Annotated in this window: 54 protein-coding genes (2 of these 54 running past the window's edge); 22 read left to right on the forward strand and 32 right to left on the reverse strand. The window is 57.1% G+C overall.

What is annotated here, in order from left to right; all coding sequences use genetic code 11:
- From RRU01S_RS19865 to RRU01S_RS19900, 8 genes are all read right to left on the reverse strand, one after another.
- On the reverse strand, window positions 1-83 hold the beginning of the coding sequence (locus tag RRU01S_RS19865; RefSeq protein ID WP_045231954.1) for an ABC transporter permease. 721 nt of this gene lie to the left of the window's left edge; only the first 83 of its 804 coding nucleotides appear in the window; the start codon lies at window positions 81-83; the stop codon falls past the left edge of the window.
- Complete coding sequence (locus tag RRU01S_RS19870) at window positions 83-1,012, reverse strand: ABC transporter permease (RefSeq protein WP_045232043.1); 930 nt, start codon at window positions 1,010-1,012, stop codon at window positions 83-85. Before RRU01S_RS19870 ends, RRU01S_RS19865 begins: the two co-directional genes overlap by 1 nt.
- Before the next feature lie 21 nt (window positions 1,013-1,033).
- Window positions 1,034-1,807, reverse strand: coding sequence for an aspartate/glutamate racemase family protein (locus tag RRU01S_RS19875; RefSeq protein ID WP_045231955.1), 774 nt, complete (start codon window positions 1,805-1,807; stop codon window positions 1,034-1,036).
- 316 nt (window positions 1,808-2,123) lie between these two features.
- On the reverse strand, window positions 2,124-3,203 hold the full coding sequence (locus tag RRU01S_RS19880) for an ABC transporter ATP-binding protein (RefSeq protein ID WP_045231956.1): 1,080 nt from the start codon (window positions 3,201-3,203) through the stop codon (window positions 2,124-2,126).
- A 13-nt stretch (window positions 3,204-3,216) separates the two neighbouring features.
- Window positions 3,217-3,963 (reverse strand): carbohydrate ABC transporter permease, encoded by a 747-nt coding sequence (locus RRU01S_RS19885; protein ID WP_234936224.1) that lies wholly within the window; start codon window positions 3,961-3,963, stop codon window positions 3,217-3,219.
- A gap of 101 nt (window positions 3,964-4,064) precedes the next feature.
- On the reverse strand, window positions 4,065-4,982 hold the full coding sequence (locus RRU01S_RS19890; protein WP_045231958.1) for a carbohydrate ABC transporter permease: 918 nt from the start codon (window positions 4,980-4,982) through the stop codon (window positions 4,065-4,067).
- Between the two features lie 71 nt (window positions 4,983-5,053).
- Window positions 5,054-6,292: an ABC transporter substrate-binding protein gene (locus tag RRU01S_RS19895; protein WP_045231959.1), complete on the reverse strand. Its 1,239-nt coding sequence runs from the start codon at window positions 6,290-6,292 to the stop codon at window positions 5,054-5,056.
- Window positions 6,293-6,405: 113 nt separating this feature from the next.
- Window positions 6,406-7,104, reverse strand: a complete 699-nt coding sequence (locus tag RRU01S_RS19900; RefSeq protein WP_045231960.1) for a GntR family transcriptional regulator — start codon at window positions 7,102-7,104, stop codon at window positions 6,406-6,408.
- A 63-nt stretch (window positions 7,105-7,167) separates the two neighbouring features.
- Between RRU01S_RS19900 and RRU01S_RS19905 the strand changes: the two genes are divergently transcribed.
- From RRU01S_RS19905 to RRU01S_RS19935, 7 genes are all read left to right on the forward strand, one after another.
- Complete coding sequence (locus RRU01S_RS19905; RefSeq protein ID WP_045231961.1) at window positions 7,168-8,319, forward strand: mandelate racemase/muconate lactonizing enzyme family protein; 1,152 nt, start codon at window positions 7,168-7,170, stop codon at window positions 8,317-8,319.
- Window positions 8,320-8,446: 127 nt separating this feature from the next.
- Window positions 8,447-9,373, forward strand: a complete 927-nt coding sequence (locus tag RRU01S_RS19910) for an ArsR/SmtB family transcription factor (protein WP_045231962.1) — start codon at window positions 8,447-8,449, stop codon at window positions 9,371-9,373.
- Between the two features lie 114 nt (window positions 9,374-9,487).
- Window positions 9,488-10,999, forward strand: coding sequence for an arabinosylfuranosidase ArfA (gene arfA / locus RRU01S_RS19915; protein WP_045232044.1), 1,512 nt, complete (start codon window positions 9,488-9,490; stop codon window positions 10,997-10,999).
- 198 nt (window positions 11,000-11,197) lie between these two features.
- Complete coding sequence (locus RRU01S_RS19920) at window positions 11,198-12,292, forward strand: ABC transporter ATP-binding protein (RefSeq protein ID WP_045231963.1); 1,095 nt, start codon at window positions 11,198-11,200, stop codon at window positions 12,290-12,292.
- Window positions 12,285-13,202, forward strand: a complete 918-nt coding sequence (locus tag RRU01S_RS19925; protein WP_234936223.1) for a carbohydrate ABC transporter permease — start codon at window positions 12,285-12,287, stop codon at window positions 13,200-13,202. Before RRU01S_RS19920 ends, RRU01S_RS19925 begins: the two co-directional genes overlap by 8 nt.
- Window positions 13,199-14,050 carry a carbohydrate ABC transporter permease gene (locus RRU01S_RS19930; protein WP_045231965.1) on the forward strand — a complete coding sequence of 284 codons (852 nt, stop codon included), beginning with the start codon at window positions 13,199-13,201 and terminating at the stop codon, window positions 14,048-14,050. The genes RRU01S_RS19925 and RRU01S_RS19930 overlap by 4 nt, the downstream gene beginning before the upstream one ends.
- 77 nt (window positions 14,051-14,127) lie before the next feature.
- Window positions 14,128-15,450, forward strand: coding sequence for an extracellular solute-binding protein (locus tag RRU01S_RS19935; RefSeq protein ID WP_165572251.1), 1,323 nt, complete (start codon window positions 14,128-14,130; stop codon window positions 15,448-15,450).
- Window positions 15,451-15,581: 131 nt separating this feature from the next.
- Here RRU01S_RS19935 and RRU01S_RS19940 read toward each other — a convergent pair whose 3' ends face one another.
- The 5 genes from RRU01S_RS19940 to RRU01S_RS19960 form a co-directional block, all read right to left on the reverse strand.
- Window positions 15,582-16,592 (reverse strand): LacI family DNA-binding transcriptional regulator, encoded by a 1,011-nt coding sequence (locus RRU01S_RS19940; protein ID WP_045231967.1) that lies wholly within the window; start codon window positions 16,590-16,592, stop codon window positions 15,582-15,584.
- Window positions 16,593-16,639: 47 nt separating this feature from the next.
- On the reverse strand, window positions 16,640-17,536 hold the full coding sequence (locus tag RRU01S_RS19945; RefSeq protein WP_045232045.1) for an SMP-30/gluconolactonase/LRE family protein: 897 nt from the start codon (window positions 17,534-17,536) through the stop codon (window positions 16,640-16,642).
- Between the two features lie 91 nt (window positions 17,537-17,627).
- Window positions 17,628-18,728, reverse strand: coding sequence for an ABC transporter substrate-binding protein (locus RRU01S_RS19950; protein WP_045231968.1), 1,101 nt, complete (start codon window positions 18,726-18,728; stop codon window positions 17,628-17,630).
- A gap of 47 nt (window positions 18,729-18,775) precedes the next feature.
- A complete protein-coding gene (locus tag RRU01S_RS19955; RefSeq protein WP_045231969.1) occupies window positions 18,776-19,843 on the reverse strand; it encodes an ABC transporter permease in 1,068 nt (355 codons plus the stop codon).
- Between the two features lie 17 nt (window positions 19,844-19,860).
- Window positions 19,861-21,357, reverse strand: coding sequence for a sugar ABC transporter ATP-binding protein (locus tag RRU01S_RS19960; RefSeq protein WP_045232046.1), 1,497 nt, complete (start codon window positions 21,355-21,357; stop codon window positions 19,861-19,863).
- A 187-nt stretch (window positions 21,358-21,544) separates the two neighbouring features.
- Here RRU01S_RS19960 and RRU01S_RS19965 point away from each other — a divergent pair, with 187 nt between their 5' ends.
- The 5 genes from RRU01S_RS19965 to RRU01S_RS19985 are packed head-to-tail and all read left to right on the forward strand — an operon-like array spanning window position 21,545 to window position 25,594.
- A complete protein-coding gene (locus RRU01S_RS19965; RefSeq protein ID WP_045231970.1) occupies window positions 21,545-22,492 on the forward strand; it encodes a 2-hydroxyacid dehydrogenase in 948 nt (315 codons plus the stop codon).
- Between the two features lie 10 nt (window positions 22,493-22,502).
- Complete coding sequence (locus RRU01S_RS19970; RefSeq protein ID WP_045231971.1) at window positions 22,503-23,534, forward strand: L-idonate 5-dehydrogenase; 1,032 nt, start codon at window positions 22,503-22,505, stop codon at window positions 23,532-23,534.
- A gap of 32 nt (window positions 23,535-23,566) precedes the next feature.
- Window positions 23,567-24,322 carry an SDR family oxidoreductase gene (locus tag RRU01S_RS19975; RefSeq protein WP_045231972.1) on the forward strand — a complete coding sequence of 252 codons (756 nt, stop codon included), beginning with the start codon at window positions 23,567-23,569 and terminating at the stop codon, window positions 24,320-24,322.
- A 55-nt stretch (window positions 24,323-24,377) separates the two neighbouring features.
- Window positions 24,378-25,265, forward strand: a complete 888-nt coding sequence (locus tag RRU01S_RS19980) for an NAD(P)-dependent oxidoreductase (protein ID WP_045231973.1) — start codon at window positions 24,378-24,380, stop codon at window positions 25,263-25,265.
- Complete coding sequence (locus RRU01S_RS19985) at window positions 25,262-25,594, forward strand: hypothetical protein (protein WP_045231974.1); 333 nt, start codon at window positions 25,262-25,264, stop codon at window positions 25,592-25,594. Before RRU01S_RS19980 ends, RRU01S_RS19985 begins: the two co-directional genes overlap by 4 nt.
- Window positions 25,595-25,650: 56 nt before the next feature.
- Here RRU01S_RS19985 and RRU01S_RS19990 read toward each other — a convergent pair whose 3' ends face one another.
- Window positions 25,651-26,514 carry an SDR family oxidoreductase gene (locus RRU01S_RS19990; RefSeq protein ID WP_081880136.1) on the reverse strand — a complete coding sequence of 288 codons (864 nt, stop codon included), beginning with the start codon at window positions 26,512-26,514 and terminating at the stop codon, window positions 25,651-25,653.
- Between the two features lie 219 nt (window positions 26,515-26,733).
- Here RRU01S_RS19990 and RRU01S_RS19995 point away from each other — a divergent pair, with 219 nt between their 5' ends.
- From RRU01S_RS19995 to RRU01S_RS20005, 3 genes are all read left to right on the forward strand, one after another.
- Window positions 26,734-26,976 carry a hypothetical protein gene (locus RRU01S_RS19995; protein ID WP_045231975.1) on the forward strand — a complete coding sequence of 81 codons (243 nt, stop codon included), beginning with the start codon at window positions 26,734-26,736 and terminating at the stop codon, window positions 26,974-26,976.
- 82 nt (window positions 26,977-27,058) lie between these two features.
- Window positions 27,059-28,111, forward strand: coding sequence for a Gfo/Idh/MocA family protein (locus RRU01S_RS20000; RefSeq protein ID WP_045231976.1), 1,053 nt, complete (start codon window positions 27,059-27,061; stop codon window positions 28,109-28,111).
- Window positions 28,104-29,120: a Gfo/Idh/MocA family protein gene (locus tag RRU01S_RS20005; protein ID WP_045231977.1), complete on the forward strand. Its 1,017-nt coding sequence runs from the start codon at window positions 28,104-28,106 to the stop codon at window positions 29,118-29,120. Before RRU01S_RS20000 ends, RRU01S_RS20005 begins: the two co-directional genes overlap by 8 nt.
- A gap of 30 nt (window positions 29,121-29,150) precedes the next feature.
- Here the strand turns inward: RRU01S_RS20005 and RRU01S_RS20010 are convergent, their stop codons facing one another.
- Both RRU01S_RS20010 and RRU01S_RS20015 read right to left on the reverse strand, forming a co-directional pair.
- Window positions 29,151-30,050, reverse strand: a complete 900-nt coding sequence (locus RRU01S_RS20010) for a bestrophin family protein (protein ID WP_045231978.1) — start codon at window positions 30,048-30,050, stop codon at window positions 29,151-29,153.
- Window positions 30,051-30,161: 111 nt separating this feature from the next.
- Complete coding sequence (locus RRU01S_RS20015) at window positions 30,162-31,103, reverse strand: LysR substrate-binding domain-containing protein (protein ID WP_045232048.1); 942 nt, start codon at window positions 31,101-31,103, stop codon at window positions 30,162-30,164.
- A gap of 232 nt (window positions 31,104-31,335) precedes the next feature.
- Between RRU01S_RS20015 and RRU01S_RS20020 the strand changes: the two genes are divergently transcribed.
- The 5 genes from RRU01S_RS20020 to RRU01S_RS20040 all read left to right on the forward strand — a co-directional run bounded on the left by RRU01S_RS20020 (window position 31,336) and on the right by RRU01S_RS20040 (window position 36,213).
- Window positions 31,336-32,163 (forward strand): transporter substrate-binding domain-containing protein, encoded by an 828-nt coding sequence (locus tag RRU01S_RS20020; protein ID WP_045231979.1) that lies wholly within the window; start codon window positions 31,336-31,338, stop codon window positions 32,161-32,163.
- A gap of 60 nt (window positions 32,164-32,223) precedes the next feature.
- On the forward strand, window positions 32,224-32,886 hold the full coding sequence (locus RRU01S_RS20025; protein ID WP_045231980.1) for an amino acid ABC transporter permease: 663 nt from the start codon (window positions 32,224-32,226) through the stop codon (window positions 32,884-32,886).
- A complete protein-coding gene (locus RRU01S_RS20030; RefSeq protein WP_045231981.1) occupies window positions 32,883-33,662 on the forward strand; it encodes an amino acid ABC transporter ATP-binding protein in 780 nt (259 codons plus the stop codon). Before RRU01S_RS20025 ends, RRU01S_RS20030 begins: the two co-directional genes overlap by 4 nt.
- Before the next feature lie 26 nt (window positions 33,663-33,688).
- The gene (locus RRU01S_RS20035) at window positions 33,689-34,810 is read left to right on the forward strand and encodes an enolase C-terminal domain-like protein (RefSeq protein WP_045231982.1); all 1,122 of its coding nucleotides are present in this window, start codon (window positions 33,689-33,691) and stop codon (window positions 34,808-34,810) included.
- An 83-nt stretch (window positions 34,811-34,893) separates the two neighbouring features.
- Complete coding sequence (locus RRU01S_RS20040) at window positions 34,894-36,213, forward strand: NAD(P)/FAD-dependent oxidoreductase (RefSeq protein ID WP_045231983.1); 1,320 nt, start codon at window positions 34,894-34,896, stop codon at window positions 36,211-36,213.
- Window positions 36,214-36,271: 58 nt separating this feature from the next.
- Here RRU01S_RS20040 and RRU01S_RS20045 read toward each other — a convergent pair whose 3' ends face one another.
- The gene (locus RRU01S_RS20045; RefSeq protein ID WP_045231984.1) at window positions 36,272-36,952 is read right to left on the reverse strand and encodes a TetR/AcrR family transcriptional regulator; all 681 of its coding nucleotides are present in this window, start codon (window positions 36,950-36,952) and stop codon (window positions 36,272-36,274) included.
- 106 nt (window positions 36,953-37,058) lie between these two features.
- Here RRU01S_RS20045 and RRU01S_RS20050 point away from each other — a divergent pair, with 106 nt between their 5' ends.
- Window positions 37,059-38,438, forward strand: coding sequence for a cytochrome P450 (locus RRU01S_RS20050; protein WP_045231985.1), 1,380 nt, complete (start codon window positions 37,059-37,061; stop codon window positions 38,436-38,438).
- 77 nt (window positions 38,439-38,515) lie between these two features.
- On the opposite strand, the gene RRU01S_RS20055 is transcribed toward RRU01S_RS20050, so the two are convergent.
- The 14 genes from RRU01S_RS20055 to RRU01S_RS20120 form a co-directional block, all read right to left on the reverse strand.
- Window positions 38,516-39,547 carry an alginate lyase family protein gene (locus RRU01S_RS20055; protein ID WP_045231986.1) on the reverse strand — a complete coding sequence of 344 codons (1,032 nt, stop codon included), beginning with the start codon at window positions 39,545-39,547 and terminating at the stop codon, window positions 38,516-38,518.
- Between the two features lie 11 nt (window positions 39,548-39,558).
- Window positions 39,559-42,294: an SEL1-like repeat protein gene (locus RRU01S_RS20060; RefSeq protein ID WP_045231987.1), complete on the reverse strand. Its 2,736-nt coding sequence runs from the start codon at window positions 42,292-42,294 to the stop codon at window positions 39,559-39,561.
- 9 nt (window positions 42,295-42,303) lie between these two features.
- On the reverse strand, window positions 42,304-42,930 hold the full coding sequence (locus RRU01S_RS20065) for an alginate O-acetyltransferase AlgF (RefSeq protein ID WP_045231988.1): 627 nt from the start codon (window positions 42,928-42,930) through the stop codon (window positions 42,304-42,306).
- Window position 42,931: 1 nt separating this feature from the next.
- Window positions 42,932-44,266: an alginate O-acetyltransferase AlgX-related protein gene (locus RRU01S_RS20070; protein ID WP_081880137.1), complete on the reverse strand. Its 1,335-nt coding sequence runs from the start codon at window positions 44,264-44,266 to the stop codon at window positions 42,932-42,934.
- A complete protein-coding gene (locus RRU01S_RS20075; protein ID WP_045231989.1) occupies window positions 44,259-45,023 on the reverse strand; it encodes a hypothetical protein in 765 nt (254 codons plus the stop codon). The genes RRU01S_RS20070 and RRU01S_RS20075 overlap by 8 nt, the downstream gene beginning before the upstream one ends.
- On the reverse strand, window positions 45,010-46,128 hold the full coding sequence (locus RRU01S_RS20080; protein WP_052816139.1) for an alginate O-acetyltransferase AlgX-related protein: 1,119 nt from the start codon (window positions 46,126-46,128) through the stop codon (window positions 45,010-45,012). The genes RRU01S_RS20075 and RRU01S_RS20080 overlap by 14 nt, the downstream gene beginning before the upstream one ends.
- 10 nt (window positions 46,129-46,138) lie before the next feature.
- Window positions 46,139-47,572, reverse strand: a complete 1,434-nt coding sequence (locus RRU01S_RS20085; RefSeq protein WP_045231990.1) for an MBOAT family O-acyltransferase — start codon at window positions 47,570-47,572, stop codon at window positions 46,139-46,141.
- A 1-nt stretch (window position 47,573) separates the two neighbouring features.
- The gene (locus tag RRU01S_RS20090) at window positions 47,574-48,974 is read right to left on the reverse strand and encodes a right-handed parallel beta-helix repeat-containing protein (protein ID WP_081880138.1); all 1,401 of its coding nucleotides are present in this window, start codon (window positions 48,972-48,974) and stop codon (window positions 47,574-47,576) included.
- Window positions 48,967-50,424 carry a mannose-1-phosphate guanylyltransferase/mannose-6-phosphate isomerase gene (locus RRU01S_RS20095; RefSeq protein ID WP_165572249.1) on the reverse strand — a complete coding sequence of 486 codons (1,458 nt, stop codon included), beginning with the start codon at window positions 50,422-50,424 and terminating at the stop codon, window positions 48,967-48,969. The genes RRU01S_RS20090 and RRU01S_RS20095 overlap by 8 nt, the downstream gene beginning before the upstream one ends.
- Before the next feature lie 2 nt (window positions 50,425-50,426).
- Window positions 50,427-51,545, reverse strand: a complete 1,119-nt coding sequence (locus RRU01S_RS20100; protein ID WP_045231992.1) for a biotin/lipoyl attachment domain-containing protein — start codon at window positions 51,543-51,545, stop codon at window positions 50,427-50,429.
- A 22-nt stretch (window positions 51,546-51,567) separates the two neighbouring features.
- On the reverse strand, window positions 51,568-53,019 hold the full coding sequence (locus RRU01S_RS20105; RefSeq protein WP_045231993.1) for a glycosyltransferase: 1,452 nt from the start codon (window positions 53,017-53,019) through the stop codon (window positions 51,568-51,570).
- A 10-nt stretch (window positions 53,020-53,029) separates the two neighbouring features.
- Complete coding sequence (locus tag RRU01S_RS20110) at window positions 53,030-54,349, reverse strand: nucleotide sugar dehydrogenase (RefSeq protein ID WP_045231994.1); 1,320 nt, start codon at window positions 54,347-54,349, stop codon at window positions 53,030-53,032.
- Between the two features lie 223 nt (window positions 54,350-54,572).
- Window positions 54,573-55,271, reverse strand: a complete 699-nt coding sequence (locus RRU01S_RS25065) for a helix-turn-helix transcriptional regulator (protein WP_052816143.1) — start codon at window positions 55,269-55,271, stop codon at window positions 54,573-54,575.
- Window positions 55,272-55,955: 684 nt separating this feature from the next.
- Window positions 55,956-56,189: a hypothetical protein gene (locus RRU01S_RS20120; RefSeq protein ID WP_045231995.1), complete on the reverse strand. Its 234-nt coding sequence runs from the start codon at window positions 56,187-56,189 to the stop codon at window positions 55,956-55,958.
- A 230-nt stretch (window positions 56,190-56,419) separates the two neighbouring features.
- Between RRU01S_RS20120 and RRU01S_RS20125 the strand changes: the two genes are divergently transcribed.
- Window positions 56,420-56,611 carry a CsbD family protein gene (locus RRU01S_RS20125; RefSeq protein WP_045231996.1) on the forward strand — a complete coding sequence of 64 codons (192 nt, stop codon included), beginning with the start codon at window positions 56,420-56,422 and terminating at the stop codon, window positions 56,609-56,611.
- Window positions 56,612-56,749: 138 nt separating this feature from the next.
- On the opposite strand, the gene RRU01S_RS20130 is transcribed toward RRU01S_RS20125, so the two are convergent.
- Window positions 56,750-56,883 carry the 3' end of a MurR/RpiR family transcriptional regulator gene (locus tag RRU01S_RS20130; RefSeq protein ID WP_234936222.1) on the reverse strand. 721 nt of this gene lie beyond the right edge of the window, so 134 of the gene's 855 nt are visible here — the last part of the coding sequence; the start codon falls outside the window, past its right edge; its stop codon occupies window positions 56,750-56,752.

The raw sequence follows: 56,883 nt of genomic DNA on the forward strand, positions 1-56,883 counted from the left end.
ATAACGACCGGCACGAGCAGAATGGTGAGCGTCAGAAGCGATATGATCTTGAAGACCAGAGGAATGGGAGATTCGTCGCGCATCAGCTGCGTCCTCCTGTCGTGCGCATGGCAACCCGCTGGTAGACGGCAATGGCCATGAGGCTGGTGACGAAAAGTACGACAGCAATGGCAGCGCCAAACTGCCACCGACCGGTTTCGGCCACCTGCTGGTAAATATGGATCGGCATGACCATGACCTTCCATCCACCCATCAGCGCGGGCACCACATAGGACGAAATGGCGAGCGCGAAGACCAGAAGGGTTCCAGCGAGAATTCCCGGCATGGACAGCGGCAGGACGATCGACGTAAACGCCTTGGCGCGAGATGCACCCAGAGACCGTGCGGCTTCTTCCAGCGACGGATGGATCGACTTGATGATGCCGATCAGCGACAGAACCATGAAGGGCAGCGTGATCTGCACAAGCCCGATCACGACACCGAACGTATTGTACATCAACGGCAGCGGTGCGGAAATGACGCCCATCTTGATCAGTGCGCCATTGATGAGCCCGTTATCGCCCAAGAGAACCATCAGACCATAGAGACGGATGACCATGTCGAGCTGCATGGACGACAGCACCAGGATCATCAACAGCGCGTTGCGGCCGGGGTTGACGGTCTTGGCGATGACGTAGGCCAGTGGATAACCGAAGAGAAGGCATATGAGCGACACGACCGCCGCAATGCCCACCGAGCGCAGGATGGATTCGTAATAGATCGAGCGCGTGAAGATGCGCACGAAATTGTCGAAGGTGATTACGCTCGACAGGCTGATGACGCCAGCCGTCGACTTGTTGAAAGCGAGAGCGAACAGTGAGGCGGTCGGCACGACGAAGAAGACAAGGAAGAACAGGAATGCAGGAAGCACGAGCAACCAGAAGAGCCCACCGGAAAAGAAGCGTTCTCTTATCCGAATGCCGACCGACATCGTGCTCCTTTCTGCGGTATTGCTGATTGCGCCTGTTGCCATATCCATCATCCCGTCTCGTGATTATTCGGCCGCTAGCGGCAGCATGGCCTCGTGCAGCACATCATAACCGACCAATGCTTTCTCAGGTGGTGCAGGATAGGTCGTCTTGCTTTGCGTCAGACCAGCACGAACCAAGCCTGCGGCGATCGAGATCGCGGTCGGTATAGGGTCGATAACCGGGACATCTATGCCCTTGGCGAGAAGACCGGCCCGCAACCCGGCAGCACAGCCCATCAGCCCGGTGCAGCCGAAGACGAGCGCTTCTGCGCCATCTTCCTCTACGGCTTTACGACCTTCCTCGATCAATCGGCTCAGTGTTTCGGTCATATCCGTCTCCAGATCGAGAACCGGAATATCGACGCTGCGCACCGATGCCAACTTGGTGGAAAGGCCACACAGCGCTGCCGTGTTCTCGAAGGATGGCCTCAAGCGCCGCATGACCGTGATGACGGAAAATGTGTGGCCGAGCATGGCGGCGATGTGCATTCCGGTTTGTGCCGGACCAACCACCACCATATCGGTAATTTCACGCGCAGGCCGCAGCCCTGGGTCTCCCATGCAGTCTATGATGACCGCATCGACGCCGTCTCTATCGGCTTTCCTCACTTCGACCAATGTGCCGGGCACGGACATCGCGGCTTCGAATTCGCTTTCGATGGAACCGGGACCGGTCGCGATCTCGGCATGGGATATCACAATACCCGGATATTCCAGCGCCTTGAGGTCCGCAAGCTTGCGAAATCCTCTGGTCACCAGCGGCGAGATGACGCGGATATGGACAGTGTCATCTTGCATCGAGACCTCCCGCCTTCGTTTACGATGACGTTAACGTGCAACGCTTAGGGGCAGAGGGGAAGCGTGGGAAGGAGTAGGTAGGCGCCTGTTTCGGATGGGTAGCTACCACCAAAATGCGATCAAAAACCTATCCTTTCAGATAGTATTTTTGCGCAAAACACCAGCATCTTGTAACGATGATTAATTTGTAGTCGGAGTTTTTTGCTAGAATCAACAATGGGATGTGTAGCGCGCTCAATACCTCAAGGCATCTAAAACAAGCACAGGTTGGAGCGCTCAGACGAAGTCCCAAATATTTACAGCAAGACCGGGTTTGCTACCAAGGTAGCCTGACTTGGGTCTGCGGGTCGAACAGGTTGACGCTGCTGGGGTCGACGGTGAAAGCAACGGTCTCTCCTCGCTTGCTGGCAAACCGCGGCTCAACGCGCGCGATCACGATTTGGCCACCGATGAGCGTGGTGAGCATCGTGTCGGGACCGGTGGGCTCGACCACGTCGATTACGCCCCGGAACGCGGCAGCACTGTCGGCGTGGGCGACTTTCAACTCTTCCGGCCGAACGCCGAGAATGACGTCCTGTTCTGCCAGTTTCGTATCGCTGCGGCCCAGATCCAGCGACACGTCTTCTGCCTTAAACTGCCAGCCGGACTCGCTGTTCACCAGCCGTCCTTTCAGAAAATTCATGGCGGGCGAACCGATGAAGCCAGCGACGAACATATTGGCGGGGCGTTCATAGATGGTGCGTGGATCGGCCAGTTGCTGGATATGGCCGCCTTTCATGACGGCCACTTTGGTTGCCAGTGTCATAGCCTCGATCTGGTCGTGGGTGACGTAGACGATGCTGGTGCCCAACCGTTCATGCAGCCGCTTGATCTCGGTGCGCATCTCCACGCGCAACTTGGCATCGAGGTTCGAGAGCGGTTCGTCGAACAGGAACAGATCCGGATCGCGAACGATCGCGCGACCCATTGCCACACGCTGACGCTGGCCGCCGGAAAGGTTGGCCGGTTTGCGATCCAGCAGATGCGTGACTTGCAGCATGTCTGCCGCACGCGCGACGGCTTCTCGCCGCTGATCGACAGGTGTACCGCGCATTTCCAGACCGAAACCGATGTTTCGCTCCACCGACATCGTCGGGTAGAGCGCGTAGGACTGGAACACCATGGCGATGTTGCGATCCTTCGGCGGCAAGTTGGACACCGATTGTCCGCCGATGGCGATATCGCCGCTGGACGTCTCATCGAGCCCGGCGATGATGTTGAGCAAGGTTGACTTGCCGCAACCGGATGGCCCGAGCAGCACCAGAAAGCCACCATCCTCCAGTTCGATATCGATGCCGTGCAGGACTTCGAGTGCGCCGTAGGACTTGCGGACGTTGTTGAGTGAAAGTGTCGCCATTTTACGTGTTCCTTTAGCCCTTGATGGCTCCGGCGGTGAGACCCTGAACCATTGCCCGCTGGACGATCGCAAACAAAAGCATGACGGGGAGAATGCTGAGAATGCCGCCTGCGGCGAGAACGCCCCAGGGAAGCTGGAATTCGCCGACCATCAGCTGAAGCCCGACCGGCCATGTGCGAGAGCCTTGTCCTGTGGTCAGCATGAGAGCGAAGATGAATTCGTTCCAGGCGGCAATGGCGATGAAGACGGAGCTGGCAACGAGGCCGTTTCGTGCCAGCGGCAGCACGATGCGGACCATGGCACCAAGCCGGGTCGATCCATCGATGCGCGCTGCACTTTCCAGCTCCTTGGGTGCGGCATCGAAAAAGCCCTTGAGCATCCACACGAAAAGCGGCAGCAGGAAGCTGGTATAGGCGAGAGCCAAGCCGAAGCGGCTGTCTACCAGCCCCACGGTTCGCATCATCACATAAAGCGGGATGATCATCATCACGGCGGGGAACATGCGGATCAGCAGGTAGCCCAGCATGATGTTGTTGCGTCCACGGAACACCAGCCGCGAAAAGGCATACGCCGCCAGCGTGCCGGTGACGACACAGATGGCGACCGTGACCGTGGTGACGATGAGGCTGTTGGTAATCAGCACCGGAAAGTTAGACTGGGTCCAGATCGCCACATAGTTTTCGAAGGTGATGTGCGTCGGGATATACTGCATCTGTGACGTCACGATATCGGCCTCGGGCTTCAGCGATGTCAGAAACATCCAGACCATCGGGCCAAGGCAGAAGGCCGCCAGCGTGAACAGAACGCATAAGTCAGGATATCGGCGGCCAGTCGTCTGCTACGATTGCTTTTAAACATGGCTCACTCCTTCGTTATGCGCGACAGGCGGATATAGATCGTTGCGAAGACCATGAGGATGAAGAACATCACAACCGAAAGAGCGCCCGCGTAACCGAAGTTGAAATCGCGATAGGCCGTCTGGAATGCGTACAGCGAGAGAACCTGCGTGGCATTACCGGGGCCACCGCCTGTCAGCACCAGCAAAAGATCGGGCGAATTAACGAGGCTGATGACGCGCAGGATGACGGCAGCCGTGATCACCGTCTTCAGCATCGGCACGGTGATCAATCTGAACTTGGTGAAGGAGCCAGCACCATCGACGGCGGCTGCCTTGTACAGGTCTTCCGGTATGCCTTTGAGGCCAGCCAGAAACAGAAGCGCAAAGAACGGAAAACCGTGCCATGCCTCGACAAGAATGGTCGCGGCAAGGGCGGTGTTGGGATCGGCAAACCAGGCCTTGTAGGAACTCAAGATGCCAAGCCGAACGAGAATATCGTTGATGACGCCAAGGCGCGGATCGAGAAGTAGCGCCCACATATGCCCCGCCACCACATTGGGTAGGAAATACGGAAGCAGGATCAGCACGCCGAAAATCTTCGTGCCCGGCAGATTGCGGTTGAGCGCCACGGCTGCGATGAAGCCGAGCGTCATCTCGATCGTGACAGCTGCGACAACCCAGATCGCGGTGTTCTTCAACGATATCCAGAAAACGCGATCCGACATCATCGCGACGTAATGCTTCATCCCCACAAAGCCATTGAGGCCGGGCCGTGTCAGGCGCATTTCGCGCACGCTGATGAAGAACCCGTAGATCGTCGGGTAAGCCACCACGAGGAACAGCAGCAGAAGGCTCGGCAGCAGAAGCAGATACACCCAGTAACGCGTTTCCGAGATGTCTCCGAGACTGCTGAAAGGATGGCGTCTTGAATGTGATGTCATGGAAACGCGGCGCTGACGCCGTCCCTGCTTGGCGCGCGCGATACGACAAGCCGCACCGCGCCTGTAAGAGATTAGCGCAGCGCTGCTTCAAGTCCCTCGATCATACGATCGACGGCTTGTTCGGGCGTCAACTGACCTGTGAGGACCGACTGGAATGTCGGATTAACGACGTTTTCAGACCAGCCTGCTGCACCGACGAAGCTGTTCGGCAGACGCCCGAATTCGAGCGTCTGCGTGGCCGCAGCGTAGATCGGATTTCCGGTGATCCGCTCGTCTTTGAGCGCGGCGGTCGAAGCCGGGAAGTAACCCGTCGCCTCAAGCAGTGCGATAGCCGCATCTGTCTGGCCCCAGAAGCTGATCCACTTCCACGCGGCCTCGACATGGTCTTCCTTGAAGATGCCGTTGCCCGCATAGGCCACGCGAGCGATGTGCGCTTTCGGGCCTGCCGGCATTGGTGCGGTGGCAAATTGGACGCCGGGTTTCAGTGCCGTGGAGATTTCGATCAGCGAACCGGTATGGTGCCAGATCATCGCCGTCTGGCCGGTTCTGAAACCTTCCATGATCTGGCGATAGCTATCGTTCGGCGCGCTTGGCGGCGCGACTTTTTCCTTGCGGAAGAGGTTGGAATAGAAGGTGATCGCCTCGACCGCCGCTGGCTTGTCGATGGCCACCTGCCCGTCTTTTACGAGTGGAGACCCGAAGGATTCCATCACGTCGATCACGTATTTGAAGGCTCCCGCACCACCGCGCATGCCGAATGCGTAACGGTTCATGGATGGGTCCGTCAGTTTGCGGCAAACGGTCAGAAACTCGTCGAAGGTTTTGGGAGGCGCGGAAATTCCCGCTTCGTCGAAATAGTCTTTGCGGTAATACATCCAGTCGACGAAGGCGTAGGCTGGCACCGCGTAAATCGCGCCTTCACTCGACATTCCGGCCCAGCGGTTGTCCGGCAGGTTGGCCTTGCCTTCCCACTTATTGACACGCTCGCTGATATCGACCAGCGCACCCATCGCCGTCAGATCGGCAAAACGTTCGGCAATCACCATGCCGGTATCGGGACGACCACCCGCCACGACGGCAGAGGAGACTTTAGCCATATATTCCGAATTCGGAATGCTTTCCTGCGTCACGGAAATATCCGGGTTTGCCGCTGCAAACAGCTGGATGATTTTCGCCAGTCCCGCCATTTCGGATTGGCTGGCGAAATGGTGCCAATAATTGATCGCCGTTGCGGCGTTGGCGCTGCGTAGGCTCGCGGCAAAAGCCAGCACTGCACTTGCTGCCAGAAATTCACGTTTGCTCAGATGCATCGAAACCTCCCAAGAGATCAGACTCCCAATCTGATCGATCAGTGGAAGCTAGCACCATTTCTCAACGTCTGCAACAACGCACATCAACACCCTCTGAAATTAATGGTGCTAATTTATACCAGCCCGAGGTTACGCTGCATGGCCGCCTGGAAATGCGCCTGCAACGCCTTTTCCGCAGCTTCAGCATTTCGCGTGCCGCAGGCCTCGAGAATATCGAGATGCTCCTTCAGCGTTCGGATCATGATCGGCACCGTGACCTTCCGCTCCAATCGCAGTAGCCGCAGGTAATTGTGCATGCGCTTATAGGCGCTGTCTATGAGCGGATTGCGCAAGGCTTGAATAATGTGCCCGTGCAAGTCCAGTTCCAGCGAATCCATCTCAAGCAATTGCTCCGGGCCAATACCATCACGCTCGACCCGACGCAAAAGCCTGGAATGCCTGACTTCCAAGGCATTTGTTATGTGCTCGTCCGCCTCTTCTGCAAACACCCGGACGGCCGCGCGCTCGACAATGGAGCGAAACTGGTAGGTGGACCGCGTGAGCTCCAGACCGGGCCGAATGAACTGAATGCCCGACCGTGGATGAATGGTCAAAATGCCTTCAGCTTCCAGCACCCGCAACGCATCGCGCAGCGGCGCGACCGGCACATCGACAATAGACGAAAGCTCGTTCTGCGAAATGAAGGCGCCGACGGGCACCTTGCGCTCGAAAAGACTTTCCAGAATGCGTTCATAGGCGACATCGCTCAGGCGCGGCGCACCCGCTTCCATGATGCTTGATTTCACAGTTTGACGCTCCGACAATTTTTTCATGATGACAGAAAATTTCCTTTCTGATAGATCAGTATCAGTTTTTAAGCGATCAGAGAGCCCGCCATGACCATTTCTCATTTCCGTATAACGCGATTTCAGTTTGCCCGCGACCGTGTAATTGGCGATAGTCAGGTTCGTGCCGACGACGCCAACGTTGCAGCTTTGGAACTGGTCTCTGAAACAGGTGAGGTCGGGCTGGGATTCATCCAGACCCTTTTCCACCCCCTGCCCGATCAGGCTGAAATCGAAGCCGTCTTCGAAAACGAGGTTTGGCAGACGCTGAAAGGCCAAAAAGCCATAGGCCTCGTGCACCGTGTCAACCGGCCACGTGGCGGCAACCAGCGCGCATTTTCGCTGCCGTTTCATGAAGCGCTACAAGTTGCACTCTGGGACCTCGCCGCAAAACAGGCAGGCATGCCGTTGCACCAATTGCTGGGAAGCCGGAGAGATCGCGTCCGTGCCTATGCCAGCGGACTCGACTTTCATTTGAGCGATGAGGCATTTTGTGCGCTGTTCCGCCATGCGGCGAGCATTGGGTATAACGCCTTCAAAATCAAAGTCGGCCACCCCGATTTCAAACGCGACCTGAAACGGCTCGATCTGCTACAGCAATCGGTGCCAGAGGGTTCGCTGATCATGATCGATCCCAACGAGGCCTGGAACTCCAAGGAAGCACTCGTCAAACTGACTGAAATCCGCGATGCTGGCCACGATCTGCTCTGGGTGGAAGACCCCATTCTGCGCCATGACTTCGAGGGCCTGCGGACGTTGCGCCACGCCGTCAACTGGACGCAGATCAACAGTGGCGAATATCTCGATATGCCCGGCAAACGCATCCTTCTGGAAAACCACGGCACTGATCTTCTCAACGTCCATGGGCAGGTGACCGATGTCATGCGCATCGGCTGGCTGGCCGCCGAAATGGGTATCCCCGTTAGCCTTGGCAACACCTTCCTTGAAGTCGGCGTCCATATGGCCGCAGCCCTGCCGGAAGTCGAATGGCTGGAATATTCCTTCCAGAACTTCGATCACCTCGTGGAAACCCCCATCGAAATCCGTGACGGCTACGCTTACGCCCCCGACAGACCCGGCCACGGACTCGTACTGTCTGAAGAAGCGAGACAGGAATGGGCAAGACCCAAACGTCTCGAGAGACCGCAACTCGGTGAGGCGCCGAGGAACAATCGTCTGCCGATTGATCCGGGCTTGCTTTGACATCACAAGCTCTATGGGAGAGTTGTGCCCATTCGGGCCGCACAGTATCCGGCGTATCTGGAAATCATTGATTACATCAGCTTTTCCGATATAGAGGTGAGAGATCGCTAATTTCGGGAGCTTGACCTTGAGCCGCAATTTTCTTGTCGTCGACCCCGAGGAGCATCAATCGGTTCTCAAGGCTCTAGCCTCGCCAACGCGCATTTCCATGCTGAAGCTTCTACAACAGAAGGGGCCGATGAACGTCAACGACATCGCTGCGGTGCTTGGTCTGCCGCAGTCCAGCGTCTCGACAAGCCTTCAAATGTTGCAGGAAGCCGGGTTGATCCGCACGGAAACGATCAAGGCGCGCAAGGGAAGCCAGAAGATTTGCGAATGCGTCTACGATGAAGTGCTGATCGTTTTGAAGGACAACATCAAGGAGACGGAACAGAACGCAATCGAGGTATCAATGCCCTTGGGGCTCTATACCAGCTTCGAAGTGTCGGCTCCCTGCGGTCTCTGTTCGGTTGACGGCATCATCGGATTGCTCGATGTGCCGAGCACCTTCCTCGACCCTGACAGGATGAAAACGACCCTGATCTGGTTCACCCGCGGCTATGTCGAGTACCAATTCCCCAACAATGCCAGGCTTGCCAATGCGCAAATTCGCGAGATCGAGTTTGCGCTGGAGCTGAGCTCGGAGGTTCCTGGCACGAGCGCCGACTGGCCCTCGGACATCACGCTTGCCGTCAACGGGATCGATGTCGCGACTTGGACATCTCCAGGAGATTTCGGCGACCAGAGAGGCGTTTACACCCCGGACTGGTGGAAGTTGAAGGGCTCGCAATATGGCAAGCTGAAGAGTTTCCGTGTCAATGAAGACGGCTCCTATGTCGATGGCCTCCGCATTTCGGACGTGCGGCTTTCCGATCTGAAACTCGAGGAACACCACTCCATCCGCCTGCGGATCGGCGTGAAGGACGACGCCAAGCATCCGGGCGGGATCAATATTTTCGGCCGAGGATTTGGCAATTACGATCAGGATATTCTGCTGCGACTGCGAACGCGTTAAGCGTTTTCCTGCGTGCGCTGCACAACAGTTTTAACTTGACCGAGTGATCGTTCTTGGCTCTATTTATCTCAAATTGTGATATATATCATAAAAATGGATATTATGGAGAGCGACATGAAGGCGACGGTTATTGCCCACCGCAAATTCAAGATCGCGGAGATCGATCCGCGGCTGTATGGCTCGTTCATCGAGCATCTGGGCCGTGCTGTTTATACCGGCATCTACGAACCGGACCACGCGACCGCCGACAAAAACGGCATGCGCCAGGATGTCATCGACCTCGTTCGGGAACTTCAGGTTCCGATCGTCCGCTATCCCGGTGGAAACTTCGTGTCAGCCTACAACTGGGAAGACGGCATCGGCCCGAAGGAAGATCGCCCTGTCCGCCTCGACCTTGCGTGGCACACATCGGAAAGCAATCAGGTCGGCATTCATGAATTTGCAGACTGGTGCACCTCCGTCGGTACCGAGATGATGCTGGCCGTCAACCTCGGCTCGCGCGGTCTCGATGAGGCACGTAACTTTCTTGAATATGTCAACCACGAAGGCGGCAGCACCTGGAGCGACAAGCGCCGCGCCAATGGCCGTGAGGCCCCCTTCGATGTGCGCCTCTGGTGCCTCGGCAACGAGATGGACGGTCCCTGGCAGATCGGCCACAAGACGGCCGATGAATATGGACGGCTTGCCCACGAGACAGCCAAGGCGATGCGCGCTTTCGACAGCCGGCTCGAACTTGTCGTCTGCGGCTCATCGAACGCCCACATGCCGACCTATCCGCAGTGGGAAGCGACGGTTCTCGAACACACCTACAATGAGGTGGATTACATCTCGCTTCACATGTATTTTGAAAACCGCGCCAAGGACACGGCCAACTATCTTGCCCGCAGCCTTGAGCTTGATAACTACATCGGCACCGTTGCCGGGGTCATCGCCTATGTGAAGTCGAAGAAGCGCTCCCAGAAGGATGTCTATATCTCTTTCGATGAGTGGAACGTCTGGTACCACTCCAAGGAAAAAGACCGTGCGATCCTTGAAGGCGGCAGTGGCTGGCCGGAGGCCCCTGCCCTTCTGGAAGACGACTACAATTTTGAAGATGTGCTGCAGGTCGGCTGTATTCTCAACACCTTCATCAATCGCTCAGACGTGGTGCGGATTGCCTGCCTCGCCCAGCTCGTCAACGTCATAGCACCGATCATGACCGTTCCGGGCGGTGCAGCCTGGCGGCAGACGATCTTCTACCCCTATTATTACGCATCGGTCTACGGACGTGGCACGGCGCTGAAACTGATGATCGACAGCCCGACGTACACAGTCGATGGCGTTGGCCCCGTGCCCTATCTCGATGTATCTGCGGTTCACGACGAGACAAAGAGCCAGGTCACGTTCTTCATCGTCAACCGGCATCTCACCGACGCGCTGGACATTGACGTTCAGTTGCTGGAATTCGGTGCCCTCTCGATTGCAGACGATCAGGTCATCGCCCATTCCAACATCAACATTACGAATACGGCGGAAAAGCCTGACAATGTCATACCCGTAAAGGGAGAGGATGCAAGCCTGAACGAGGGACGGCTGACCGTCTCGATTGCACCGCTGAGTTACCGGATGATCCGCCTTTCGGCGTGAGTGAACCGCAAGATGATCGCGCCAGATGCCACTGTGGAGGGGGCATCCGGTAACATAAGAAGGAATGACGGTTGGGCCGGCTCAAAAGAGTGCAGGCCTTGGGGAGGACAAGATGGACATTCGAGATTCGAACACGGCAATCGCCTCTTTACCGAGCGGTCACGGCAAGACTGCCTTGATGGAAGGGTGGAGGTTGGCATGACTGCGCAGATCGAGATCGACAGCGTGACCAAGCGGTATGGCGCGATGACGGTTATGGAGAACCTCTCCCTGTCCGTCAAAGCCAATGAATTCATGGTCTTTCTCGGTCCCTCCGGATGCGGAAAATCCACCTTGCTGCGCATGATTGCCGGGCTTGAAAGCGTGGATGAGGGCACGATCTCCATCAATGGCCAGCGCATCGACACGCTTCCACCCGGCAAGCGCGATATTGCCATGGTGTTCCAGTCCTATGCGCTTTATCCGCACATGACGGTCGCCGACAACATGGCGTTCGGCCTTCGCAATATCGGCATTCCCTCAGAAACCGTCTCGGCTCGCATCGCAGAAGCCGCCCGGATGCTGGAGATCGGCCACCTTCTGGAGCGCAAGCCCGGCCAGCTTTCCGGTGGACAGCGTCAGCGCGTGGCCATCGGGCGCGCGATCGTCAAGGAGCCGAAAGCCTTTCTGTTCGATGAACCGCTGTCCAATCTCGACGCCGCTCTGCGCGTCAGGACCCGTGTCGAGCTCGCCCAGCTCCGCAACCGTGTCAAATCGACCATGATTTTCGTCACCCACGATCAGATCGAAGCGATGACGCTGGCCGACCGCGTCGTGGTGATGAACAACCGCAAGATTGAGCAGATCGGCAAGCCGATGGACATCTATCTGCGCCCGGCCAGCCGCTTCGTTGCCACTTTCGTCGGCTCGCCCACCATGAATTTCATGCCCGTGCAGATATCCGAAACAGGCGGCTTCGCTGTCGCCACCCTGCCGGACGGCTCACACCTCAAGACGAGCGTGCGCGCCGAAGGCCTGACAGGTGGAGAGCACACGCTGGGCATTCGCGCAGAAGCGGTGCGGCCTGCGGGCGAAGGCGAGGTATCGGCCACCACAGGAACCGTCGAGGTGCTGGAGCGGCTCGGCGACCGAACGCTGCTCTATACCCGGCTTGCCGACGGCCAGATGATCGTTGCCGAAGATATTGGGCTAAGCCGCGCTGCGATTGGCGATCGGATCGGGCTTTCGCTGGATGGACACCGCGCGCATCTCTTCGATGCGGACGGCCGCGCCTATCATGCGGAGGATGGCTGACATGGCGGAGATGCAGTCCACCGCCTCTCGCAAAGTCCGGCCCGTCAATGCGCCGCTTTGGCGCAATGCGCTTTTCGTCGCCCCCTATCTCTTCTTCTTCGTCACGCTGCTCGTCGTTCCCCTATTCTGGGGCATCTGGCTCAGCCTGCACAAGGCCGATGCCTTTGCGATCGGCCGTTTCGTTGGCCTGACGAATTATATCCGCCTCTTCAATGACCGTATATTTATCCAGTCGATCTGGAACACTTTCTACTTCGTCGTCCTGACCGTCCCACCGCTTGCCGTCATTGGTCTGCTGCTGGCGCTGGCGCTCAATCGCCAGACGCGCACGGCGGCTGTCCTGCGTACGGTGTTCTTTGCCTCATCGGTTCTGTCGGTTACCATCGTCACGCTCGTCTGGCGCATTGTTTTCATTCCGAATTTCGGACTGCTATCCACGATCTATGGCTGGTTCGGCGCAACGACACCTGCCTTCCTGTCCAATCCCGATCTGGTGATGATCGCGATTGCCATTGCCACCATCTGGTGGTGCATCGGTCTGCCGATGATGCTCTATCTCGCCGCACTCCAGCAAATTCCCGGCGACATCTACGAGGCAGCCGCACTCGACAACGCCAGTCGCTGGCGCACCTTCCGCTTCATCACATTCCCGTCGATCAAGCGGACCTTCGTGCTCGTCGTCGTTATCCAGATCGTGCTCCAGTTCCAGCTGTTCGGCCAGGCAAAGCTGATGAGCAACGGCGGACCGAACAATGTCTCCAAACCGCTTGTCCTCTACATCTATGAGGCGGCGTTTACGAAATGGGATCTCGGGCTTGGGGCAGCCGCATCGGAAGTGCTGTTCGTTCTGATCCTCATGGCGGCCATAGTGCAGTTCCTCGTATCACGTAGAAAGGGAGATGCGGCATGAGCAATGAGCACGCTTCCGGCATGGTCGGCCGCACCACCGGCGACCGCGTGATCCTCTGGCTCACCGTCGTGGCGGCTATCCTCATGATGGCACCGCTCATCTGGGTCATCGCTTTGTCCTTCAAGGACAACAAGGAGCTGATGGTGAGCATGAACTCCGTGTTCCATGCGCCCTATACCATCCAGAACTATATCAACATTCTGGCGACGTCGTCGGTGTTTCGCTGGATACTCAACAGCCTGATCGTATCAGGCGGGCTGACCATCGGCACGCTGGTTTTATCCTCACTCGCCGGCTACGGTTTTGCCCGGCTGAACTTTCCGTTCCGCAACGTGATCTTCATTCTTGTCCTGATGGGACTTGCCGTCCCTGAGCAAGCGGTGCTGATCGCACGTCACCAGCTCTTCAGCTGGCTTAAATTTCACAATACCTATCAGGGCCTCATCCTGCCCGGCCTATCTGCACCCTTCGGCGTCTTCCTGATGACGCAGTATTTCCGGGCCATTCCTAGGGAGCTCGACGAAGCGGCATTGCTCGACAATGCCAGCCGCTTCAAAATCTTCTGGAAAGTGCTTTTGCCTTTGACGCTGCCCGCACAGGCCACGCTCGGCATCTTCACCTTTCTGAATGCCTGGAACGATTACTTCTGGCCGCTGATTTCCGGCACAAAGAAAGAAATGTACACGCTGACGGTCGGGATTGCGTCGACACAGACCAATTTCGCGCAGTCGGAAGGCCTCGGCTTTTTGATGTCGCAGGCGGTCTTTGCCGGTGCGCCAATTCTCATCCTGTATCTGTTTTTCCAGAAATACATCGTCACAGCTGTCTCGGGTGCCGCGGTGCGTTGAACGCGAAATGTTTCGACCAGCCAGCGCACTCGAACGCTGGATCACATGACTGATCATGAACGGAGGAGACTATCATGATGCAGATATTCAGACGATCATTCCTGGCGGCGGCATCCGTCGTCGCGCTGATGGGGGCAAGTCCCGCATACGCTGCCACGGAGCTGACATTGCAACGCTTCTTTGGTGCCTGCGACGCGGATTTTGGCAAAAATACCGATGTCACCAAGGCGGTTGGCGAATGCGGGATCATCACCTCGATCATCAACAAATTCAACGCCGACAATCCCGACATCCATATTTCGGTTACCACCGTCGAATGGCCGGGTTACGACCAGCTGACGGCGCAGTTCGCGGCTGGCGATCCGCCGGATATCGTCTCCATCCATCACTCCGCGATCTCCGACTATCAGTCCAAAGGTCTGCTGCTTCCTCTCGATGAACTGCTTTCGAAGAACGGCATCACGCCCGACCTCTTCACCGATGCTGCGCGCGGCGGCGTGACAAAAGAAGGCCAGATGTATGGCCTTCCCATCGACAACTGGACCATGCTGTTTCACATCAACATGGATTTGTTCAAGCAGGCTGATCTCGTCAATGCCGATGGCACGCCAAAGCTTCCGACAAGCGTGGACGAGCTTTTGGCGCAGGCCAAACAGTTTAAGGAAAAGACCGGAAAGCCCTACCTGATCCAGAACCTCGCCAATGAAAAGGCGTTGTTTGCACGCAATTTCTACACCTATCTCTTCCAGCAGGATTCCGATTTCTTCGCCGATCCGACCAAGGTCAAGCTGCAAACGCCCGAGGCCAAAAAGGTCATCGAGATGTATAAGGCGATCTATGACCAGGGCGACACGACGAAGGACATGGACTATGCTGGCAGTATCAACGCCTTTCTGGCTGGCGAAGGCGGTGTGCATCTCAATGGCACATGGATGATCGGTGACTATAACGCCTCGTCGGAAACCAAGGGGACGGCCTTGAACAAGGGCGGGTATGCCGTCTACCCCTATCCGCAGCTCTTTGCCGGCAAGAAGGCGCAATATGCCGACGGCCACGCCTGGGGCGTTTCCCAGAAGGACCGCAGCGAGGAGCAAACCGCCGCCATCGGCAAGTTCCTGAAGTTCTTTGCCGACAATGATTTCGAATGGGCACGCACAGGTCACCTGCCATCGGTCAAGGCGGTTCTCGACAGTGCCGCGTTCAAGGCCCTGCCGCACCGCGACACGGTCTCGGCAATCGCCACGCTCGGCACACCACTGCCTGCCACGGTGCAGCGCCAGTTCGCTATCCAGGATATTGTCGGCGAAGAAATGAACTCTGCCATCACCGGCCAGAAGGATGTCGACGCGGCACTTGCCGATATGGAATCGCGGATCAATGACCTGCTCGCCAATCTCTGAAGGCTTCATTCCTGCGACCTTCAGCATAAAGGCCCGTTGCTCACTGCGAGCGACGGGCCTTTATGCGTGAAGACGATTGATGGCGATCAGCGGGTTTTTGCTACCGGAATGCCGACCGACGTGGTGACCGTCTATAGGCTGCTTTCGCGCACGATGAGCTGCGGCTGGATGGTCAGGTGCGGGACGCCGTCCTTGCCATTCAAGAGATCAAGGATGAGCGAACCAGTGCGCGCTCCGATCATGCGGGCGTGTGCATTGATGGTCGTCAGCGCGGGCACGGAAATGCCGCCGATCTCATAGTCGCCAAACCCGCCAATGGCGATTTGCTCCGGCACGCAGATGTCCCGTCGCTGGCACTCCGTCAAAGCGCCGAAGGCTGAAAGATCGGACACGCAGATCACCGCTTCGGTATCGCGGAACTCCTCGAGAAGCCGTGCCATGGCATTTGCGCCTTCCCGCATGGAAATAGGCGGCGCGCCAGCGTCGATCAACCTAAAAGGATCAAGCCCGTGGTCGCGTAATGCGGTGATAAAGCCATGGCGGCGGTTGGTGCCCCGGGTGTCGCGGCTTGCATCACCGCCGATGAAGGCGATGCGCCGATAACCCACCTCGATGAAATGATCGACCATGCTGCGCACCGCATCCGCGTTGGAGAAGCCGACAAAATGACCGATGGGTTCGGCTGGCACATCCCAGGTCTCGATGACGGGGATATTGGCGTTTTCCAGCAACTTGCGCGCCCGCTGCGTATGTTGGCCACCCGTCACGGCAATGGCCTGCGGCTTGCGGCGCAGGAGGTTTTCGATCAGCCGCTCTTCTTCCTGCATGTCGTAGTTCGTATAGCCGAGCAGTATCTGGAACCCCTGCGCGCTGAGAACATCGGACAATCCGCCGACGGTATCTGCAAAATTGGCGTTGTTGATAGAGGGAATCGTGACGGCGATGAAATCTGTTTTCTTCGAGCGAAGATTGGATGCGGTCGAATCGAAGACATAGCCAAGATCTTCAGCCGCCTTCAAGATCGCGTCACGCGTTTCCGTGTTGACCAGGCCGCCCGCCTTGAATGCCCGCGAGACCGTCATGGGCGAAACACCTGTCGCGCGCGCGATATCGGCCATAGTCGGCGTTCTGTCGTTGCGCATGCCCCACTACCCCATTCTTCTTTACCGCTTTGGCGGTCTTAATCGTATCAGCGGATATGGCCGCGAATGGCAAGCGAGACCGCATAGATCGACGTGGTCGCCGTGATAAACAGCCGATGACCGTTGCGTCCACCAAAACACACGTTGGAAACCGTTTCAGGCACAAGGATTTTGCCGAGACGGCGACCGTCGGGAGAGATGCAGTGAACGCCGTCGGCTGCGGAGGACCAGAGATTGCCGGCAGCATCGACCCTCATTCCGTCTGCGCAACCCGGCTCTATGGAATGAAAGACTGCGCCGCCACTCAAACGCCCGTTCTCGTTAACATCAAACACGCGGATATGGCGCGGGTCATCGGAAAACATGCGCCCTGTGTCGGCGACATAAAGGCGCTTTTCATCGGGGCTGAACGCCAAGCCATTCGGGCAGTTGAAATCGGTGAGCACCGCGCGGACTTCGCCCGACATGGGGTCGACACGGTAGACATTGCAAGGCAATTCCTGCTCCGCGCGAAAGCCTTCATAATCCGTCGCAATGCCGTAATGCGGGTCTGAGAACCAGATGGCGCCATCTGACGCCACGATCACATCATTGGGTGAATTCAGCCGTTTACCGTCATAGCTGTCGGCAATGACAGTGATCGTCCCATTATGTTCCGTGCGCGAAACCCGTCGTGTGCCGTGTTCGCAGCTGACCAGCCTTCCCTCGCGGTCACGCGTGTGGCCGTTCGAAAAATTCGATGGCTCGCGAAACGTGGAAATGCCTGTCGCAGGGCTCCAGCGCAGGATGCGGTTGTTGGGAATATCGGAAAACAGAAGGCAATCATGGTCTCCGAACCAAACAGGTCCTTCGACCCAGTCGAACCCGCCAGCCAGCTTCTTGAGCGGCGCATTACCCAGCACGAAAGTGGAAAAGACCGGGTCTTCCGCTTCGAAAAATGACATCAGGCCCAACCTTTCCTTGTTTTTGGACATTAGCGCGAAGATAGCGATCAGGTGGTGTGCAGCAAGACCGCACGCCACCCATCCGCTTGTTTTATTTGCCCCAGATTTTCTTATACGCGTCGCGATAACCGTTATCCGGATCAAACGAGTTCTTCGGCCCGCCGTCGAACTCGACATTATCGACCGTCACCACGTGCAATGGCGACACATAGCCGGACCATTTTTCACCCGAAAAGGCGCGGTTGAGTTCATCGACCAATTGCCAGCCCTGAAGATTGAGGGGCTCGGCGACCGTGACCGATTGGTACTGTTTGGCGCGGATGCGCTGGTAGGCGCTTTCGGAGCCGTCGCCCGCCGCTACGCTCTTCGGCGCACCGTCACCCGGAATGCCTGCGGCTGACAAAGACGGGCCCATGAAATCGAAATAGATGTCGTTGATCGCCAGCGAATGCGTCCACTTTGCTCCGTATTTCTGTAGCAACGTCGTCGTCAGTTGCGGCATGCGCTGTGAAGTCTCGGCGATTGGCGTATCGACATATTCGAGCACGGTACCGCCAAGCGCCTCGATTTCCGCCTTCATCTTGTCGGCCTTGGCGATGGCGATGGCATAGGTGGAATCGGTGAAGATGATGACGCCCGGTTTTCCGCCCGCATCAACAAAGGCGTAATCGGCGGCGGCTTTGGACACTTCCATAGCATCGGTCGTGACATTGGCGAAAACGCCCACCTCATCCACCGGTCCAACAGCCGGGGCAGCGTGCCAGGCGACCATGGGAATATTGGCCTTCTTGGCTTCCGCCATGGCGGGTTTCTGCTCGACGGCATCGAAACCTGCAATGATGATGCCATTCGGCTTCAGGGTCAGCGCCTGCCCGAACGAGGCCGTCCGGCCTTCGACGGAACCGGCGCTATCCAGCACATTCACCTTCCAGCCAATGGATTTGGCGGCTTCTTCAATGCCGTTGACGACACCCAGAATGCCGCCATTCTTCATGTCAGCGGCCACAATCACCACCGATTTGTCGGCTGCCGCTTTCGGGCCAGTTGTCGGGCCGTCCCATTTTTCGACTTTGCTGGCATATTTGGCAACGACGGCCTTGGCGTCCGTCATGGCATCCGCAAAGGCCGGTCCTGCTAGGACGATAGCGAACACGGCGGACGCCGTACTTGCAAGGAACTGTCTGCGTCTCATGGTATTTCCTCCCATTGAAATCACGGTTTTTACGACGATGCATGCACTCAGGACGGGTCGGCAGCAGTCTTTTCCGGCATGCCTTTGGGCTTCAACAGGCCAGCCACGCCGCGGCGGCGCTGGGCATAGCCCGCGATACCGATGGCAACCAGCAACGTGACGCCGTTGAAAAGAGGCTCGACAAAGAAGGAGCCGCCGAATTGCTGGATACCGGCAATGCCGACGGCCAGGATGATGACGCCGATCATCGTACCCCAGACATTGACGCGGCCGGGCTTGATCGTGGTAGAGCCGAGAAACGCGCCGACCAAAGCCGGCAACAGATATTCGAGCCCGACGCTGGCCTGACCGATCCGCAGGCGCGATGCCAGCAACACACCGGCGAGAGCCGACAGCAGACCAGAAATAACGAAGGCACTCACCACGAAGCGACGCACGGGAATGCCGTTGAGAGCAGCGGCCTTCGGATTGGCACCGATGGCATAGGTGTAGCGACCGATCGGCAGATATTCGAGCACGATCCACATCACCAGCGCCAGTGCCAGCACATAAAATCCGGTGATGGGCAGGCCGAAGATAAAGGTGCCGTTCAGGGCTAGAAATCCATCCGGCAGAACGCCGACGACCTGACGACCACCCGTATGCCAAAGCGCTATGGCATAAATGACCGTTCCGGTGCCAAGCGTTGCGATGAAACTGTCGATCTTGGCAATCTCCACCAGCACGCCATTTAACAGGCCCGTCAAACCACCCAGCACCAGCACGATGAGAACGGCGATGGGCCAGGGCACGCCATACATGGTTTGCAGGCTGATCGCCAGAATGTGCCAGAGAACGATGCCGTAGCCGATGGTAAGATCGATCCGCCCACAGGCCATCGGGATCATCGCCGCCAGCGACAGAATGGCGATAATGGTCTTGTTGGCAATGATCGAGCGCATGTTGAGCACAGTCGGGAACGTATCCGGCAGCATGACGGAAAAGATCACGATGAGCAGAACCGTCAGGATCACCAACCCGTACACCGGCAAAAAGCGCTTGAGTTTGTCGCCGGTCGACAGGCCCTGTAGCTCCGACTTTGTCGGCTCGAGTGCGGTGGACTGGATGGATTGCATCTTCGTTCTCCAGATAATCAGGCCGCTTCGGAGGCGGATGCTGCAGCGATGACAGCGGATGTGGTGAGGTCGTCTCCGGTCAATTCCCGCACGATGCGTCCGCGTGAAAAGACGAGCGCGCGGTGGCAGATATGGGCGATTTCCTCGAAATCCGTGGAGATGACGATCACGGCAAGCCCTGCCTCAACGGCGGACGCAATCAGCCGGTAAATATCGGCTTTCGCGCCAACATCGACACCGGCCGTCGGGTCTTCGGCAATCAGGAGTTTTCGGCCCGTCGCCAGCCAGCGGCCGACAACGACCTTTTGCTGGTTTCCGCCCGAAAGTGCCTCGATTGCCAGCGATTGTTCATTGGGCCGAAGACCCACCTTCTCGCCAATCGACCATGCCAGATCCGCTTCTTTCGAAGGTGACAAGAAATTCGACAAACGCCTGCCGGTCGCGCCCGGATTAAGGAACGTGTTTTCGCGCAGCGAAAGCGACATGGCGACGGATTCTTCCGTGCGGTCACGCGCGATCAGCCCGATGCCGGAGGCAATGGCCGTTTCAGGACTGCGAAGATCGGGACGCTTGCCACGGATCGTCACCTGTCCGGTTGCGGGCTCTACGCCGAACAAGGCGCGACCAATCAGTTCCTGTCCGGCACCCCGCAGGCCGACAAGGCCCAGAAGTTCGCCTTGGCGCAGGGCAAACGATACCGGCCCGGCACCGCGGCAGGCCAAATCCTCGACTGTAACAAGCGTTTCACCAAGTGTCGTATGGGCTTTGGCAAACAGCTGATCGGCCTTGCGACCGACGATCATGCGAATGAGTTCGTCCGGATTGGTATCGGCAACCGCCGTCTCGCCGACGAGAAGACCGTCGCGCAACACGGCCACGCGGTCGGCAATGCGGAAGATTTCATCGAGGCGGTGGGAGACGTAGATCATCGCCACACCGCGCTCCTTCAACGGCCTGATGGCGTTGAACAGCCTCTCGACCTCGTCGGCGGGAAGGCTGGCGGTGGGTTCATCCAGCACAAGTACATCTGCCTCGACGGCCAAGGCTCTGGCGATGGCAACAAGCGATTTTTCGGTTCGTGTCAGGCTTTGAACCCGCGTCGTCGGGTCGAAATCGCAGCCCACCAGCTTCAGCGCCTCGGCGGTGCGTCTTGCCGTCGCGTTCCAGTCGATGAGCTTGTGGCTCATGGAAAAGCCCTGTGCCAGACCGACATTTTCAGCCACCGTCATCCACTCGATGAGGCCGAGATCCTGATGGATGAAGGCGACGGGTTGGCGCTGGTTGGGCTTGGGCGGACGATGATGATAGGGCTCGCCGCGAAACAGGATTTCGCCGCCATCGGGCTTATAGATGCCCGCCAGCGTCTTGATCAGTGTGGATTTTCCAGCGCCGTTTTCTCCCAGAAGCGCCAGAATTTCTCCGCGCTTCAGCTCCAGCGAGACATCCGTAATCGCTTTTGTGCCGCCGAACTCCTTCGACACGGAACGAAATTCCAGGAATTTTTCCGCTTCCATCCGCTCCTCCCAAAGCCTGATGTCTGACGCTATGATATCGATAACATAGAAGTCAAGATTCATTTTCAGTGATGAGCGGACATTTCATTTTGCGTTCCCGCTGCAGCTTCACAAATCTCAAAATCGCGCTGGACAAAGATTGGGAGCAAATCTATGTTATCGATAACAACGCATCGGAGGAGATGCCGTGAGCAAAATTGAAATCCTTCAGGTCGGCCCCTATCCAGCATGGGACGAAGAGCGTCTGAATGCCAACTTCACGATGCACCGATATTTCGAAGCGGCTGAAAAGACATCGTTTTTCCGCGATAACGGCGCTGACATAAGAGGCATCGCCACCCGTGGCGAGTTGGGTGCCAGCCGCGCGATGATCGACGCGCTGCCGAAATTGGAGATCATCAGCGTTTATGGCGTAGGTTATGATGCGGTTGACGTGAACGCGGCGCGTGAACGGGGAATTCGCGTGACCAACACGCCGGATGTGCTGACCAAGGATGTCGCGGATTTGGGTGTTGCAATGCTGCTGGCACAGGCGCGCGGAATGGTGAACGCTGACGCCTGGGTCAAGAGCGGAGACTGGGCAAGCAAAGGCCCTTATCCGCTGACATCACGGGTGCATGGCAAACGCGTCGGGATACTCGGCCTAGGTCGTATCGGTTTCGAGGTCGCAAGGCGGCTTGCGGGCTTCGACATGGACATTGCCTACAGCGCAACGGCACCCAAAGACGTCGCCAAGAACTGGACGTTCATCGCCGACCCGATCGAACTGGCCGCACGATCCGACTTTCTGTTCGTTACCCTTTCCGCATCCAGCGAAACGCGCCATATCGTCAGTCGCGATGTGATCGAAGCACTCGGCCCCCAGGGCATGTTGATCAATATTTCCCGCGCATCCAACATAGATGAAGACGCGCTTCTCGATGCGTTGGAGAACAAGACGCTCGGCTCGGCAGCGCTCGATGTCTTTGAAGGCGAGCCGAAGCTGAACCCGCGTTTCCTGACGCTCGATAACGTGTTGTTGCAGCCACATATGGCATCCGGTACGCTTGAGACGCGCAAGGCAATGGGCGCGCTTGTGTTCGACAACCTGTCGGCCCACTTCGAAGGCCGCCCGCTACCGACCCCGGTTTTGTGAGAGACATCAGATGAAAGCAATCGTTATTCACGCGCCCAAAGATTTGCGGATCGATGAAGCGACCATCGAGGCGCCCGGTCCCGGCGAGGTCGAGATACGCCTTGCCACCGGCGGCATTTGCGGGTCCGATCTGCATTATTACGCCCATGGCGGCTTTGGCGCGGTGCGTCTCAGGGAGCCGATGATTCTGGGACATGAGGTGTCCGGTTATATCGCGAGCCTCGGGGAAGGTGTGTCCAATCTCGCCATCGGCGATCTCGTTGCCATTTCACCGTCCCGCCCCTGTGGCGCCTGCGAATATTGCCTCAAGGGCATGCCGAACCATTGCTTTAACATGCGCTTTTATGGCTCTGCCATGCCCTTTCCACATATCCAGGGCGCGTTCCGCGAACGTCTGGTTGCCAAGGCCGAACAATGCGTGAAGGCCGATGGCTTAAGCGCTGGAGAAGCTGCGATGGCGGAACCGCTGTCGGTCACCTTGCACGCCACGCGGCGCGCGGGCGAGATGCTGGGCAAGCGGGTGCTGGTGACCGGATGCGGACCAATCGGTACGCTGTCCATCCTCGCTGCCCGCCGGGCCGGTGCCAGTGAGATCGTCGCTGCCGATCTTTCCGAACGCGCGCTCGGCTTTGCCCGCACCGTCGGCGCCGATCGCACGGTCAATCTTTCTGAAAACCCGGATGGTCTGGCGCCATTCAGCCAGACCAAGGGCTATTTCGATGTGCTTTACGAATGCTCCGGTGCGCAGCCAGCGCTGGTCAGCGGCATTCAGGCGCTGCGCCCGCGCGGCATTATCATCCAGCTGGGACTTGGCGGCGATATGACGTTGCCGATGATGGCGATCACCGCCAAGGAACTGGACATCCGCGGTTCCTTCCGCTTCCACGAGGAGTTTGCCACCGCCATCCGCCTGATGCAGGGTGGCTTGATCGATGTCAAACCCTTGATCACCCATACGCTGCCCTTTTCGGAAGCAACAAAGGCGTTCGAAATCGCCTCCGACAAGGGGCAATCCATGAAGACACAGATCGCCTTTAGCTGACAGATGAAGCAGCGATCGTTTCGGGAGGAAACATGAGCACCCAACTTTTCGACCTCACAGGCAAACGTGCCCTCATCACCGGCTCCTCGCAAGGCATCGGCTATGCAATGGCGCAAGGCCTTGCCGCGGCTGGTGCGGAGGTGATCTTGAACGGCCGTGACGAGACCAAGCTGAAAGCCGCAGCAGCCGCACTCGGCGTACAGCATGTGCTGGCTTTCGACGCCACCGACCACGGGCTGGTGCGTCAAGCCGTCGATAGATTCGAAAGCGAAGTCGGCCCGATCGACATTCTCGTCAACAATGCGGGCATGCAGCACCGCACGCCGCTGGAAGACTTTCCAGCTGACGCATTTGAGACCCTTCTCAAGACCAACATCTCAACCGTGTTCAATGTCGGCCAAGCCGTGGCGCGCCACATGATCAAGCGCGGTGCAGGCAAAATCGTCAACATCGCCAGCGTTCAGACCGCACTCGCCCGCCCCGGAATTGCCCCCTACACCGCAACCAAAGGCGCGGTCGGCAACCTGACCAAGGGCATGGCGACGGACTGGGCGAAATACGGCCTGCAATGCAACGCCATTGCGCCCGGCTATTTCGATACGCCGCTGAATGCAGCGCTGGTTGCCGATCCCGATTTTTCCGCTTGGCTTGAAAAGCGCACACCGGCAGGGCGCTGGGGGAAGGTCGAGGAACTCGTCGGCGCCTGCATCTTTCTCTCATCAAATGCGTCGTCTTTCGTCAACGGTCACATCCTCTATGTGGACGGCGGGATCACGGCTTCGCTCTGATCAGACGATGAGAGCCTATTACTGAGTATCGTCATCAACCGGGAGGGGATTGATTATGGGCAACAGGATCGCGCTGATTGGTGCGGGCGCCATGGGTGGTGCAATCGGCACCCGTTTGGTGGAGACGGGCAATCACCTCACCGTCTTCGATCTGGACCAGGACAAGGTCCAGCTTCTCGTGGACAAGGGCGCTTCTTCCGCCAAGACCGCTGCTGAAGCCGCTGCCGTCAGCGACTACGTCATCCTCAGCCTCAATTCGCCCGGCATCATCAGACGCGCCATCTTCGGTGACGCCGGCGTGGCTGATGGTGCCAAACCCGGCACGCTGTTGATCGACATGTCTTCGATAGACCCCGATGCCACCAAACAGCTTGCGGCAGATGCAGCCGAAAAAGGTCTGCGCTGGGTCGATAGCCCACTGTCCGGCGGCGCGCCGAAGGCGTTGCTGGGGCAGTTGACGCTGATGGCGGGCGGTACGCAAAGTGATGTCGAGGATGCCCATAATGTTTTGAAAGACGTGTCCAGCAACTACACCCATATGGGACCCGTCGGTGCTGGGCAAACGACCAAGCTGATTAATCAGGTGCTGTGTGGTCTCGGGTTTCTGGCCGTCGCCGAAGCCACACAACTGGCGCTTGATGCCGGTGTCGATGCGGCCAAAATTCCGCAAGCACTCAAAGGTGGTCGGGCCGATAGCTCGATTCTGCAGGAATATATGCCACGCTATGTGGCGAAGGATTACCGGCGCACCGGGCGCATCGACAACATGGTCAAGGATTTGAGCGGCGCGCAGGATCTGGCACGCCGCACCAACACGGCCATGCCGCTGACCTCCCTCTGCGCCGAAATCCACCGCATGCTGACGGCAGCAGGCTTGGGCGGCGAGGATCAAGCTGCGCTAATGGAATTTTTCAAGGGACCGAACAAGGAGATGTCAGAATGATTACCCGTTACGCCCTGTTCGAGGGCAAGGTCAAAGACGGTCAGACGGAGGCATTTCGCGAGGCCGTGATCAAGCGCATCTTGCCGAAATGGCAGCAATTCCCGAAGGCAACGGATGTGCGGGTGTCTTTTGCCGAGGCCCGTGATGACGGTGCGCCGGAACTACCGATGATCCTTGCGATCAACTATCCAGACCTGCAAGCGGTGGACGAGGCGCTGGCAAGCCCTGTGCGCAGTGAAGCGCGTGCGGCGACGGAAGCTGTGCTATCGGAGTTTTTCGAAGGCCGCATCCACCACCATGTGACGACAGCTAACGAGTATAAGCTATAAGTGCAGATTGGTAGGTAAAGACCCTACCAATCTTGTATTTTGGCGATAGTTCGCCGTTAGATCATGATCTCGCCACCCGTTACCGGGATGACGGCACCCGTCATATAGCTGCTGAGTTCCGATGCCAGAAGAACGTAGGCACCTGCTAGTTCCGCGGGCTGCCCGGCCCGGCCAATCAGGGTCTTTTCGCCGAAAGTTTTGGTCTTATCGGCAGGCATCGTGGAAGGGATGAGCGGCGTCCAGATGGGGCCAGGCGCGACAGCGTTGACCCGGATGCCTTTCTCGGCCACCATGGCGGCGAGGCCCGCCGTGAAATTCGAGATGGCGCCTTTGGTGGACGCATAGGCAAGAAGCTGCGGAGACGGCTGGCGAGACTGGATGGATGTGGTGTTGATGATCGTGCTGCCCGGCTTCATATGTGGAACGGCAGCCTTGGACAGAAAGAACGGGGCGTAGATATTCGTCCGGTAGGTTTCGTCCCACTCTTCAGCGGTGATGTCGGCAATATCGTCATAGGTGCGCTGGAACGCTGCGTTGTTGACCAAGATGTCGATGCGGCCCAACTCTTCGACCGTGCGCTGCACCAGCGATTTGCAGTGCTCTTCAGCTTTGATATCGCCGGGAATAACCACGGCCTTTCGACCCGCTTTTTTGATCCACTCTGCCGTATCCTGCGCGTCTTCATCTTCATTCAAGTAGGATATGACGACATCCGCGCCTTCACGCGCAAAGGCAATGGCCACCGCCTTGCCGATGCCCGAATCCGCACCCGTGATCAGCGCAACCTTGCCTTTAAGCTTGCCGCTACCCTGATAGGATTCTTCCCCATGGTCAGGTCTTGGATGCATTTCGGCAGTCTTACCGGGCGGCGACTGGACCTGCGATGCATAGGGTGGCGTAGGACGTTTTACGTCGGTCATGGGGTTCTCCAGATTGTGGGTGGTGTGTGACTAACCAGCCTAAGCCGCGTGAGTTCCTGACTTTTCCACATTCACCCAAATGCCAGGCAAAAAAACCGGCAGCCCGTACCCTTGTGCGCTCGTCCTCAAGGGAACGATTGGTGGTGAACGCGGTTCGCTTGAAAGAACAAACGACCCCATCGGCGCCACCGGTGCAGGAAAGCCAAAAGGATATGAGATATGGGACATTCCGAAGACAACGACCGCCCCCTCGACAAAATCCACAAAGATGCCGAAGGCCAGTTTGCCAAGGGATTGGAGCGGAGCGACAACAATGGTGTCGCCAGCGCCAAGCCACGGGCGATCACCGGCTCAGACGACGCAACAACACACAAGACCCCGCCGGGAAAGGCACCAGCAAAAAAAGAATGGGATTTGAATTACGACGAGCGGGATAGCAATGAAGGTGACTTCAGAGGATAGTCTCCCCCGGTTGATGAGCCTTCGTTGACGAGCACCGCGCCTGCATGCAATGTTTCCGCATAGTGGGACGGGAGGCTCCAGAATGCACAAAATCAAAACCGGTATCATCGTCGGTGCCGGTATGGTTGCCAAAACGCACATGCTCGCTTGCGTCGCAAGTCCTGAAAAAATCAGACTGAAAGGGTTCGTCGACAGTGGCTCTGGCCGAGCGGTGCCGCTTGCTCGCGAGGCATCAGAACGCAGCGGGCACGACGTCATCGTCTATCCTTCAGTCGAAGACGCCGCGCGAGATCAAGAGGTCGATTTTGCCATCATCGCCACACCCCCCAATGTGCGCGCGACCATAATCGAGCCTCTGGTTGAGGCGGGTAAGCATATCCTTCTTGAAAAACCCGTGGCCCGCGATACGGCAGAGGCGCAAGCCGTTGTCGACATGTGTCGGCGCGCTGGCGTCACTCTTGGCATCATTTTTCAGCACCGGATGCGTGATGCGTCCCGTAAAGCGCAAGAACTGGTCACGTCGGGGCGGCTGGGCACGCTTGGTCTATGCGAAATCTCTGTTCCTTGGTGGCGTCCTCAATCCTATTACGACGAGCCGGGCCGAGGCACCCTGGCGCGCGATGGCGGCGGTGTTCTGATATCCCAGGCGATCCACACCATCGATCTGGCGCTCAGTCTTTCGGGTCCTGTGTCTTCCGTGCAGGCGATGGCTGCGACCACACGGTTCCACGCCATGGAAACCGAGGATTATGTCAGCGCTGGCTTACGGTTCCAAAGTGGCGCCGTTGGCTCATTGGTTGCCAGCACTGCGAGTTTCCCGGGGACGGCGGAATCCATATCTCTGCACTTCGACCACGGCAGCCTCAGACTTGCGTCCGGACTGCTGCATGTAAACTGGCGCGACGGGCGCGAGGAAAGCTTCGGCGGCGCGGCATCCGGCACCGGAGGAGGCGCAGACCCGATGGCCTTTACCCACGCGTGGCACCAAGGGGTTTTTGAAGATTTCGTCGATGCCATTGCCTCGGGTCGTGAACCGGAGGTGACGGGCGAGGCCGCACTTTTGTCGCACCGTTTGATCGACGCGATCATCCAATCGGCTGAAACCCGCAAGGAAGTGGAATTGACGCATGCATAGACCGATAAAATTCGTCGCCTTGGGTATCGAGCATCGCCATATTTTCGGCATGGCGCAGAACATGCTCGATGCGGGAGCGGAATTTGTGGGCTGGTGGACGGAGGGCGAACCGGACGTCGTGGACGGCTTTGTGAAGCGGTTTCCAAATGTGCCGCGCGCCGCATCGAAAGATGTTCTTCTCGCTAACGACGCCGTCGATCTCGTCCTCATCGCCGACATTCCCGCAAAACGCGCCGATCTCGCCATCAGCGCGATGGAAGCGGGAAAGGATGTCATGTCCGACAAACCCGGCTGCACGACGTTTGAGCAACTGACCCGCCTGCGTGAAACCGTGGCCCGCACCAAACGCATCTGGACGATTGATTTTTCAGAACGCTTCGAAGTTCCAAGTGTCACGAAAGCATCAGAGCTTGTTGCTGAAGGCGCGATCGGGCGCGTCATTCAGACCATCGGCATGGGTCCACACCGTCTCAACCGCGCCACCCGGCCGCAATGGTTCTTCGACCGCCAGGCCTATGGCGGCATCCTCACCGATATTGCGAGCCACCAGATCGACCAGTTCATGTTCTTCACCGGCTCGACCGAAGTAGACATCGTCTCGGCGACGGTTGCCAATTATAACAACCCCAATGATCCCGGCCTTCAGGATTTCGGCGAAGTGCTGCTGCGCGGTGACCGCGGCCACGGCTATATCCGCGTCGATTGGTACACGCCCGACGCCCTGCCCACGTGGGGTGATGGTCGCCTCACCATTCTTGGAACGGAAGGCTATATCGAGCTTCGCAAATATGTCGATATCGGCAATACGGAGGGTACCGACCGGCTCATCCTCGTCAACGGCGGCAGGTGCGAATATATCGACGCATCGAATGCAGGCCTGCCCTATTTCGGAAAAGTCTGTGACGATATTCGCAATCGCACAGACACGGCGATGACGCAGGAACATGTTTTCAAGGTGTGCGAACTCGCACTTCAAGCACAGGCGAAAGCGGAGGAAAGCCGAACGTGATCGACTCTGGAACAATGAACGTTCCGACCGTCACCAGAGGACGTTCTTGATGGGTTGCACGGGCTTGGCTGGCGCTTCGTCTCCGATCAACTGTTCAAGATCGATTTGAATGGTCCTGCAAAGCGAGGTCAATGGAACATCATGCGCCCTGTTTTCAAAAGGATCCTGCAAATCCGCGCCGACGCGATCCATGGCCAACAACATGAAGCCGACAGCGGTCGATGCGAGTGGCGTAAACAGCGTCAAGCTGTCGACAAGGCCGATGGGTAAAAGTATGCAGAAGCCGTGCACGAACAAGGTGGGGAAATAAGCATAGCCACGCGGCAGAGGTGTATTTTTGATCCTCTCCATACCGCCCTGCGCATTGCTCATATCGACCATAATTCTCTCGATCTGGACGCGGCTGTAGGCATCGATCCATCCGGCATGAAATGCATCTCTCACGAGAGCCGCCGTACCATTGAGAATGGCGTTGGGTACATTGGCCGCGTCGACCACATCTCGAAGCCTGTCACCAGGAAGAAAATCCGCGATTTCCGGCTCACAGGGCTGGCGTCGCAAATGACAGCGCAATGCGTTCACATACGCGATCTGGCGACGTATCAGTTCGTGACGAAAGTCCTGGCTTTCCTGTTTGTCATCAATGAAATAGAGAATTTCGCGTCCATAGGAGCGCGATGCGTTCACCATTGCTCCCCATAAAGTGCGCGCCTCCCACCAACGGCTATATGCGCTGTTGTTGCGAAAGCTCATGAACAGAGCGAGCGCCGAACCGAGAAGGCTCATCGGCAAAACCGGAAGGTTTAACCACGGGTGAGGAAGATAGACATAGGCAAGCGTGACAACGATATCCCAGACGAAAAGCAGCCCAAGTGGCCAACCGATGTAACGAAGCATCCGGTGGAGACGGGCTGACTGAGGCAAAACCATTGTATTTCCTGACTGATCGATGGATATCTCGTTGCAGGATATGCTGCAATGCAGCATTTTTGAGATATGATCACTGTCAGTAAGCGTGGGTGCGTTCCTGTAGCCGCCGCTTCAGTGACCGCTATCCTCTATGATGCGAGACCTGCTCGCTGCATCCTCCACGAAGGATTTTCTGCTTTCTCGTATCAGCCAATCCCGGAACAGGATGATGTTAGGATTGTGGGACTTTCGCTCGGGGTAGACAGCAAAATAGGAATCGTCCGAGCGGATCGGGTCTCCGAACGGCATATGCAACTGGCCGCTGTTCAATTCGTGCTCGATGTAGAATGTCGGCAGGACAGCGATCCCCATGCCGTGTATCGCCGCGTTGATGATCATCTCATGATGCGAAAACCGTGTCCCGTGGATTCGTCCATTGTAAGACAGGCCAGCAAGGCGAAGCCAGTTCAGCCACAGACTTGGACGGGTGGAGTTTTGAAGCATCGGGAAGTGGCAGAAGTCCAGGGGTTCCAGCTTTTGACCCAGGGGAATGAGGTTCGGCGACGCGACCACGGCCAGCGTTTCGGGGAAGAGTTCGATAGCACGCGCATGCAGCCATGTCCCCGCACCTCTTAAAACAGCGATATCGAGGCGGGTCGTTTCGAAATCGGTCGTTGGCACTGCAGGCGTGACTTCCAGCGGCACGTCCGGGTTCGCCTTCATGAAGGAGGAAAGCCGTTGCGGCAGCCAGCGGGTCGCAAATGTCGGATGCGCCCCGATCATCAGCGAACTGTCGATGGCGCGGCCTCTGACGGCATCGATCGATATTTCCTGAAGTCTATCGAGCGTCAGCGCTAAATCCCGGTAATAGTTCGCGCCGATCTCGGTCAGAACCAGCCTTGGGCCCGAGCGATGAAACAGCGTCACGCCCAGAAAATCCTCGAGATTCTTGATCTGGCGGCTGATGCCGCTTTGGGTCAGTCCCAAATCGTCAGCGGCCTTGGTAAAGCTCATGTAGCGCGCAGCCGCCTCGAAAGCATGCAGAGCGGAAAGGGACGGAAGGTATCGTCGCATGAAGACCTCGATAATGATCATGAATAAAAGTCATGAAAGAAATATTTTTCAACATTTTTATTTTGACCCCTGCTGGTCCAACAATCGTATTGCGGCAAGGCCTGCGCGCATCACACACAAACCGGCATAGACCTGGAGGGTGATACTTTTGCAGCCACAAGGGAGCGCCGCATGACACAGGAATGGTGACAGCTCACTGGCTTTCATCGCGTGTCCAACACAGGGGAACGACATGAAGAGACGTCAATTTACGAAAGTCCTGGGCCTTGGCGCTGTTGCGACCGGTTTTGGCATGAGCAGGCCCCTGTTTGCGGCCAGTTCGCTCGAGCGTATCAAATCCTCCGGCACGTTGCGGATCGGCGGTGTTGCCGATGGCGCTCCTTATTGTCAAAAGAGTTTGATGGATGGCTCCTGGCGGGGTTTCTATATCGATATTTGTCAGAAACTTGCAGATGATCTCGGCGTGAAACTTTCCATTCTGGAAACGACCTGGGGCAATTCGGTTCTCGATCTCCAAGCAGACAAGATCGACGTCTTCTTCGGCCTCAACCCGACGCCCGAGCGCAAGAAAGTCATCGACTTTTCAGGTCCGGTTTTCAAAAACGCCTTCACGATGATTGCGCGCAAGAATGTGGGCGGAACGTCTTGGGACGACTTCAACAAGCCAGACATGCGGATTGCCGTCGATGCCGGTTCATCCCACGATTCAGCGATCTCCCGCCATGCCCCGTTGGCACAGGTGTCGCGCCTGAAAACCGCAAGCGACGCGACTGCGGCGCTACAATCCGGACGCGCGGACGCGCAATGCCTCGTCATGGTGCTGGCGCTCACGCTGCGGGCAAAAAACCCATCGATCGGCGAACTGGTCATGCCGACCCCCGCTGATTTTACCACGTCCAATGCCGGCTTCAGGCGGGAAGAGGACCAATCCTGGCGCGAATATACCGACACATGGATCACCCGCCAGCGTGAAAGCGGCTTCGTGAAGGATGCAATCATCCGCAATATGGGTCTTGTCGGTGTCAAGGAAAGCGATTTCCCGCCGGGTTTCGAAATCTAAAGTGTCGATTGGGCGGGCTAGCGCCCGCCACCCCTCCCCTCGGCAACTGGACACGCATAGATGTATGAATGGGACTTCTCCATCCTTTGGGGATATCGTTGGCTGCTCCTGCAAGGGCTGGGCATAACGGTCGGCTTTACCGCGGCGACCATCGTCTGCGGACTGACCATCGGCCTGACTGCAGCCATCTGTCTTCTGTCGCGCTTCAAGCTGTTGAGAGGCCTGTCTCTGGCCTTCATCGAGATATTCCGATGCACGCCGGTGCTGGTGCAACTGATCTGGTGCTACTACGCGCTGCCGATGGTGGCTGGCATCGATTTGACTCCGATGACCGCCTCGCTGCTTGCATTGTCCTGCTATGGCGGTGCTTTTTTCGCGGAAATCATTCGCGGCGGCATCGTTTCGATAGACCTAGGCCAGTCAGAAGCTGCCTCGGCTCTGGGAATGACACCGTCTCTGGCCATGCGCCGCATCATCCTGCCCCAAGCGCTGCATCGCATGCTGCCTGCGCTGATGAACCAGTCGATCCTGATGTTCAAGAATACCTCCCTGGTGTCCGTGCTCGCGGTACCCGACCTTGTCTATCAGGGACAGATGGCCGCCCATGACAGCTTTCGACCGCTGGAGACCTATACGGCAGTGGCCGTCATGTATTTCGTCATTCTCTTCCCGCTGACGCTTTATGTCCGCTATCGCGAACGCAAGCTGGGAGAAGGGCGATGACCGTAACGACGCCGATGATCGAAATTTCCGGACTTCGTAAATCTTTCGGCCCCCTGGAGGTTCTCAAGGATATCCATCTTCAGGTCGAACAGGGTGGCGTGGTTGCATTGCTTGGCCCTTCGGGTTCCGGAAAATCCACTCTGCTGCGCTGCATAAACCTCCTCGTCGTACCCGACGCCGGTCGCATCCGTGTTGGCGAAACCATGTTCGAGTTCGGAAAATCCGTCCAGAACCCTAAGACCAAGCCGCTTGCAGCATTCCGGTCCCGCACCGGCATGGTGTTCCAGAACTTCAACCTCTTCCCGCACATGTCGGTTCTCGGGAACGTCATGGAAGCACCTGTCCACGTCAAAGGGATGAACAGGAAGATGGCGACGGATCTGGCGATGTCTCAGCTCGAAAAGGTCGGCCTTGCCGACCGCGCGCAACAGATGCCGCAGACCTTATCCGGGGGCCAGAAACAGCGCGTGGCAATTGCCCGTGCTCTGGCCATGGAACCGGAGGTCATGCTGTTCGACGAGGCGACATCGGCGCTGGACCCAGAACTTGTCGGCGAGGTCCTTCAAACCATCCAGAAGCTTGCGGCAGATGGGATGACCATGGTGATCGTGACCCATGAAATCGCCTTCGCCCGCGATGTCGCGGATAGGGTCATCTTCATGCGGGACGGTTACGTGGTCGAGGAAGGCACTCCGAGTGAGGTAATCGACACACCCAGAATGGAAGCGACGAAGACCTTCCTCAGCCATTTTCACAAGGGTGCTTCCGCCCGTTGACCATCCGCATCCAAAGGCCTTGCATTATGGACACGATCAGCAATATCCGCGTCTTCCTCATCGAAAGCCCGATCAAGATGGCGCGGCAGCAGGGGGTCGGCAACGTCAAGGGAACCGTGAAACGTGTTCTGGTCGAGTTGACGTCATCTTCCGGCATCGTCGGTTGGGGTGAAGCCGCACCTTGGGAAGTCTTTACCGGAACGGCGGAAGCCGCATTTGCGGCGATCGACATCTACCTGCGGCCTCTCGTCATCGGCGCCCGCATCGATCGCATTCGCGAACTGACGCTCAGGATGAAAAAGGCGCTGGTCGGGCATGGCGAGGCAAAACTTGCCATCGAAACTGCCATGTTCGACATTCTCGGCAAGTCGTCAGGCCTCTCGGTCGCAGACCTTCTCGGCGGCAGAGTGCGCGACACGATCCCTCTCTCCTTTTCGATCGCCGATCCCGATTTCGACGCCGACATGCGCCGCATGGAACAGATGGTCCCGCAGGGTAACCGCATCTTCAAGGTGAAGACGGGGGTCAAGTCTCATCGGGAAGACGTTGCCCATCTCGAGGCGATGCGCAATGCCTTCGGCGATCAGATTGACCTGCGGATCGACTACAATCAGGCGCTTCAGCCGTTTGGTGCTATAGCGACCTTGCGCGATGTTGATCAGTTTAAACCCACATTCATCGAACAACCGGTTCCACGCGATTGCCTGACATCGATGGCTTCTCTCACGGCCGCGCTCGACACTCCCATTCTGGCCGACGAAAGCTGCTTTGATGCCCGTGACCTGATGGACATCATCAGGCTTCAGGCTGCGAATGCGATTTCCGTGAAACTGATGAAAACCGGCGGACTGCTCGATGCGCAGGCCTTGATGGCAATCGCCGATGTCGCCCACCTGCCAGGCTACGGCGGAACGTTGTGGGAAGGTGGGGTCGCGCTGGCGGCGGGTACGCAGTTCATCGCCGCAACACCTGGAGTTTCACTGGGGTGCGAATTCTATATGCCGCATCATGTGCTGACGGAGGATGTGCTGGAGGAAAAGATCGAAAACCGCAATGGCGAAGTGGTGGTGCCGGATGGGCCCGGCCTCGGCATCAGGGTTTCTGATCACTCTTTGAAATCGAATGCCCGGATACTCGCCGAGCACTGACAACGAAGATCAAGAAAGCGTCCAGCGATCACGGCCTAGCTGTGGGCGCGGGCGAGACGATTGCAAAATTTGGGAAAACAGCGATGTCCAGTGTGGAAAAGAAGCACATCGTCGTCATAGGAGCGGGGATCGTCGGCGCATGCACTGCGCTCGAACTCGTGCGTGCAGGGCACGAGGTGACAATCATTGATCCGGGTGAACCCGGCGGTCGCCAAGCCGCGAGCTATGGCCATGGCTGCTGGATCAGTCCCGGCTCGGTCGTTCCCATGTCCATGCCCGGTCTCTGGAAGAAAGTCCCAGGCTATCTGCTGAACCCGGAGGGTCCTCTGGTCATAAGATGGCGTCATCTTCCAAAGCTTGCACCATGGCTGCTGCGGTTCCTATGGGCGGGGGCATCGGTTCGACGGGTGGAAGCAACGGCTCATGCCTTGAGCCGTTTGCTGGGCGACAGCCCGCAGCGGCATCGGGTTTTGAGTGAGGAACTGGGCTTGCCAGACCTCATTCGTCAGGACGGCCTGCTCTACGCATACCCAGACCGGCGCGCCTTCGAACAGGAGGCGTTGGCGTGGCATCTGCGCCGCATGACCGGCCTTCGCTGGCGTGAACTGGACAAAGCAGTGCTTTCAGAGCGCGAGCCGAGCCTCGACCCGCGCTATTCCTTTGCGATCCTGGCCGAAGATGGCGCGCATTGCCTCGATCCAAGCGCCTATGTTGCCAGGATCGTCCAAGTGGCTTGTGCAGGTGGAGCAAAACTGATCCGAGCCAAGGCACTGGCGTTTGCATTCGAGAGCGAGCGCTTGACCGGTGTCCAGACGGATCAGGGGCTTATTAGCTGCGATCATGCGGTGGTTGCTGCCGGCGCTTGGTCGAAAGCATTGGCACGATCTGCCGGAGACAGAATACCGCTCGAAAGCGAGCGTGGCTATCACGGGGTCATACAGGTGGAAACCGGCGGCCCTCGGTACCCCGTCATGCCCAGCGATGGAAAGATGGCCAATACCCCGACTGCGCACGGTCTTCGCCTCTCCGGCCAGGTGGAGCTTGCCTCGGTCGATACGCCGCCCAATTGGCACCGTGTCGATATCCTTCTCGATCATGCCCGAAAAACCTATCCGGCGCTTGCCGCGATGCGCGATATTCAGATCGACAAGTGGATGGGTCACCGCCCATCCACCCCAGACGGTTTGCCGGTCATCGGCGGGTCAAGCCGCTCGGCAGATGTCTTTTATGCCTTTGGCCACGGGCATGTCGGCTTTGCCTCGGGCCCGATCACCGGCGCAATTGTCGCCGGGCACATAACGGGCAAAGGCCAGGCGCACGATATTCAAGCCTATTCGCCAAGGCGATTCAGGTTGGGTAAGGACCCACTCAGAAAAGAGGCTGAGGAAGCCGGTCGCGTCTAACCGCAGGTGCTGGTCCGAACAAACGCCCCTGCCAGACTGATCGCCTCGGCTGAAACCGTTATTGGTCCTGCGTTTGCATAACAGAGCGACCAAGCATCGACGTGAGCTCGGTTTTCGCCACCTCCGACAAATACGGTCTGAACAGGCTCGCCACTTGGCCCAATCCCCAATCCAGATGCTCTGGCCCCAGATCGTCAATTCCCTCCTGAAGGCTGAGATACACGGCCCAATAGGTCGATACGATCCAGACATTGGCAAGCAACCGTGGTGTCTCCTCATCTGGAACCTTTAGCAAATGCGCGTCAGTCATCTGATGAAGCGTCCCTTCCACCACACGCCGCATCCTCGTGCTCAGCTCTCGGGTTGGCTCACGGAGGGATGGCGCAATGGCGATGATGCCGGGCAAATCCCGAAAGATGTATCGGTGAGCCCAGATGATGGAAAACCAGCGGCGCATGAAATCCGAATAAATGCCAGGATCGGTGATGGTGTTTGAACGCGCATCCGTCATGAAAGCAGTCGCGTCTTCCTCCAATCTCTTGAACAGCGCTTGCAGCAGCGCTTCCTTAGTCTTGAAATGATAATAGAGGTTGCCCTCATTGATGCCGACCGTCCGTGCGATCTCGGCGGTCGTCACCCGGTCGGGGCCTCTGTCATTAAACAGTGCTAGAGTGGCATCCAAAATGCGGTCGCGCGTGCTGACACCCTTGGTTTTTCCTTTTGCGTCATCCGCAGCCATGTGATGCACGACCTCTTGTAAGTTTAAGGTGAACACCTTATTTCAAGATAAGGCGAATACCTTAAACGGGTACTTTATCGCTCGCCTGCAATCAAGGATCCACGCCATGGACACAGCGCTTCACGACGACAGCAAACTGAAGACGGACTTTCCGTTGACGCCACAATCGACGCTGGGTGCGTTGGCGGCGATCATTCGCAATCCGCTGGATGCGCTTCCCCCATCGATCTTCAAAGAGCCGCTTGTTTTCTCAAAGACCGCCGGGGAACTGAAAGTCTATTTGGCAGACCCCGTGTTGATCCACGAGGCGTTGGTCAAAAACGCAGATGTGCTGGGCAAGGGCGATCAGGTTCGGCGCGCGCTTGGGTCGGCGCTCGGTGAGGGACTGCTGACCGCAGACGGTGCCAATTGGAAATGGCAGCGCCAGTCGGTGGCAGGCGCTTTTCGTCACGACAAGCTTCTCGAACTACAGCCGACGATGATCGCCGCGGCTGAGCGCACCCGCGACAGATGGCTTGAAAAGGGCCACGGCACGCTCGACGTCGGCCATGAGATGATGCGCACGACGTTCGACATTATCGTCGAGACGATGATGTCGGGCGGGCATGGCATCGACGTGGCAAAGGTTGAAAAGGGTATTTCCGATTTCCTGGAGCCGACCGGCTGGAATTTTGCACTTGGCCTTTTGCACGCACCGGAATGGATACCCTATCCTGGACGTCGCAAGGCGCGGGCAGCCGTTGAATTTCTGCGCTCCAGCCTCGGCAGCGTCATCGAAGAGAGGCGGAAAAATCCCGACGACCGCCTTGATCTGGTGAACATGCTTCTATCGGCATCAGACCCCGAGACCGGGCGGACGATGACCAATGCCGAGATCGTCGACAATCTCATGACCTTCATCACCGCAGGCCATGAAACGACGGCGCTTGGGCTCGCGTGGACATTCGATCTCCTTGCCCGGCATCCGCAGGTCGAGACGAAAGTCCTGGCTGAGATCGATGCCGTGACAGCGGGAAGGCCCGTGCTTGCGGATGACGTGTCGAAACTGGTCTATACGCGCCAGGTGTTTTCAGAAGCCATGCGCCTTTATCCGCCCGCGCCGATCATCACCCGAACCGCTCTGCAGGATTTCCAGCTCGGTGAATACCGCATTCCAGCAGGCACCGTGTTGATCGTGCCGATCTACGCCGTTCATCGCCACGCATCTCTATGGTCCGATCCAGAGGTATTCGATCCCGATCGCTTTTCTCCAGAAGCGGCAAAGACACGGCACCGCTACGCCTACATGCCCTTTGGCGCCGGGCCTCGCGTATGCATAGGAAACGCCTTCGCAGTCATGGAAGCCGTCGTTATTCTGGCCGTTATGCTTCAAAAAGTCAGGCTGTCAGCACTTCAGCCGACAGCCCCAACGCCGATCATGAAGGTCACATTGCGTCCGAACCAGCCGCTCAACATGAAACTGGCTCCGCGCAAGTGCGCTGATTGAAACTTTGAGACATGGATGATGTCGACGCTATCGAAGATAGAAGTTTCGACTTGACCGAACGGCGCGATCCTCGCCGTTCACTCGGCGTTTTCATAATATTTGGTCAGATTTCCACCCAGGAATGAGTTGGCCAAAGGGCGGTACGACTTGGCAAGGTTCAGCGCCATGTCATCATTCTGTAGATAGAGATACGGTTCAAGCCAGGCAATCTGAAAGGCTTTCAGCTTCTCTTTGCGGGTTTGAAAGCTTTGTTTCGTGCCAGCAATATCCGCGACGATTTCAGGATTTGCCAAAGCGGAAACCGTAAAGTCGACGATCTTGTCGAGCTTGCCGTCGCACACAGCCAAACTGTCCGGCCTTGAGGGGTAGAGAATACGTGCTGTCATCACGATCGGGGCTAAGGCGTGGAGTTGATAGTGAAGCGCCTTGTCCTTGCGTTTCATCTCCTCCGGCAAACTGCCGTCCGGGCCTGCCGAGCATATCAACATCTGATTTGTCTGCGCACCCCAATCCATCAGGTTTTGTCGGCCGGTAATGGCGCCCACCTGCGCTGCGGCGAGGCCCGCCCATGCCCGGTGATTGTTACGGGACGCCATGGGCGGGGCTTGCGTGTCGAAGTAGACGATCTGCTTTTCCGTCAGTGCGGCCAGCCAATCCTCAATCGATTTCATGTCTGCGGCAGACGGTTTTTCCACGGTCAGCGCTCTGGCATAGGCGGCGGAAATACCGGCAATTCGGGAGGAAAGTGCCAGATGCGCGTTCATGGTTTCGGCCTGCGTCAAGGCGCCGGCCTGTGCCCAACCCGCCAAGCTGCGAAAAATGCACTCTGCTGCGGCACCGGCCTTCTTTTCGTCCAGCGTTTTATTGGCCGCATCTGCCATATTGCGAATAAAGCCGTCGATCGGCGCGAGCGATTTTTCGACTTCGGCGTTCAGTTTTTCATCGATCTCCGAACGGGATCTGTCATCATCCTTGTATCGCGATGGTAAATCGATATTCACCACCGGCTGCACGGTGGGGCACTCTTCCGCCGCCATAACACTGGTCTGGAAGAAACAGGTGCTCAGGCCCACAGCGAGCACCACATGTTTGAGGAAAAATCCGGTCATATTTCTGTTCCTCAATTGATCTTCGCATTCATACCCGTCAGCATTTCTGCCGCTTCGTCACTACCAAGGTCCGATGCTTTGCGCAGCCAGACGCGGGCTTCGTCCAGAGAAACCGGTCCGCCAATTCCGTAGGCATGATTTCGGGCCAATATCAGCATTGCCGGCACATCGTTGAAGTTCGCTGCCGCAACAAGCAACATTTGCGCCTGTTTGACATCTTCTCCCGGTCTTGGTTCCGTTACGATAAACTTGGCATATTCTCTCATACCACCGGGGTCTCCGCTCTCTGCGGCTGATTTATAGATGGCATGCAAATCCAGGTTTGACAGGACCAGCGAGCGCACCGGCCCATTCATTTTCTTGATGCGTGCGACACGATCATAAAGCTGGTCGGGCGTCGCGTTCTTGATGGAGGACAAAACGACATTGGCGGCCTTGTCCTTGGAGTAGCTTTTCTTGCCCGGGTCGGAGTAATGGCTCAGAAGCACCATCTCTGCTTTCATGTCACCGAAGCGCACCGCAGCATCATAAAGAGCAAGGGCTTTTTCGGACATATCCTTGCCCTGTCCGTTCGACGCAAAATCACCAAGCAGCCTGAACCGCCAGCCACGTTGCTCGGTCAGTTCCCCTGCAACCTTCATCCAGCTATCGGCCTTCGCGCTGTCAACCGGGCCATATGCCTTTGCCAACGCAAATGCGTTTTCGAAATTACAGTCCATGATGGACGATGCCATAGACAGAAGGCGGCTTTGCGCATCGACGGACCGGTCCGCCTCAGCCGCAAACATCAATGCGGTCGCATCGCCATTGGTCGATATTACACTGGCGTATTGGGCGTAGACACTGTTCGTATCGCGCAACGACGCCAGAGTGCGCATGGCGCGGCCATTGCCTTCTGCGCTGGCTTTTTCCAGATAATCCAGCGCCAGTTTGCGTAGCGTCTCGTTTTCAGGAAGGTTTGCGATGACCGCATTGGCGGCAGCAACACGCGTCGTGACCGATCCGGTTTCAGCCGCTGAAACGTACAAGCGAAGCGCGTCCTGCTTCATGCTTTCGTTCGTTGCGGCAGCCAGCAACAGCTTGGCATGGCCTATACCAGCGTCGCCATCTGCCGCGACCTTGGCTGTCCATTGCCGCAGCGTTGGCTCATCGGCATGCGTCAACTTGAGATAATAGAGATAGGCGGCCAGTGCATCGGCACGGCCATACAACGCCTCGGACTGCAACGCTGCAATTTCAACCGCGTCGGGACGGCGTACCAGCTTTACGATCCGCCAGAGAGGCCAGCTCGCTGCGGCGTCCTCGTCGTTCATTTGCTGCCACTTTGCAGCTTCCTGAAAATCAGGACCGCCCGGTCGCCGGCAAAGATAGGCCGCTTTCAGATCATTGACGGTGCCGGTGACGCCGAAATTTTCAAGCACGGAGCGGAGCAGGTTCGTCGCTTCATTGAAGCGGCCCGGCTCATCGACGTGTCGCAAGCGCATGTCGGCAAGGCTGCGCATGGAGGAAACATCGCGCAGCTTTGCCCCCTGTTCAAACAGGGCGGTTGCCTCTGCTTCACCGGCCCATTGACCGTGTTTCTCAAGCGTGAGAGTTCCGAGCCTGGAGAAGGCCCACACCGGAGGCTGCGGCAGTTCCGAGAGCTTTCGCAGCGTCTCCTCATAGGCTTGGACGGAACGAAGGTCGTCAGTGTCCGCTCTATAGAGGCTGGCAAGGTGTGTCAGACTGGCGCGATTGCCTTCATCCGCGGCCTTGATGAAATATTGACGGGCAAGCGTTTCATTCTTTTCGACAATGGCGCCCGCATTGTAAATCTTGGCCAATTCCACCATGGCCGGTATCATGCCGCGGTCGGCCGCCATTTTGAGATACCGCAAGAGAATGTCGTTATCTTTCTCGATGGCGGTACTTTCCATATGGTAACGGGCGACTTTCCAGGCAGCCGTTCCATCACCCAGGTCGGCGGCTACTCTCAACCATGCCTCGGCAATGTGACGATTCGCAGCGACGACTTCGCCCTTTTCGAATTCGCGGGCGATACGACCGATCCGTTCGCAAATTCTGTCGTCCAGCTTGCCGACCATGGAGCCCAGCGCCATGGTGATCGCCAAGGATGGTTCCATGTCCCAACCGGGCGTAGGCTTGCCGTCCAGTTGCAACTTTGCCAGGGTCAGCAAGGCATCCGCATGGCCGTTCGATGCTGCCCGCACGAGCAGTTTCTCGACCGCTTCCTGTCCGCCCTGGTCCTTTACGAGGCCACTTGAGATGAGGTCCGCTGCCATTTTCATCTCACGCGCCGACATGCCGTTGCCAAGCTCGAAAAGCTTCTTCAGGAGACCGGATTGTTCAAGCTCCGTAATTTTGCTGGCGCGCAAATAGAGCGAGATCCGTTCCGCCATGACGTCACTGGCAGAAAGATCGCTCCGTTCACCCAGACGCTCGATCATGCTGTCGACAAGCTGGAAATTGCGCGTCGCGTCCATGTCGCGCAGTCTCTGTGCCTCACGCAGGATGATCCAGCCTTTCGTGCTCGGCAGCGTCTTTTGGTCCCAGGATGTCCAACGCTTCGAGATATCGTCATCGGTCGCGCGCTGAATGCAGATATTTGCCGGCTCCACCACCGGAGGCAGGAATTCGATTTTAAGCGGCTCTGACGGTGCTGCCCATACGGTAGTTGCTGACACGGCCAACATGGCAGAGGAGAGAAGAAAGCCCAGAGCACCGTGGTTTTTGGAAGAAAAAGACATGAAGGCCTCCTATCGCTGCAAAAGGTTGTTTTCGAGAGCAACGGCGCTATAGCGACCGTTGGCACCGGTGATCACAATCGAGTAGGCAGCCTTGCGCTTGAGATCGATCGTCTCGGTCTTGGCAACAGCCGTTCCGTCCTTCTGTATCTCGAAGGCCAGAGACAGCGGTGCCTTTAACGCGACATCCATGCTCTCACCCGCCGCCACGCCTTTAAGCGCAACAGCCTTTGCAGCCGGTACGAACAGGTCGATGCTGGCAAGGTCACTCAAATTATAGAGATAAAGCTGCGCCTTGGCGGGATCGTTTTTGACCGCATCGCTAAAAATGCGCTCCCCGTCCAGCCCCATCGTCATCGTGTAATATTTGCCTGGCTCGACCGTCATGACTGCGCTTTGTCCGCCAGAGGAAATCTCCACAGAGCCGGCATCCACATTCACATAGGGCGAGACGCCTTGCGTCGGTGGCACAGGTTTTCCGCCGATCGTCGCTGTTTGCTGATCAACGCTCACAACCCGCACGAAGGATGCCTTGGGATCGACGGCCTTGCCATACAGTCCAGCATCCTGTGCGTGCCCTGTCGTGACGGCGAACCCTGCGACTAGCACGGCTATGGAAGACATCGTTTTATGGTTCATGTCAGTTGTCCTTTGTGCTGGCCGTGTGGCAAATGCTCACATTGGCGCTTTCGGGAGACAGGGTGTCGAACGTGATCTGGACATTCTTGACGGACTTGGATCTGGCATCGAACGGGAAGTAGTAGCGTCCACTGGATGCCGCACGGTCAGGACGCGAAATCTGCGTTTCGATGACGTCCCCGTCCTCAAGCCCGACACGCAGCATGGCGGAACGGCTGTTCTCGTTACCGGCATAGGCCAGAATGACGGACGGGCCTTCCAGGCTTTCCGGCCGCAGCTCCAGATCAAGCACGTTTTCAGTCGAGGCAGAAAATTCCGGCGATGCGCCGCTATCGCATACCTTGACGGCGGCGGAGGCCAGTTCGCGCAACGGTGCATCTCCGAATTTGCCGAGATTGTTGTAGATCGGGTTTTCCCAGATCAGGAAGCGCGGCCGCTTTTCCGCAAAATTCAACGAGGTGATATATGCCGTGATGGAGCCAAACTGGTTGCCGCCTGAGACCGCATAATTGTTGACGGATGTTCCCAGTTGCTGAGAGAGAAAGCCTGCAAAATTTGCCGGAGCAAGATCGGAAAAGCTCGTACCGACCAGCGCAACCTGCTCGCCCTCATCAGTATTGCCGAAAATATCGAGCTGCGCACCGCCTGAGGTGATGACTTCCGTCGTTTCGAAGGCTTCCATTTCGGCAGCCGGTAGCGACGACACGCATGACGCCTGAAGAAAGCGCCGCATGGTGGAAATAATCTGCTGGCGACCAGCCGACTTCGTCTCGAAGGTTGCGTTCTGCAAACCGTCTGCGCCGGGCAAGGCTTTGATCGTCGCGGCAACCTCGCTGGCGGCAGCCTGTGCGCCCCATGCCGTCCAGTGGAAGTCTGCCTGCAAAAACGGCGGATGCTTGCGATCGTTGCTTTGCAGCGCCTTGAGCACATCGACGGTCACGACGCCGTTGCGGCGCAATTTTGCAAGCGTCTCGTCATAGGCGACCTTGGCGATCTCGTAATTGAACCCCAGCTCGGCGGTTCTGTCCGGCAGATATTGCGGCATCGTCAGGCTCTTGGTGGGGATCGGTACATAGATCAGCGTGGTGCCATTGGCCTCCAGCGCCCGTGCCACTTCGGCCAGTTGCTTTGCGGTATGTTCCCCAAGCTGATGCTGCATCCGGATATCGGCGAGAACGCGGAAAAAATACCCGTCCTTGCCTTCGACCGATGCCACGAGAGGGTCTTCTTCAAGGCCGGTGCAGCCGAAATTCGAAGCCATGACGGGAGATGACCACAAAGCCATACACATCAGGGAAACAATGAGCGGTGCACGAATGTTCAAAATGCTACTCATTCATGTCTCCAGAAATCGGGCTTTCCGTTGCCGCGGCAGAAGCGAGCTTGCGTCGAAGCGCGCCAGCCACACTCTGGGTCTTCAAGTCGTCAGAGCGTTCCGCAACCACCAGATAGGCTTCGATCTCACTGCGTTTAGTGGTCAAGCCGTTGGTTGAGATAAGGCTGATGGCTTCTTCCAGCGCGGCAGTGGCATTGCCGCGATGTGCGGCACTGGCGCGGAACGCGGCATATTTCGCAGGGCTGTTTTCGAAAGGCGTGCCAGACCGATATGCGCCCATAAGCCCTTCGAACGCAGCTTCATCGCCGCGTGCGGCATGAGCACGCAAGACGGTCTCTGCGGCATCGAGACGCTTCCGATTGGCAGGTTCAGGGTCGATCTTCCGCACCAGCGCAACGAGCGGTTTGACCGCGCCGGAGCGACCGGCGGCGGCAGCCATGGTGAAATAGTGCAGGGCATCCTTTGCAAGTTCCGGCTTTTCATAGAGCTGTTTGGCAACCAGCATGGCCGCCAGACTATCGCCGCGATCCGCCAGAACCTGAAGCTGCCGATAGGAGATACGCTGCTTCTTGACCATACGCTTGCGCGCATCGCGCAATTCCAGGGTGGGAAGCTGGTCCGTGCGCGTAATGCCGGCGATGAAACCAGCCTTGCGACGCTGCTGGGCATCGGCACCGACCACCGTTGCCAACATCATGGTAGATGCCAAGAAGACGACGCTGAAAATCCGAAAGCGGGGGGTATCAGAGCTTTGCATGGCCGACCTCCATTGCTGCTGGCGTTGCTGCCCAAAGTTTTGCGTCGGTCAGAAAACGAACCGGAAATTCCCACAACACCGTTTGCGGAAGGGAATCGACGTTTTCCAGAGAGGCAAGATATTGGCGCATGGGTGCGACCGGCCCCTGGCCAACCAGCGCGGCATTGGCAACATCCAGTCCAGACTGGAACGACAGAAAGGATGCGAAGGACCAGAGTTCGTTGGCGCTGTAACTCGTGCCAACGAGTGCAACCGGAATGCGCGTTGCGTTGCCGAAGATGTCATCGACCGGCTGATCGCCAGATGTCTGCGCCAAATGATAGGGCGTCACGGTTTCGTTTCCGAGACCGACGAGTGGCGCAAAAACGCCACCGGTGACGTATTTGACTAGATCACCCTCGATGCGGTCCTCGGCACCCGGCGAAATCTCATAGTTTCCAGGCTTCTCTCCAAGCACCTGTGTCGCGACGGCACCGGCGACCGCCTGTGCACCGGCAGGCGTCCAGTGGGTGTCGGTCTTCAAAAACACTTGGCGGTCCTGACGGGCTGACATCAGCGCCGAGCGGGTGTCGACGGTCTTGACGCCCCGCGCTTCAAGTCGTGCCCTGAAATCATCATAGAGCTTTTCGCTGTAGGACGACGCTGCGGACTGCTTGGCCTCATCTGCATAGACATCGCTCTTGGCTGGCAGCGGAACCATGGCCAGTTGCACGCCTTTTTCACTCAATATCTTCGAGATCGCCGCTATATGGTCCACGGAGGCCGTCAGATAAGCGTCGATATCAGCGGGGGAGCGGAACTCCTCATCGGTGAAGAGATAACCGTCCTGTCCCGAGACGACCCCTCGCCTTCCTTCTCCCAGAAGAAGGTACCGGGCTGCGCCAATGATTTCGACGGCGAGTTGTCGATGGGGCAGACCATCACGGTAGAGCTTCTCCAAATGAACCGTCACACCACCATTCAAAACCGATGTAAGCGACAGATCGTCCTGTACATGGGCGGGCTGCAAGCGCTCCGGCATGCCGAAGTTGGCGAAGGCTGCATAGCCAAACAGCGCGGCAGGTATCAGAAGCTGGATTGCAAGAGACGAACGAATGGCCGTCATGGGCGGGCTCCTAGAACTGGAAATAAAGGAAAGGGGAGTAGGCGCTGTCGGCAAGCTTCAGAACGGTCACGACACCCAGCAGAAGAACGGTCAGCGGCAGCGCAACCGAGGTCTGCATGACCATGGTTCCATCGGCGCTAAAGGTCACGTCCTGCTCAGGCTGGAAGAGATCGCGCAGCCAGGGCTCGAAGGCTGCAACCGCTGTTGCAACGACAAGCATCAGCAGCGCCTCTCGCGTGAAGGCCAGAGACAGCGCAGAGGTGAGCGGCAGACCGTGGAAGCCGAGCATGCCGGCGTAGATATTTGCCGCAATCGACAAATTTTCCGCCCTGAAGACGACCCAGCCGACCAGAACCAGCAACAATGTCAGGGGCAAAGAAACCCAGTGACGCGTGGCTTGCTTGTCCCAGCCCGTTGCCCGCTCGATTGCCAGTAAACCGCCATGCCACGCACCCCAGATCACGAATGTCCAGTTCGCACCGTGCCACAGGCCACCCAGCAACATGACGAGGAACAGATTGATATAGGTGCGCAAAGGCCCCAGCCGGCTGCCGCCGAGCGAGATGTAGAGATAGTCACGCAGCCATGTGGAAAGGCTGATATGCCAGCGACGCCAGAATTCGGTGATACTGCGGCTCGTGTAGGGCATGTCGAAGTTCTTGACGAACTGAAAGCCGATCATCAAACCCAGGCCGCAGGCCATGTTGCTGTATCCCGAAAAATCGAAATAAAGCTGGAGCATGTAGGCGATAGCGCCCGTCCAGGATTCGACGAGAGTTGGCGAGGGGTTGGAGAAGACCGCGTTCGCAAGCGGCGCGATGCTGTCTGCGATCAGTACCTTTTTGGCGAGGCCAATCGTGAAAAGCGCTGTTCCATCAGCAAATTTCTGCAGGCTGTGCTCGCGATGCTTGAACTGGCCGGCAAGATCGCGAAACCGCAGGATAGGGCCCGCGACAAGCTGCGGAAACAGCGCCTTGAAGGCGGCAAGATCAATGAAGTTACGGGTTGCAGGCGTATCACGCCGGTAAACGTCGATCAGGTAGCTGACGGACTGAAATATATAAAAGGATATGCCGATCGGCAGGATGAGCCGCCAGTGAAAGCCCATCGCATCCGGCGTTGTTCCGCCAAGGGCGGCGATGCTATCGATGAAGAAGTTCAGATATTTGAAGATTCCAAGCACGAGCAGGCAACCCGTGATGCCAACGATCATCAGAGCTTTCGCCAATGGGCGACCGAGATTTTTCTCGATGAAAATCGCGAAAAAATAGACCCAAACCGTGGTGGCGAACAACAGGCCAAGAAAGTCGACCCTCCACCATGCGTAAAAAACGTAGGAGCCGATCAAGATTGTTAGTGAACGAAACCGCGGCGGCGTCAGATAATAGGCAATAAGGAAGCATGGCAGGTACATGAACAGGAAAATTTCGGACGAAAATACCATCTCAGCCCCCTATCGTTTTGTTGCAGGCCGCAAGACCGAAAGCAGAGAAAGACGCCAGTTGCACGATGGCTGGACTCTGCTTGCCATTCACGATGAATTCGGCGTTCGGGCGACCCTCGTGAGCATCAAGATATCGACCCGTCGCACCTGCCATCGCGCCCGCGAACAGACGCGGCCATTGCGCAGAAAAGTCGTTGGCTGAGAGCCGCACATCACCGTGCCCATCCGAGCGGATGCCGATGGCGTTTCGCGAGAAAACATTGCCGTGAATGTCTGTCGACATTGCTCCGGCCTGTTCCTCAAGCGAGATGCCGTCGTGATTTTTGAGGATGGAGTTTCCGGAAATTTCAACGCCGAGACTTCCCTCGGCGCGAATGCCGCTGAGCTTGTTGCCGACGACAAGATTATCCGAAACCGTGCTGCAGCCGCTTCCCTTGATGATGATACCGGACAGTTCGCTTTTTTCGACGCGGTTGTCGTTCAAGGCAACGAGCACGGAGCCGTCATCCACGAATATGCCATGGCCTTGGCTGGCCGTGATGTCATTGTGTTGGAGGTTTACCTGCTGGCTGCGACTGGTCACTCTAATCCCATGGCCTTTGGATGAGCTCAGGCTGTTGTTCAGCACGGCGATGCGGGATGTCGATTGCACGACAATGCCAGACGACCGCATGCCGGTCAGGCTGTTGCCATCGATGACACTTCCGTTCGCCTTGACGAGGCTGAGGCTGACGAGATTGGATATGGTGTTGTTGGTGACCTGAATATTGGATGTGGAAAGGGAAAATCCGCGCCCGAGAAAGGAAAGGCCCGACGCTTCCGCAAAGGATCCAAAACCGAGATTGCGGATGTGGCTGCCTCTGATCGATGCTGAGCCATCGGCAACGGTGAGAATGAAGGGACGGAATGGATTGCCCGCATCGGACGATGCGCTTGCGTCGATCGAGGCCTCAGTGACGGTCAGCGTTCCGGCGTTGAGAATGAGGGCCGATTTCGTCCCTTCGAGAAGAAGCTGTTCGCCTTTCCCGATGCGAAGCTCCGCCCCCTTCCAGATCACCAGGGGTGCCATGATCTGAAATGTCTCACCGCGTTTTTGAACTGTCCCCTCCAGATGTTTTCCCGCAGCGATAGCTGCAAGGTCGGAGAGGGTAAAAGCACCGCTTTCAATGACGATGGCCGTGACGTTCGGATCGACGTGCTTTTCGAGTTCGCCAAACAATCCCTGGCTTGCCCCGACCGTGGCGATGGGGATGACCGTGCCGAATTTGGCGGTGCTAAGCCGTTGCTGGGACGCAGCAGGGATTGGCAAAGCACTGCCTGCATCCATTGCCAGAGATGGCTGCGGCAAGAGGGCCGTGACCGTGGCATATAAGAACAGGGCTGGGAGGAGTGCTCTAGACATAATCTTCCACTCCCAGTGCCTGCTGCAAAGCGCCCACCGGCATGGTGGGAAGCGGCAGTTGCTGAATGGACGGCTTGATCTCGCAGGTGATTTCGATGAGTTCGGCGGGCAAGTCCGAATAGTTGCTGACGAGCGCGTAATCGGCACTGAGGAACATTTCCGCGCTGCCTGCGTGGACAGGCATGCCCATAGCACCCGACTTCAAGTGAACGGTGCCGCTTAAAACCGTGACGATATGGCTTCGATTGGAGCCGCCCAGAATGCGCGCCTGCTTTCCCGGTGCAATCGTCAGCAAATTCATGGTGACACCATTGGCGGTATGAATGGACTTGAAGGTTCCCCACTCCATGAACTGGTTGCGGTGGGTGCTGACTTCCGACCGCTTCGACAAGACCAGTTTTTCAACGATTTTCTTGACGTCCTGCGAGCGATGTTTCGAGGCAACCAGAATTGCGTCATCGGTATCCACGACGATTACATCCGTCATGCCGACGACCGCAATCAGCCGATCCCCTCCCCTGATCAACGAATCCTGCGTGTCGTGCATCACCACATCGCCGGAAATGACATTCCCGTTTTCACATTTCTGGCCAATGGAGTGCAGCGAATTCCAAGCGCCGACATCGTCCCATTTGATGTCTGCTGGTGCGAGCGCGATATCGGTCGTGCGCTCGAAGATGGCTTTTTCCGTTGGCAGGCTGAGGGCTTTCACAAAGCTCTTGGCCGAAAGCGCAATGCCACGGTTGCTGGATAGAGGCTGCGCGTCATTCAAAGATGTCTGCAACGCTTCATAGGTGGCGGGGTCATGCAAACGATATTCGCTGACGAGTTTATCTGCGCGAAACATGCTGATGCCGGACGCCCAATAGGCCGAACCCGTTTCGAACAACGAATGAGCGACGCTCAGCTCGGGCTTTTCGATGAAGCGCTCGACCCGGTGGAGACCGGGATAATTGTCGAAAACACCACCATCCATGATGTAACCGTAACCGGTTTCAGCAAATGTCGGACGAATGCCGAATGTGACAATCAAGCCATCGAGCGCTGCCTGATGCATCGACTTCACGATGCCATTGAGATCGCCCTGAATGACGTGATCCGAGGGAAGAACGACCAGCACGGAATCCGGCTCTGCCCCGGCCACATACATCGAAGCGGCGAGCACCGCCGGACCGGTGTTGCGTGCCATCGGCTCGGTGATGATGTGGGCCTTGCACTGGATCTCGGCCAATTGGCGGGATGCTGTCTCCAGATGACGTTCACCCACAGACACGATCGGCGTTGCAAACATTCCACCACGGTGGCGCTGGACGGTCTGTTGAAAGAAGGACATGGAGCCCTTGCCTTCAATCGACTGGAACTGTTTTGGCTGTTCTTCGCGTGACATCGGCCAAAGCCGGGTTCCAGAACCACCGCAAAGAATCAGAGGATAGATCTTGGAGGTTTTCATGGTCATCGTTTCCAGTTGCTGATGGGCGAGATCAAACGAGCACCCGCATCGTTGATCGCTGCGAGCCAAGCGGGCGTGGTATCGATGGACACGCGCACCGGTTTGTTGGCGTTGGAGGGTTGAATGGCCGCCTGAGGCTTCAAAGTGACGACCATCATTGCGGCGGGATCGACGTTGGCACCTTTGGTTTTGACGTTGTCCAATCGGGCTGGCAGAACGGTGCCGTCCGCCATGGTCATTTCAATCGCAGCCTTATCGGATAGTGCATTGAGGTCGGCTGACGAGAAGCGAGCCTCAACAACCAGGGTTTCGCCAGCGCCACTCAGTTGCGCGACAGGATCGCCTGCCAGAACCGTTGCACCCTGATTCAGGTATTTCTCTCTGAGTGTGCAGTCACACGGCATGACCGCTGTGACAGATGCTCCAGACGAGCTTTCAATCGTATAAAGCGGCTGATTGTTCACCGGAGCGCTGGCAAAGAAAGAGAGTTGACCGGATGCCGTGGCGCGCAGCACCGGCCCGTTCCAGACGGCGAGAGCCGGGCCTTCTACGGTGTGCTGGTAGACGCGATTGGACACCAGGGCCGAAGCGCCGAAGATGAAGAGAACCGAAGCGGCTGCGGAGACGGCGATACCCAGCAGCTTGCTTAGCAATCGCCCGGACGTCATGTGGGCGTTTGCGCCACTCGCTGTCTTGGGCAGCCTTGACTTGGCTTGCAGCATATCATGCAGGTTGACGACATCCCCCGCCAGCCAGGCGTTCAGAATGTACCGGAGCTGAGGCATATGCGGCCCTGCCGGTTCCGAGAAGGTCAAAGCCAATTGTCCTGTTTCGGAATTTGCCGCATCAACGATGACGGCGATGGGAAGGGAAAAGACAAAAGCGCCGAAGTCGAACCGGAACATCGCCAGACGTGTTGCCTGCGTCAGACCGGGGGCTGCAAGTCCACTGACCTTGGCTTGCGCCATGGACACGGAGATGCCGTCATAGCTTCGACCATCAATGACGACGCTGAAAGGCAGATTGATGGAAGGGTGCTCATTGCCGGAATGCAAAGCCGATGCCGCATCCGAAAAGGCTTCTTTTGACCGCTCTTGGCCAGTTTGCTCGATCGTAGTCATGCGCGTTCCTTGTTGCTTGGGTTCAACTCAGTGCGATTGCGGTGAGCAGCAGCCAACCCGTGGCAACTGCATGAAGATAAAATGACGTCAGGGATTTCAGCCGCAGCGACAGCGGCTGTCGCACCTTGGTCTTGCTGGCCGCTTGCCGCGTCCACTTCTGGCGGTCGAGGCGGAACAGCACGAAGGTCTTCACCGCCGCGCCAACCAGCTGACCGAAATACAGCAGGAAGGGATAGCTGATCGGGAAGTTTGGCCGGAAACTCATGATGGCCAGAGAATAGACATAGCGTGTGACCATTACCCAGGTGATGTAGGCGGCAAGGATCAGCGGATGCACGAAGATGGCCGAAACCAGAACCGTTGCGGGGCCGAGCAATGTCGTCCACATCGATATGCGCTGGTCGAGCAGCGACCACCAAGTAAAGGCACCGATCTGGCCGGGTCCCAAGGCGAGCGCCCGCCCATTGGTGCGCAGCATGTTGCCGAACCAGCGTACCATCAGAACCACGGCCGATTGCACGAAACCGGGATGTGGCTGCGTTTCCATCGACAGGCTGCTGACGTCTGGCAGATAAAGCATCCGCCAACCGTTTTTCAGCAACCAGAACCAGGTCGACTTGTCATCACCGGTCAGAAACGTCACCCGTCCCAGGCGCCAATGATCCATGCTGTCGCGTTCAACCATACGGATGAAATCGCCGTTGCAGGCGAGCGTCGCCCGGAAAACCGACATTCTGCCCGTCAATGTCAGGATGCGCCGGGACAGGCCCATCGATGACATCATCATCTGGCGTTGTGTGAAGCGCAGGTTGAACCAGTCACGGAACAGACCTGGTTGCGGAACCTCGCACCGTTCGTCCGTCGTCAGAGCGCCAACTCTGTCGTCACAGAAAAACGGCGCCGATTTTTCGACGATTTCGAGAGGCGGACAGCTATCGCCATCGACGAAGATGACGACGTCTCTGTCACTGGGGCATTGGCGGGCGATGATGCGCAGGGACGTTGCCAGGGCATCGCGTTTACCGGTCCCGGCAATGCGGTCGATGATCAGGCGGACGTTGCCCTGCATATCCGGCGTAAGCTCGAAAATACTGCGGATCAACCGTTCATCCGCAGCCTCGACGACGGAAGCGACAACGGTCGCCCCGCCTCTCGATGCACCCGCCGCTGCAAAGATCGAGCGGTAGACCGTCGTCGAGATTTCCGGTTCGATCTTGTAGCTGGTGGCCAGAAAGAAGGCATGGGCGGGGACGGGCTGTTGGCTGTAGAGCGTCTCCACCAACGCGCGCCGACGGGGATGGACGAAACGAATAAAGACATGCGCTCTGACGAAGTTGATAGCTCCCCAGCTATACCGCCAAGCGCCGATAACACCGATGGTCAACGCAAGACCGATATGTTTGGAAAGTTCCTCGAAAGGAATGAACAGCACCAAAAGGCAAACTGTCATCAAGTAGAGCGCATGTCTGATCATTGTTGCGACCTCACCAGCAAATGCCTTCGTACCGACCGTTCGAGCGAAGACCTGCCGTCAAACGGGCAAGATCGACACAGGACTTTTCGGTAACGGCCTCACTCAACGGATCGACCGTCTCATCGTAACGGTTGCCGATGAGAATGATGTCCGAGGCGTCGATCAGCTCACCGATCCCGCCAACGAGGCGGTCCTGAAGATCAGGAATGGTGTTGTTGCCGCGCCCGGACCCCGTCATCTGGTTGTCGTAGGCCTCGCGCACGCTCGGGTCATACACCTTCAGGCCGTAACCCTTAGCGATGAGACGGGCGGCGAGATCCGCCAATGGGCTTTCCCGCAGGTCGTCGGTTCCCGCCTTGAAGCTGATGCCGACAAGACCGACCGATTTTCCGCCGGTATTTTCGACCATCGTCTCGGCGCGTTCGATCTGCCGCGCATTGGCGACAAGTACAGCATCGAGAAGAGGCGTCTTGGTTGCCTTGGCAGCCGCAAGATGGCGCAATGCCCGTACGTCTTTTGGAAGGCAGGAACCGCCAAAGGCAAAGCCCGGTCGCATGAAGTAAGGCGACATGTTCACCTTGCCATCCGAGCAAAGGACACGCATGACCTGTTGACCATCGATGCCCAGAGACTTGGCGATATTGCCGATCTCATTGGCAAACGTAACCTTGGTCGCGCGCCAGGAATTGCTGGTGTATTTGATCATCTCGGCTGTTGCGAGTGAGACGATGCTGAGCTGGCATGGCAACCCGGCGTTGACTTCTTTCAGAACATCGAGCGTCGGCTCATCCAGCGCACCGAACACGATCAGACCTGGATTGTAGTTGTCTTCGATGGCCGTGCTCTCGCGCAGGAATTCCGGGTAGTAACCGACACCGAAGTCCACGCCTGCAACCAGTCCCGAAGCCTGTTCGAGAAGCGGTATGCACACCGACTCCATCGTTCCCGGCACGATGGTCGAGCGGATCACGACGGAATGGTAACGTCCCTTGGACGCAATTTCCTTGCCGATCTGGATGCAGGCCTGCTTGACGTAAGCTAGGCCCACGCCGCCATCGGGATCGCTTGGCGTGCCGACGCAAACGAAGGAAACGTCGGTGTCAGCGATGGCCTCTGCGATATCCAGGGATGCGCGCAGTTTCCCGAGTTCCACCGTTTTTCTGATCATGATGTCGAGGCCAGGCTCGACAATCGGCGTTTCGCCGCGGTTGACCTTATCGACCTTGTTAGGGTCCACATCGACCGCAACAACATCATGCCCGTCACTGGCAAGACATGCAGCCGAAACTACCCCTACATAACCGATGCCAAATATACTGATACGCGCCATTTGGACGTTGCTCCCGTCATAGCTTGGTTCACATAACGGGTCCGAGGCACGGCTCTCTATTTCGTGTTCGGCCCATGGGTCTAAGCTTATGTCGGTAAAAATCCTGTTCAAGTCAGGAAAAAGCGAAATATTAAGAATAAATTAACTATAAATATGAAACAAACAACAATATGCCGCGGCGAAATATCGCCGCAGCACTAAAACAAAGATTATTTGGAAATAATTAGTTCAATAGAACCGAAAACCAGCCGCTGTTGCAGCCATATTTTACTATTGCGACACGAGATCGCAGATCTAATTTTTCTGAAGCGCGGGCTTTATATGTCTCAACGGTCTTTCCGCTGACTTTCAATTCAGCGGCGATTTCTTTCGTTGAAAAACCAAAGGCAAACAACTTCAGGACCATTTCCTCACGCCGACTAAGCGGCCCCGCTTCCGCATCCACGGACGCCAAGGACGTGTTGTTGAGTGCAGCATAGAACGAGCGGATATTGGGCTCGCGGATGAGCCCGAATATATGGCGGCTGATATAGTTACCGCCGCCTCCGATGATGCTGATAGCGCGGGAAAACTCCATCGCTATGTCGGATACGAGCAGGATATTGTGGATGCCAGCGGCATAAATATCCGGTACAGTCTGGACGAGATCATCGTTGACGACACAGATGACCGACGCGGCGCTGCGCGCAGTGCGCAACGCACGAACGACAATGTGCCCGTCGAATTCAGACAGTTGGTCACCTATTCCCACCACAACAACGTCCGGCAATGTTCTGATGACAAATTCGGAAAGCTTTTCAAGCTCACGTATTTCGTCAACGAATATTGCCGTTCCACTGAGTGAAACATTGTCGCGAAGTCTTGTTATAGTCTCTCTATTGGCTCCGACAGTCGCAACACGGAGCCTATTCTGATCAATCATTGAAGTTCCCCGTAAAAGTGAAACTTCCCCCCAAAACTTAAATAAAACGACCCACACCCATCCTCAAAGATGCAGAGCGCCAGCAACGATATTTTTGTATTTACGAGAGAGCACCTTTAAGCTGCATTGTTTTCAATTATGTGTCAATATAAACATAGATGAAAAATATTATTAGCAATAACTCTTATAAATACTATTTATTACTTATGGCTGCAAAATAAACTATCAAGTGACGTGCATATCATCAAAGTTGTATTTTTTTAGATCGTCTTTGAGATGACTCGGAGCTATCTGGCTCCCTTGATATTTTGCACGCAATCACTACCAAAAGTCATGCGTGCCTTACATCTTTTAATGACACCTTTTGAGGCGGGACACCGGACTTAAATCACGGCAGTACACTTGAGCATAAAGGCCTATTGGCAAGCCTTTTTACTGTTAAGTCACTGAATAAATAGATAAATAGGAGATGACAACTATCCGTGCAGTCCGACATATCGTCAGAGTAACGGAGTTCAACTCTCATTGAAAGGGATAGCCGTTGGCTGGCGCCATCGGCCTCTGTGTCAGCTGCAAAAAGCGTCACTTCCCGCCTTCAACATCACGCCGAAGACGTCGGCTTTATCCTTTACAGTCTCCAGCGACTATCCCCAATTTCAAGAATGTACTGTCTTAAAATAAATTCTACGACGCCAAGAACTTTACCGTCACGCCGCGTTGTCTGAAATAGGCCTGCATCAACTTCCTGCCAGAACGATTGTTCTGCACAAGCCTCGACGGGTCGATCAAGACCTCTTTTGAACCCGCACGTGTCAACGCGGCCTTAAGCGTCGCGATATGGGTGTCGATGTCGGCATTGTCTGTGTTGAGCGATTCATAAATTCGGTTTGTTGCATCGTCTACGGTCGGTTCGGTCACGCTTATTCTCCTGTTGGTATTGCTTGGCTGGCGCCTACCACACTTTTACAGGTGGCAAAATCGTATTGAATATACGCGGCTAGGGATCACCGAAATGCGGGCCGTTCGTAAGCTTCCTCACGGGTTATGGCCGTGATGAGAAATAAGATCGACATATCGCAGGAACCATAACGTGTCGCCACCCGTTATTTTGGCAGCAAAGCAATGCCAATCCAACAAGGAGAACCACAATGGGTAGCACTATGGACAAGATCAAAGGCAAAGCCAACGAAGTAGCTGGCGAAGCCCGCCAGGCAGTCGGGGACGCCACCGACAACCACAAGATGGAAGCCAAGGGCGCTGCCCAGGAAGCCAAGGGCCACGCACAGCAGGCCAAGGGCGAGGCAAAAGAAAAAGTAAAAGACGTCATCGACCGCGCATAACGGGACATGACGTCATTAAAGGCTCCGAACCCAGTTCGGAGCCTTTTTTTATTCTAACTTGTTCGGTTCCCTCGCCAAGTGTTCTGACGGATACAGGTGGGTTGTCGCGCCACGTCATCAGCCTCCTCCAGCGTAACCTCATCGCTTGTTCGGTCTGATCTGCTGGCGCAGCTCCATCAGACGATCGAGCGTCGACAGCGTCAAATCTCTGTTTTTGCCAGCCAGACCCAGCGTTAAAGCTTCCACACACACGAGTGACGCGCCGTGCATGG

It is taken from the genome of Agrobacterium rubi TR3 = NBRC 13261 (assembly GCF_000739935.1).
Taxonomy (GTDB): domain Bacteria; phylum Pseudomonadota; class Alphaproteobacteria; order Rhizobiales; family Rhizobiaceae; genus Agrobacterium; species Agrobacterium rubi.

Excerpts from the sequence above, each read along its gene's own strand:
- RRU01S_RS19875 (WP_045231955.1), bottom strand. The coding sequence starts at position 1,807 with ATGCAAGATGACACTGTCCATATCCGCGTCATCTCGCCGCTGGTGACC.
- RRU01S_RS19955 (WP_045231969.1), bottom strand. The coding sequence starts at position 19,843 with ATGCAATCCATCCAGTCCACCGCACTCGAGCCGACAAAGTCGGAGCTA.
- RRU01S_RS20015 (WP_045232048.1), bottom strand. The coding sequence starts at position 31,103 with ATGCGACGATACCTTCCGTCCCTTTCCGCTCTGCATGCTTTCGAGGCG.
- RRU01S_RS19885 (WP_234936224.1), bottom strand. The coding sequence starts at position 3,963 with ATGTTTCTGACATCGCTGAAGCCCGAGGCCGATATCGTGACGTCACAG.
- RRU01S_RS20060 (WP_045231987.1), bottom strand. The coding sequence starts at position 42,294 with ATGTCTTTTTCTTCCAAAAACCACGGTGCTCTGGGCTTTCTTCTCTCC.
- RRU01S_RS20030 (WP_045231981.1), top strand. The coding sequence starts at position 32,883 with ATGACCGTAACGACGCCGATGATCGAAATTTCCGGACTTCGTAAATCT.
- RRU01S_RS25065 (WP_052816143.1), bottom strand. The coding sequence starts at position 55,271 with ATGATTGATCAGAATAGGCTCCGTGTTGCGACTGTCGGAGCCAATAGA.
- RRU01S_RS19975 (WP_045231972.1), top strand. The coding sequence starts at position 23,567 with ATGAGCACCCAACTTTTCGACCTCACAGGCAAACGTGCCCTCATCACC.
- RRU01S_RS20075 (WP_045231989.1), bottom strand. The coding sequence starts at position 45,023 with ATGCAAAGCTCTGATACCCCCCGCTTTCGGATTTTCAGCGTCGTCTTC.
- RRU01S_RS20080 (WP_052816139.1), bottom strand. The coding sequence starts at position 46,128 with ATGACGGCCATTCGTTCGTCTCTTGCAATCCAGCTTCTGATACCTGCC.
- RRU01S_RS20110 (WP_045231994.1), bottom strand. The coding sequence starts at position 54,349 with ATGGCGCGTATCAGTATATTTGGCATCGGTTATGTAGGGGTAGTTTCG.
- RRU01S_RS20010 (WP_045231978.1), bottom strand. The coding sequence starts at position 30,050 with ATGGTTTTGCCTCAGTCAGCCCGTCTCCACCGGATGCTTCGTTACATC.
- RRU01S_RS20020 (WP_045231979.1), top strand. The coding sequence starts at position 31,336 with ATGAAGAGACGTCAATTTACGAAAGTCCTGGGCCTTGGCGCTGTTGCG.
- RRU01S_RS19990 (WP_081880136.1), bottom strand. The coding sequence starts at position 26,514 with ATGACCGACGTAAAACGTCCTACGCCACCCTATGCATCGCAGGTCCAG.
- RRU01S_RS19880 (WP_045231956.1), bottom strand. The coding sequence starts at position 3,203 with ATGGCGACACTTTCACTCAACAACGTCCGCAAGTCCTACGGCGCACTC.
- RRU01S_RS20070 (WP_081880137.1), bottom strand. The coding sequence starts at position 44,266 with ATGAGTAGCATTTTGAACATTCGTGCACCGCTCATTGTTTCCCTGATG.
- RRU01S_RS19895 (WP_045231959.1), bottom strand. The coding sequence starts at position 6,292 with ATGCATCTGAGCAAACGTGAATTTCTGGCAGCAAGTGCAGTGCTGGCT.
- RRU01S_RS19920 (WP_045231963.1), top strand. The coding sequence starts at position 11,198 with ATGACTGCGCAGATCGAGATCGACAGCGTGACCAAGCGGTATGGCGCG.
- RRU01S_RS19930 (WP_045231965.1), top strand. The coding sequence starts at position 13,199 with ATGAGCAATGAGCACGCTTCCGGCATGGTCGGCCGCACCACCGGCGAC.
- RRU01S_RS19925 (WP_234936223.1), top strand. The coding sequence starts at position 12,285 with ATGGCTGACATGGCGGAGATGCAGTCCACCGCCTCTCGCAAAGTCCGG.
- RRU01S_RS20045 (WP_045231984.1), bottom strand. The coding sequence starts at position 36,952 with ATGGCTGCGGATGACGCAAAAGGAAAAACCAAGGGTGTCAGCACGCGC.
- RRU01S_RS19970 (WP_045231971.1), top strand. The coding sequence starts at position 22,503 with ATGAAAGCAATCGTTATTCACGCGCCCAAAGATTTGCGGATCGATGAA.
- RRU01S_RS20065 (WP_045231988.1), bottom strand. The coding sequence starts at position 42,930 with ATGAACCATAAAACGATGTCTTCCATAGCCGTGCTAGTCGCAGGGTTC.
- RRU01S_RS19870 (WP_045232043.1), bottom strand. The coding sequence starts at position 1,012 with ATGGCAACAGGCGCAATCAGCAATACCGCAGAAAGGAGCACGATGTCG.
- RRU01S_RS19995 (WP_045231975.1), top strand. The coding sequence starts at position 26,734 with ATGGGACATTCCGAAGACAACGACCGCCCCCTCGACAAAATCCACAAA.
- arfA (WP_045232044.1), top strand. The coding sequence starts at position 9,488 with ATGAAGGCGACGGTTATTGCCCACCGCAAATTCAAGATCGCGGAGATC.
- RRU01S_RS19985 (WP_045231974.1), top strand. The coding sequence starts at position 25,262 with ATGATTACCCGTTACGCCCTGTTCGAGGGCAAGGTCAAAGACGGTCAG.
- RRU01S_RS19905 (WP_045231961.1), top strand. The coding sequence starts at position 7,168 with ATGACCATTTCTCATTTCCGTATAACGCGATTTCAGTTTGCCCGCGAC.
- RRU01S_RS20105 (WP_045231993.1), bottom strand. The coding sequence starts at position 53,019 with ATGATCAGACATGCGCTCTACTTGATGACAGTTTGCCTTTTGGTGCTG.
- RRU01S_RS19900 (WP_045231960.1), bottom strand. The coding sequence starts at position 7,104 with ATGAAAAAATTGTCGGAGCGTCAAACTGTGAAATCAAGCATCATGGAA.
- RRU01S_RS20090 (WP_081880138.1), bottom strand. The coding sequence starts at position 48,974 with ATGTCTAGAGCACTCCTCCCAGCCCTGTTCTTATATGCCACGGTCACG.
- RRU01S_RS20000 (WP_045231976.1), top strand. The coding sequence starts at position 27,059 with ATGCACAAAATCAAAACCGGTATCATCGTCGGTGCCGGTATGGTTGCC.
- RRU01S_RS19935 (WP_165572251.1), top strand. The coding sequence starts at position 14,128 with ATGCAGATATTCAGACGATCATTCCTGGCGGCGGCATCCGTCGTCGCG.
- RRU01S_RS20085 (WP_045231990.1), bottom strand. The coding sequence starts at position 47,572 with ATGGTATTTTCGTCCGAAATTTTCCTGTTCATGTACCTGCCATGCTTC.
- RRU01S_RS20050 (WP_045231985.1), top strand. The coding sequence starts at position 37,059 with ATGGACACAGCGCTTCACGACGACAGCAAACTGAAGACGGACTTTCCG.
- RRU01S_RS20040 (WP_045231983.1), top strand. The coding sequence starts at position 34,894 with ATGTCCAGTGTGGAAAAGAAGCACATCGTCGTCATAGGAGCGGGGATC.
- RRU01S_RS20100 (WP_045231992.1), bottom strand. The coding sequence starts at position 51,545 with ATGACTACGATCGAGCAAACTGGCCAAGAGCGGTCAAAAGAAGCCTTT.
- RRU01S_RS20125 (WP_045231996.1), top strand. The coding sequence starts at position 56,420 with ATGGGTAGCACTATGGACAAGATCAAAGGCAAAGCCAACGAAGTAGCT.
- RRU01S_RS20095 (WP_165572249.1), bottom strand. The coding sequence starts at position 50,424 with ATGAAAACCTCCAAGATCTATCCTCTGATTCTTTGCGGTGGTTCTGGA.
- RRU01S_RS19890 (WP_045231958.1), bottom strand. The coding sequence starts at position 4,982 with ATGACATCACATTCAAGACGCCATCCTTTCAGCAGTCTCGGAGACATC.
- RRU01S_RS20025 (WP_045231980.1), top strand. The coding sequence starts at position 32,224 with ATGTATGAATGGGACTTCTCCATCCTTTGGGGATATCGTTGGCTGCTC.
- RRU01S_RS20005 (WP_045231977.1), top strand. The coding sequence starts at position 28,104 with ATGCATAGACCGATAAAATTCGTCGCCTTGGGTATCGAGCATCGCCAT.
- RRU01S_RS19950 (WP_045231968.1), bottom strand. The coding sequence starts at position 18,728 with ATGAGACGCAGACAGTTCCTTGCAAGTACGGCGTCCGCCGTGTTCGCT.
- RRU01S_RS20055 (WP_045231986.1), bottom strand. The coding sequence starts at position 39,547 with ATGACCGGATTTTTCCTCAAACATGTGGTGCTCGCTGTGGGCCTGAGC.
- RRU01S_RS19980 (WP_045231973.1), top strand. The coding sequence starts at position 24,378 with ATGGGCAACAGGATCGCGCTGATTGGTGCGGGCGCCATGGGTGGTGCA.
- RRU01S_RS20035 (WP_045231982.1), top strand. The coding sequence starts at position 33,689 with ATGGACACGATCAGCAATATCCGCGTCTTCCTCATCGAAAGCCCGATC.
- RRU01S_RS19945 (WP_045232045.1), bottom strand. The coding sequence starts at position 17,536 with ATGTCATTTTTCGAAGCGGAAGACCCGGTCTTTTCCACTTTCGTGCTG.
- RRU01S_RS19940 (WP_045231967.1), bottom strand. The coding sequence starts at position 16,592 with ATGCGCAACGACAGAACGCCGACTATGGCCGATATCGCGCGCGCGACA.
- RRU01S_RS19960 (WP_045232046.1), bottom strand. The coding sequence starts at position 21,357 with ATGGAAGCGGAAAAATTCCTGGAATTTCGTTCCGTGTCGAAGGAGTTC.